This is a genomic window from Paracoccus sp. 22332 (assembly GCF_052045125.1).
GTDB lineage: Bacteria > Pseudomonadota > Alphaproteobacteria > Rhodobacterales > Rhodobacteraceae > Paracoccus > Paracoccus haematequi_A.
Genome location: NZ_JBQEOI010000008.1, coordinates 55,697 through 111,342, shown reverse-complemented (window position 1 = coordinate 111,342; position 55,646 = coordinate 55,697). Strand labels below are relative to the sequence as shown.

Annotated in this window: 56 protein-coding genes and 1 tRNA gene (1 of these 57 cut by a window edge); 39 read left to right on the top strand and 18 right to left on the bottom strand. The window is 67.8% G+C overall.

All coding sequences use genetic code 11. The annotated features are described in order from the left end of the window. Positions 1-789, bottom strand: the 5' portion of a protein-coding gene (locus tag ACTJI6_RS11470; RefSeq protein ID WP_126153189.1) for a hydrogen peroxide-inducible genes activator. 150 nt of this gene lie to the left of the window's left edge; 789 of the gene's 939 nt are visible here — the first part of the coding sequence; it begins with the start codon at positions 787-789; its stop codon lies beyond the left edge, outside the window. Positions 790-918: 129 nt separating this feature from the next. Here ACTJI6_RS11470 and katG point away from each other — a divergent pair, with 129 nt between their 5' ends. After that, positions 919-3,141, top strand: a complete 2,223-nt coding sequence (gene katG, locus ACTJI6_RS11465; RefSeq protein WP_440800834.1) for a catalase/peroxidase HPI — start codon at positions 919-921, stop codon at positions 3,139-3,141. Between the two features lie 99 nt (positions 3,142-3,240). Here katG and dddP read toward each other — a convergent pair whose 3' ends face one another. Beyond that, a complete protein-coding gene (gene dddP / locus ACTJI6_RS11460; RefSeq protein WP_440800832.1) occupies positions 3,241-4,596 on the bottom strand; it encodes a dimethylsulfonioproprionate lyase DddP in 1,356 nt (451 codons plus the stop codon). A gap of 135 nt (positions 4,597-4,731) precedes the next feature. On the opposite strand from dddP, the gene ACTJI6_RS11455 reads away from it, so the two are divergent. Beyond that, complete coding sequence (locus tag ACTJI6_RS11455; RefSeq protein ID WP_440800830.1) at positions 4,732-5,670, top strand: LysR substrate-binding domain-containing protein; 939 nt, start codon at positions 4,732-4,734, stop codon at positions 5,668-5,670. 26 nt (positions 5,671-5,696) lie between these two features. On the opposite strand, the gene ACTJI6_RS11450 is transcribed toward ACTJI6_RS11455, so the two are convergent. From ACTJI6_RS11450 to ACTJI6_RS11425, 6 genes are all read right to left on the bottom strand, one after another. Continuing rightward, positions 5,697-5,981, bottom strand: a complete 285-nt coding sequence (locus tag ACTJI6_RS11450; RefSeq protein WP_440800828.1) for a hypothetical protein — start codon at positions 5,979-5,981, stop codon at positions 5,697-5,699. 123 nt (positions 5,982-6,104) lie between these two features. Further along, on the bottom strand, positions 6,105-7,832 hold the full coding sequence (locus ACTJI6_RS11445) for a SulP family inorganic anion transporter (protein ID WP_440800902.1): 1,728 nt from the start codon (positions 7,830-7,832) through the stop codon (positions 6,105-6,107). Between the two features lie 154 nt (positions 7,833-7,986). Then, positions 7,987-8,874 (bottom strand): MBL fold metallo-hydrolase, encoded by an 888-nt coding sequence (locus ACTJI6_RS11440; RefSeq protein WP_126153194.1) that lies wholly within the window; start codon positions 8,872-8,874, stop codon positions 7,987-7,989. An 81-nt stretch (positions 8,875-8,955) separates the two neighbouring features. Continuing rightward, a complete protein-coding gene (locus ACTJI6_RS11435; RefSeq protein ID WP_126153195.1) occupies positions 8,956-9,165 on the bottom strand; it encodes a YgaP family membrane protein in 210 nt (69 codons plus the stop codon). Positions 9,166-9,244: 79 nt separating this feature from the next. Further along, a complete protein-coding gene (locus ACTJI6_RS11430; RefSeq protein WP_440800825.1) occupies positions 9,245-9,916 on the bottom strand; it encodes a Crp/Fnr family transcriptional regulator in 672 nt (223 codons plus the stop codon). Between the two features lie 150 nt (positions 9,917-10,066). After that, positions 10,067-11,020: a LysR family transcriptional regulator gene (locus tag ACTJI6_RS11425; RefSeq protein WP_440800823.1), complete on the bottom strand. Its 954-nt coding sequence runs from the start codon at positions 11,018-11,020 to the stop codon at positions 10,067-10,069. Positions 11,021-11,112: 92 nt separating this feature from the next. Here ACTJI6_RS11425 and ACTJI6_RS11420 point away from each other — a divergent pair, with 92 nt between their 5' ends. The 20 genes from ACTJI6_RS11420 (at position 11,113) to ACTJI6_RS11325 (ending at position 29,136) form a co-directional block, all read left to right on the top strand. Beyond that, complete coding sequence (locus ACTJI6_RS11420; RefSeq protein WP_440800821.1) at positions 11,113-12,000, top strand: dioxygenase family protein; 888 nt, start codon at positions 11,113-11,115, stop codon at positions 11,998-12,000. A gap of 21 nt (positions 12,001-12,021) precedes the next feature. After that, the gene (locus tag ACTJI6_RS11415) at positions 12,022-12,981 is read left to right on the top strand and encodes a VOC family protein (RefSeq protein ID WP_440800819.1); all 960 of its coding nucleotides are present in this window, start codon (positions 12,022-12,024) and stop codon (positions 12,979-12,981) included. Then, positions 12,978-13,637, top strand: coding sequence for an alpha/beta hydrolase (locus ACTJI6_RS11410; protein WP_440800818.1), 660 nt, complete (start codon positions 12,978-12,980; stop codon positions 13,635-13,637). The genes ACTJI6_RS11415 and ACTJI6_RS11410 overlap by 4 nt, the downstream gene beginning before the upstream one ends. Positions 13,638-13,772: 135 nt before the next feature. Further along, positions 13,773-15,047 (top strand): ABC transporter substrate-binding protein, encoded by a 1,275-nt coding sequence (locus ACTJI6_RS11405; RefSeq protein ID WP_440800816.1) that lies wholly within the window; start codon positions 13,773-13,775, stop codon positions 15,045-15,047. A 246-nt stretch (positions 15,048-15,293) separates the two neighbouring features. Beyond that, entirely contained in the window at positions 15,294-16,121 is an 828-nt protein-coding gene (locus tag ACTJI6_RS11400) for an SDR family NAD(P)-dependent oxidoreductase (RefSeq protein WP_440800815.1), read from the top strand. Between the two features lie 53 nt (positions 16,122-16,174). Further along, a complete protein-coding gene (locus ACTJI6_RS11395) occupies positions 16,175-17,467 on the top strand; it encodes an ABC transporter substrate-binding protein (protein ID WP_440800814.1) in 1,293 nt (430 codons plus the stop codon). Positions 17,468-17,469: 2 nt separating this feature from the next. Then, positions 17,470-18,234 carry an ABC transporter ATP-binding protein gene (locus tag ACTJI6_RS11390; protein ID WP_440800900.1) on the top strand — a complete coding sequence of 255 codons (765 nt, stop codon included), beginning with the start codon at positions 17,470-17,472 and terminating at the stop codon, positions 18,232-18,234. After that, positions 18,231-18,962 (top strand): ABC transporter ATP-binding protein, encoded by a 732-nt coding sequence (locus ACTJI6_RS11385; protein WP_440800812.1) that lies wholly within the window; start codon positions 18,231-18,233, stop codon positions 18,960-18,962. The genes ACTJI6_RS11390 and ACTJI6_RS11385 overlap by 4 nt, the downstream gene beginning before the upstream one ends. Beyond that, positions 18,949-19,806, top strand: coding sequence for a branched-chain amino acid ABC transporter permease (locus ACTJI6_RS11380; RefSeq protein ID WP_440800809.1), 858 nt, complete (start codon positions 18,949-18,951; stop codon positions 19,804-19,806). The genes ACTJI6_RS11385 and ACTJI6_RS11380 overlap by 14 nt, the downstream gene beginning before the upstream one ends. Before the next feature lie 3 nt (positions 19,807-19,809). After that, positions 19,810-20,832, top strand: coding sequence for a branched-chain amino acid ABC transporter permease (locus tag ACTJI6_RS11375; RefSeq protein ID WP_440800807.1), 1,023 nt, complete (start codon positions 19,810-19,812; stop codon positions 20,830-20,832). After that, positions 20,829-21,854: a zinc-dependent alcohol dehydrogenase gene (locus ACTJI6_RS11370; RefSeq protein ID WP_440800805.1), complete on the top strand. Its 1,026-nt coding sequence runs from the start codon at positions 20,829-20,831 to the stop codon at positions 21,852-21,854. Before ACTJI6_RS11375 ends, ACTJI6_RS11370 begins: the two co-directional genes overlap by 4 nt. A 2-nt stretch (positions 21,855-21,856) precedes the next feature. Further along, positions 21,857-22,645: an alpha/beta fold hydrolase gene (locus ACTJI6_RS11365; protein WP_440800803.1), complete on the top strand. Its 789-nt coding sequence runs from the start codon at positions 21,857-21,859 to the stop codon at positions 22,643-22,645. 24 nt (positions 22,646-22,669) lie between these two features. Continuing rightward, complete coding sequence (locus ACTJI6_RS11360) at positions 22,670-23,890, top strand: acyl-CoA dehydrogenase family protein (protein ID WP_440800800.1); 1,221 nt, start codon at positions 22,670-22,672, stop codon at positions 23,888-23,890. A 53-nt stretch (positions 23,891-23,943) separates the two neighbouring features. Beyond that, positions 23,944-24,504, top strand: coding sequence for a flavin reductase family protein (locus ACTJI6_RS11355; protein WP_440800798.1), 561 nt, complete (start codon positions 23,944-23,946; stop codon positions 24,502-24,504). A 118-nt stretch (positions 24,505-24,622) separates the two neighbouring features. Continuing rightward, positions 24,623-25,342 (top strand): ABC transporter ATP-binding protein, encoded by a 720-nt coding sequence (locus ACTJI6_RS11350; protein ID WP_440800796.1) that lies wholly within the window; start codon positions 24,623-24,625, stop codon positions 25,340-25,342. After that, positions 25,339-26,052 (top strand): ABC transporter ATP-binding protein, encoded by a 714-nt coding sequence (locus ACTJI6_RS11345; protein WP_440800793.1) that lies wholly within the window; start codon positions 25,339-25,341, stop codon positions 26,050-26,052. The genes ACTJI6_RS11350 and ACTJI6_RS11345 overlap by 4 nt, the downstream gene beginning before the upstream one ends. After that, on the top strand, positions 26,049-26,912 hold the full coding sequence (locus ACTJI6_RS11340; protein WP_440800790.1) for a branched-chain amino acid ABC transporter permease: 864 nt from the start codon (positions 26,049-26,051) through the stop codon (positions 26,910-26,912). The genes ACTJI6_RS11345 and ACTJI6_RS11340 overlap by 4 nt, the downstream gene beginning before the upstream one ends. A 9-nt stretch (positions 26,913-26,921) precedes the next feature. Further along, on the top strand, positions 26,922-27,947 hold the full coding sequence (locus ACTJI6_RS11335; RefSeq protein ID WP_440800788.1) for a branched-chain amino acid ABC transporter permease: 1,026 nt from the start codon (positions 26,922-26,924) through the stop codon (positions 27,945-27,947). Between the two features lie 12 nt (positions 27,948-27,959). Next, positions 27,960-28,796, top strand: coding sequence for an intradiol ring-cleavage dioxygenase (locus ACTJI6_RS11330; RefSeq protein WP_440800785.1), 837 nt, complete (start codon positions 27,960-27,962; stop codon positions 28,794-28,796). 7 nt (positions 28,797-28,803) lie between these two features. After that, positions 28,804-29,136 (top strand): hypothetical protein, encoded by a 333-nt coding sequence (locus ACTJI6_RS11325; protein WP_440800783.1) that lies wholly within the window; start codon positions 28,804-28,806, stop codon positions 29,134-29,136. Here the strand turns inward: ACTJI6_RS11325 and ACTJI6_RS11320 are convergent, their stop codons facing one another. Next, entirely contained in the window at positions 29,137-30,087 is a 951-nt protein-coding gene (locus tag ACTJI6_RS11320) for a LysR family transcriptional regulator (protein ID WP_440800780.1), read from the bottom strand. It lies immediately after the preceding gene. 87 nt (positions 30,088-30,174) lie between these two features. On the opposite strand from ACTJI6_RS11320, the gene ACTJI6_RS11315 reads away from it, so the two are divergent. After that, complete coding sequence (locus tag ACTJI6_RS11315; RefSeq protein WP_440800777.1) at positions 30,175-31,248, top strand: maleylacetate reductase; 1,074 nt, start codon at positions 30,175-30,177, stop codon at positions 31,246-31,248. 57 nt (positions 31,249-31,305) lie between these two features. Further along, the gene (locus ACTJI6_RS11310; RefSeq protein WP_440800774.1) at positions 31,306-33,063 is read left to right on the top strand and encodes an FAD-dependent oxidoreductase; all 1,758 of its coding nucleotides are present in this window, start codon (positions 31,306-31,308) and stop codon (positions 33,061-33,063) included. Here the strand turns inward: ACTJI6_RS11310 and ACTJI6_RS11305 are convergent. Beyond that, positions 33,060-33,419 (bottom strand): ArsR/SmtB family transcription factor, encoded by a 360-nt coding sequence (locus tag ACTJI6_RS11305; RefSeq protein ID WP_440800772.1) that lies wholly within the window; start codon positions 33,417-33,419, stop codon positions 33,060-33,062. The genes ACTJI6_RS11310 and ACTJI6_RS11305 overlap by 4 nt on opposite strands. Positions 33,420-33,540: 121 nt before the next feature. Here ACTJI6_RS11305 and gatC point away from each other — a divergent pair, with 121 nt between their 5' ends. The 5 genes from gatC (at position 33,541) to ACTJI6_RS11280 (ending at position 36,556) form a co-directional block, all read left to right on the top strand. After that, entirely contained in the window at positions 33,541-33,828 is a 288-nt protein-coding gene (gene gatC / locus ACTJI6_RS11300; protein WP_275105776.1) for an Asp-tRNA(Asn)/Glu-tRNA(Gln) amidotransferase subunit GatC, read from the top strand. Then, the gene (gene gatA / locus ACTJI6_RS11295) at positions 33,825-35,306 is read left to right on the top strand and encodes an Asp-tRNA(Asn)/Glu-tRNA(Gln) amidotransferase subunit GatA (RefSeq protein WP_440800769.1); all 1,482 of its coding nucleotides are present in this window, start codon (positions 33,825-33,827) and stop codon (positions 35,304-35,306) included. The genes gatC and gatA overlap by 4 nt, the downstream gene beginning before the upstream one ends. Positions 35,307-35,337: 31 nt before the next feature. Then, positions 35,338-35,694, top strand: coding sequence for a hypothetical protein (locus ACTJI6_RS11290; RefSeq protein ID WP_440800766.1), 357 nt, complete (start codon positions 35,338-35,340; stop codon positions 35,692-35,694). Next, entirely contained in the window at positions 35,691-36,356 is a 666-nt protein-coding gene (locus ACTJI6_RS11285; protein WP_440800763.1) for an N-acetylmuramoyl-L-alanine amidase, read from the top strand. Before ACTJI6_RS11290 ends, ACTJI6_RS11285 begins: the two co-directional genes overlap by 4 nt. A gap of 125 nt (positions 36,357-36,481) precedes the next feature. After that, positions 36,482-36,556: transfer RNA gene (locus ACTJI6_RS11280), tRNA-Glu, on the top strand. A gap of 130 nt (positions 36,557-36,686) precedes the next feature. Here ACTJI6_RS11280 and ACTJI6_RS11275 read toward each other — a convergent pair. From ACTJI6_RS11275 to ACTJI6_RS11260, 4 genes are all read right to left on the bottom strand, one after another. Then, positions 36,687-36,986, bottom strand: coding sequence for a hypothetical protein (locus ACTJI6_RS11275; protein WP_440800760.1), 300 nt, complete (start codon positions 36,984-36,986; stop codon positions 36,687-36,689). A 739-nt stretch (positions 36,987-37,725) separates the two neighbouring features. Next, positions 37,726-39,027: a PP2C family protein-serine/threonine phosphatase gene (locus ACTJI6_RS11270; RefSeq protein ID WP_440800757.1), complete on the bottom strand. Its 1,302-nt coding sequence runs from the start codon at positions 39,025-39,027 to the stop codon at positions 37,726-37,728. Positions 39,028-39,088: 61 nt separating this feature from the next. Beyond that, positions 39,089-40,363, bottom strand: a complete 1,275-nt coding sequence (gene ilvA / locus ACTJI6_RS11265) for a threonine ammonia-lyase IlvA (protein WP_440800754.1) — start codon at positions 40,361-40,363, stop codon at positions 39,089-39,091. A gap of 40 nt (positions 40,364-40,403) precedes the next feature. Further along, positions 40,404-41,138: a hypothetical protein gene (locus tag ACTJI6_RS11260; protein WP_440800751.1), complete on the bottom strand. Its 735-nt coding sequence runs from the start codon at positions 41,136-41,138 to the stop codon at positions 40,404-40,406. A 103-nt stretch (positions 41,139-41,241) separates the two neighbouring features. Between ACTJI6_RS11260 and ACTJI6_RS11255 the strand changes: the two genes are divergently transcribed. The 3 genes from ACTJI6_RS11255 to ACTJI6_RS11245 all read left to right on the top strand — a co-directional run bounded on the left by ACTJI6_RS11255 (position 41,242) and on the right by ACTJI6_RS11245 (position 44,259). Further along, a complete protein-coding gene (locus ACTJI6_RS11255) occupies positions 41,242-42,468 on the top strand; it encodes an argininosuccinate synthase (protein ID WP_440800749.1) in 1,227 nt (408 codons plus the stop codon). A gap of 98 nt (positions 42,469-42,566) precedes the next feature. Next, complete coding sequence (mog, locus tag ACTJI6_RS11250) at positions 42,567-43,100, top strand: molybdopterin adenylyltransferase (RefSeq protein WP_440800747.1); 534 nt, start codon at positions 42,567-42,569, stop codon at positions 43,098-43,100. A 136-nt stretch (positions 43,101-43,236) separates the two neighbouring features. Beyond that, positions 43,237-44,259: a ParA family protein gene (locus tag ACTJI6_RS11245; RefSeq protein WP_440800745.1), complete on the top strand. Its 1,023-nt coding sequence runs from the start codon at positions 43,237-43,239 to the stop codon at positions 44,257-44,259. Between the two features lie 62 nt (positions 44,260-44,321). Here the strand turns inward: ACTJI6_RS11245 and ACTJI6_RS11240 are convergent, their stop codons facing one another. Further along, positions 44,322-45,041, bottom strand: a complete 720-nt coding sequence (locus ACTJI6_RS11240; RefSeq protein WP_440800743.1) for an LrgB family protein — start codon at positions 45,039-45,041, stop codon at positions 44,322-44,324. Further along, entirely contained in the window at positions 45,034-45,414 is a 381-nt protein-coding gene (locus ACTJI6_RS11235; protein ID WP_440800741.1) for a CidA/LrgA family protein, read from the bottom strand. Before ACTJI6_RS11235 ends, ACTJI6_RS11240 begins: the two co-directional genes overlap by 8 nt. Positions 45,415-45,543: 129 nt before the next feature. On the opposite strand from ACTJI6_RS11235, the gene ACTJI6_RS11230 reads away from it, so the two are divergent. The 4 genes from ACTJI6_RS11230 (at position 45,544) to ACTJI6_RS11215 (ending at position 51,496) form a co-directional block, all read left to right on the top strand. After that, positions 45,544-48,996, top strand: coding sequence for a chromosome segregation SMC family protein (locus ACTJI6_RS11230; RefSeq protein WP_440800739.1), 3,453 nt, complete (start codon positions 45,544-45,546; stop codon positions 48,994-48,996). A 49-nt stretch (positions 48,997-49,045) separates the two neighbouring features. Continuing rightward, positions 49,046-49,501, top strand: a complete 456-nt coding sequence (locus ACTJI6_RS11225) for a RidA family protein (RefSeq protein WP_126153311.1) — start codon at positions 49,046-49,048, stop codon at positions 49,499-49,501. Beyond that, positions 49,501-50,250, top strand: a complete 750-nt coding sequence (locus ACTJI6_RS11220) for a glycerophosphodiester phosphodiesterase family protein (RefSeq protein ID WP_440800737.1) — start codon at positions 49,501-49,503, stop codon at positions 50,248-50,250. Before ACTJI6_RS11225 ends, ACTJI6_RS11220 begins: the two co-directional genes overlap by 1 nt. 118 nt (positions 50,251-50,368) lie before the next feature. Continuing rightward, complete coding sequence (locus tag ACTJI6_RS11215) at positions 50,369-51,496, top strand: GNAT family N-acetyltransferase (RefSeq protein WP_440800735.1); 1,128 nt, start codon at positions 50,369-50,371, stop codon at positions 51,494-51,496. Positions 51,497-51,523: 27 nt separating this feature from the next. Here ACTJI6_RS11215 and ACTJI6_RS11210 read toward each other — a convergent pair whose 3' ends face one another. Beyond that, complete coding sequence (locus ACTJI6_RS11210; RefSeq protein ID WP_440800733.1) at positions 51,524-52,009, bottom strand: peroxiredoxin; 486 nt, start codon at positions 52,007-52,009, stop codon at positions 51,524-51,526. Positions 52,010-52,097: 88 nt separating this feature from the next. On the opposite strand from ACTJI6_RS11210, the gene ACTJI6_RS11205 reads away from it, so the two are divergent. From ACTJI6_RS11205 to copM, 3 genes are all read left to right on the top strand, one after another. Then, entirely contained in the window at positions 52,098-53,300 is a 1,203-nt protein-coding gene (locus ACTJI6_RS11205; RefSeq protein WP_440800730.1) for an NAD(P)/FAD-dependent oxidoreductase, read from the top strand. Positions 53,301-53,367: 67 nt separating this feature from the next. Then, positions 53,368-53,967, top strand: coding sequence for a 16S rRNA (guanine(966)-N(2))-methyltransferase RsmD (rsmD, locus tag ACTJI6_RS11200; RefSeq protein WP_440800898.1), 600 nt, complete (start codon positions 53,368-53,370; stop codon positions 53,965-53,967). A gap of 90 nt (positions 53,968-54,057) precedes the next feature. Continuing rightward, positions 54,058-54,420: a CopM family metallochaperone gene (copM, locus tag ACTJI6_RS11195; RefSeq protein WP_440800728.1), complete on the top strand. Its 363-nt coding sequence runs from the start codon at positions 54,058-54,060 to the stop codon at positions 54,418-54,420. 13 nt (positions 54,421-54,433) lie between these two features. Here copM and ACTJI6_RS11190 read toward each other — a convergent pair whose 3' ends face one another. Then, a complete protein-coding gene (locus ACTJI6_RS11190; RefSeq protein ID WP_440800726.1) occupies positions 54,434-55,606 on the bottom strand; it encodes a pyridoxal-phosphate-dependent aminotransferase family protein in 1,173 nt (390 codons plus the stop codon). Positions 55,607-55,646: the final 40 nt, after the last annotated feature.

Below are 55,646 nucleotides of genomic sequence, written 5' to 3'. Positions count from 1 at the left end.
GGGGTCGCGGAACCGCGCCACCGATACCGAGGCGGAACGGGTCTCGATCGGCACCGCCATTTCCGGGATCAGCGTCACCCCCACGCCCACGCCGACCATCTGCACCAGCGTGGACAGCGAGCTTGCGTCCAGCATCTCGCGCGGCTGGGTCGAGGGCATGTCGCAGAAGGACAGCGCCTGGTCGCGGAAGCAATGCCCCTCTTCCAGCAGCAGCAGCCGCATCTCGCGCAGCTTGTCGCGGTCGGGCACCGGCTTGTCGGCATCTTCCGGCGGGCGGATCAGCACGAAGCGTTCGGTGAACAGCGCCACCTCGGTCAGCGAGGGTTCCGAGACCGGCAGCGCAAGGATCGCCGCGTCGATGCGTCCGTCGCTCAGTTCCTCGATCAGGCGCGAGGTCATGCTTTCGCGCAGGATCGGGCTGAGACCGGGGAACTGCCGGGCCAGCCGGGTGACGATGCCGGGCAGCAGATAGGGCGCGATGGTCGGGATGACCCCCAGCCGCAGCTTGCCCGCAGGCTGGCCGCCCGCCGCCCGCGCCAGATCGTCCAGATCCTCCAGGATCGCCAGCATCGCCTGCGCCCGCGCATGGACCATCTCGCCGAAGGCGGTCAGCCGCACGCCCCGCGGCCTGCGTTCCAGCAGCGGGGTTCCGGCGATCTCCTCCAACTCCTTGATCTGCATCGACAGGGCGGGCTGCGTCACCGCGCAGGCCTGCGCCGCCGCGCTGAAGGTGCCCAGGCGGGCGATGGCGTCGAAATACCGGATTTGCCGCAGGGTCAGGTTTCGCATCAGGTCAGGTTATACAAGCCATAAGAATATTCAAGTTTCCCTGAAGTCAGCGTCCCGTTAGGATCGCCCTGTCGGCCCAGGTCCGGGGAGGGGGCGGGCCGTTCGGTTATCTATCCGAGGGAGGACATCATGGATGGAAGCACACCTGCCGGGCAATGCCCGGTGGTTCACGGCGCCGCGCCGCGCGCCAGGCGCAGGAACAGGGACTGGTGGCCGAACCACCTGGATCTGTCGATCCTGCACCAGCATGACGCGAAATCCGACCCGATGGGACCGGGCTTCGATTATCGCGCCGAGTTCCAGAAGCTGGATTACGACGGGCTGAAAAAGGATCTGGCCGCGCTGATGACCGACAGCCAGGACTGGTGGCCTGCGGACTGGGGCCATTACGGCGGGCTGATGGTGCGGATGGCCTGGCACGCGGCGGGAACCTATCGCACCGCCGACGGGCGCGGGGGCGGCTCCACCGGCAACCAGCGGTTCGCGCCGCTGAATTCCTGGCCGGACAACGGCAACCTGGACAAGGCGCGGCGGCTGTTGTGGCCGGTCAAGCAGAAATACGGCAACCGGATTTCCTGGGCCGATCTGATCCTGCTTGCGGGCAACGTCGCCATGGAGACGATGGGCTTCAAGACCTTCGGCTTTGCGGGCGGCCGCGCCGACATCTGGGCGCCCGAGGAGGACATCTATTGGGGGCCGGAAGGCGAATGGCTGGCCACCTCGGACAAGCCGGACAGCCGGTATTCGGGCGAACGCGACCTGGCCAACCCCCTGGCCGCGGTGCAGATGGGCCTGATTTATGTGAACCCGCAAGGGCCGGACGGCAATCCCGACCCGGTCGCATCGGGGCGCGACGTGCGCGACACCTTCGGCCGCATGGGCATGAACGACGAGGAAACCGTAGCTCTGGTCGCGGGCGGCCATACCTTCGGCAAGGCGCATGGCGCGGGTGACCCGGCCTTGGTCGGGGCCGAGCCGGAGGGCTGCGCCATCGAACACCAGGGCTTCGGCTGGCTGAACCGGCTGGGCGGCGGCCACGGCGTCCACACCACCACCTCGGGTTTCGAAGGGGCCTGGAAGCCGAACCCGACCACCTGGGACAACGGCTATTTCGACATGCTGTTCGGCTATGACTGGGAACAGGTGACCAGCCCCGCCGGAGCGATCCAGTGGCGGGCCAAGGACTGTCGGCCAGAACACATGATTCCCGACGCGCATGATCCGGCCGTGAAGCACGCGCCCTTCATGACGACGGCGGATCTGTCGCTGCGGTTCGATCCGATCTATGAACCCATCGCCCGCCGCTTCCACCGGAACCCCGACCAGTTCGCCGACGCCTTCGCGCGGGCCTGGTTCAAGCTGCTGCACCGCGACATGGGACCAAGGTCGCTGTATCTTGGCCCCGAGGCCCCGACCGAGGATCTGATCTGGCAGGATCCTATCCCGGCCCGCGACCATGCCCTGATCGACGCCGTCGACATTGCCGGGCTGAAGGCGCGGATCCTGGCATCGGGGCTGGGCCATGCCGACCTGATCGCGACGGCCTGGGCCTCGGCCTCGACCTTCCGCCAGTCGGACCGGCGCGGCGGCGCCAACGGCGCGCGGATTCGGCTTGCCCCGCAAAAGGACTGGGAGATCAACCAGCCCGACCGGCTGTCCCGCGTGCTGGGCGTCCTGGAAACCGTGCAGGCCGAATTCAACGCGGCCCAGACCGGCGGCAAGCGGGTTTCCCTGGCCGACCTGATCGTGCTGGCGGGCGGCGCGGCCGTCGAGGCGGCGGCCCTTGCGGGCGGCCATCCGGCGACGGTGCCCTTCACGCCGGGCCGGATGGATGCGACGGCGGACCAGACCGACGTGGCCAGCATGGATCTGCTGCGCCCCGAGGCCGACGGCTTCCGCAACTATTCCAGCGGCGCCTATCGCATCGCGCCCGAGGAGATGCTGGTCGATCGCGCGCAGCTTCTGACGCTGAGCGCGCCCGAAATGACCGTGCTGGTCGGCGGCTTGCGGGTGCTGGGCGTCAACCACGCCGACGCGCCCCATGGCGTGCTGACCACGCGCAAGGGGCAGTTGACGAACGACTTCTTCGTTAACCTGCTGGACATGGGCACCCAGTGGCGTCCCGCGAACGAGGATCAGACCCTGTTCGAGGGGCTGGACCGCAAGACCGGCGCGGTGCGGTGGACGGGAACGCGCGTCGACCTGGTGTTCGGGTCGAATTCGCAACTGCGCGCCCTGGCCGAGGTTTACGGCCAGTCCGACAACGCCGCGAAATTCGTCGGCGATTTCGTCCGGGCCTGGACGAAGGTCATGGAACTGGACCTGTTCGGCGCCCCGGCCTATCCGGCCTGAGATCCCGCGCGCGGCGGTCCCCCCGCCGCGCGCAATCCGGCGCGACGCTGCCTTGTCGGGGGTGAAGGCGACCCGCTTCGTCGCCGCATTCCTTGCCCGTCAGCCCAGCCGCTCGTCGAAGGGATAGCGGGTCAGGTTCTCGAACCCCGTTTCGGTGATCAGCACCTGGTCCTCCAGCTTGATCGAGAAATCGCCGCCCTCGGGCGAGATCAGCGCCTCGACGCACAGCACCATGCCTGCTTCCAGCGCATAGTCGAAGGCGCCTTCGACATGCCCGTCGGGATAGGCGACCATGGGCCATTCGTCGCACAGTCCGACGCCGTGCATCATCAGCCCGTATTTCTGCTTCTGGCAGGTGTCGGGCAGGCGATGGCAGTTCATCGTCAACTCGCGGATGGCGACTCCGGGGCGCAGCATCGCCATGTTGTGGTCGATATGTTCGCGCGCCAGTTTCATCGCGTCGATCATGTCCGGGCGCGGCGGCTGGTCGCCGATCCACCAGGTCCGGCTGATGTCCACGCACATGCCATAGGATCCGATCAGATCCGTGTCGAAGGCCACGATCTCGTTCGGCTGCACGATGCGGGGGCCGCATTCCTGGAACCAGGGGTTGGTCCTGACGCCCGAGGTCAGCAGCCGCGTCTCGATCCATTCGCCGCCGCGCCGGATGTTGCCCGCGTGCAGGCAGGACCAGATGTCGTCTTCGGACATATGGCCCAGCGGCACGCCCTGACGGGCCGCCTGCTCCATCTCGGCCACGGCGGCCTCGCAGGCATGGACGGCGCAGCGCATGGCCAGGATCTCGTCGGGGCTCTTGATGGCGCGGGCTTTCTCGGTCAGTTCCTCGCCGTCCATGACCTGGAAGCCCTGCGCCTCCAGCGCGCGCAGCCCGTGCAGCATGATCTTGTCCACGGCCAGCCGCCGGTTGCGGCCGCCATGGTGGTCCACCAGGTCGCGCACTTCGGCGGCAAAGCGGTCCGCCGCAGGGCCGATCCTGTCGCCCCGGTCGAAATAGAACAGATCCGCCCCCGACCGCTGTTCGCGCACCAGCGGGTTGAAGGCCGACAGGAAGGGCGAGCTTTTGTAGTCCCAGATGACCATGTAGCCATCGGCGCAGACCAGCACGGCGCGGAACAGGTTGTGGGTGTTCCACAGCTGCATGTTCGTCGAATCGGTGGCATAGCGGATGTTCAGCGGATCGAACATCAGCACCGCGCCATAGTCGCGGTCGACGACATGGCGGGTCAGCCTTTCCCAGCGATACCGGCGCATGGCTTCAAGGTTCGGCGCGGCCAGCCCGGCGGCGGCCCATTCCTGGAAGGCCAGGCGGGTCGGGCCGATCTCGATCCGGTCGCCGTCGTTGGGCGATCCGTCGGCCAGGGTCTCGCCCCGGTCCAGGTCGATCTTGCCGGGGCCGATCTTGCGTCTGTCGCTGAAATGCTGCGGCGCGGTCATCGTGATGAACCCTGTGTTGCGTGGTGGCCGGGGTCGCCTCGGACCCCGGTGTCGATCAATGGCGAATTGCATCAGCAGGGCAATGCGATAAAAAATTGACTGTGAATTGATGCTGGCGCAACTCGGGGGGATGCGATGGTCCGGCGCTTTTATGATCTTCCCTCCCTGACGGGGCTGGAGGTGTTCGAGGCCGTCGCGCGGCACGGCAGTCTCAAGCTGGCGACATCCGAGCTGAATGTCACCTCGGCGGCGATCAGCCGTCAGATCAAGGCGCTGGAAGCGCAGTTCGGCGTGCCGCTGTTCATTCGCACGGGTCGGGGGGTCAGGCTGACCCCGGCCGGGACCGAGCTTTACGCCAGCGTCGCTGCGGGATTTTCCCGCATCGCCGACGTGTCGCGAGAGATCAAGCGCGGCGACCGATCCCGGAACGTCACCATCGCCACCACCGACACCACGGCGACGATGTGGCTTGTCCCCCGGATGCCCGAGTTCTGGCAGCGCCATCCCGAAATCATGATCAACCACCAGCTGGCCGAGAACAGCCGCCACTTCCGCCCCGAGGAGGTCGAGCTGCGCATCCGGCACGGCATGGGGGGCTGGATCAACGACGTGACGGAACCCCTGTTCGACGACTGGCTCTATCCCGTCTGCAGCCCCGCCTTCGCCAGGCGCCATGCCGGGGCCACGACGGCCGACCTTCCCGACCTGCCGCTTCTGGACATCGACTGGGTGGCGCCCGACTGGGTGACCTGGGAACAGGCGCTGTTGCAAGGCGGCGTGTCGGCGCGGTCGTTCGAGGCCCGCCGCCTGGGCAAATTCAGCCTGGCCATGCAGGCGGCGGCGGCCGATCAGGGCGTGGCCATCGGCTGGCACCGGATGATTACCCCCATGCTGGAGCGTGGCGAACTGGTCCGCCTGACCGACCTGATCTTCCGCGCGCCGGGGGTTTATTATCTGACATGGAATCGCGGCCACGGGCTGTCCCCCGCCGCAGAACTGCTGCGCGGCTGGATCCACGAGCAGGCAGAGGCGGAACGGTCCCGGCCCCCGCCGGCGGAATCTTCCCGCGTCTGAGATCGGCCGCAGGGTGGCTTGTGCCCTCAGCCGGGCCGTCTGGCGATCAGGTCGATCAGGGCCGAGGGCCCGGCATGGGCGGCTCCCTCGGCCAGATGCGCCTCGTAGGATCGCAGCACCGGGATGTCCCAGCCGGCAAAGGCGTCTTGCAGCATCTGCGGGGTATAGAGGTTCTCGACCAGGCGCGGCCCGCCGGTGCCGTGGTCCAGCTGCCGGGCCTTGGCCAAGGCGACGGCCGAGGCGTCCCAGGCCGCGACCCGGCAGCCCTGCGCGGCCAGCCAGACAGAGTTGCGCCCCTCGCCATCCGCCACGCAAAGCACCCGGTCGCCTGGCGCGAACCGGCCGGCATGGCGGGTCAGAAAGGCCGCAGGTTCGGTCCCGAACAGGAACCCTTCGCCACCATAGCGTTCATCCCAATCCCTCGTCCGCCCCCTTCATTCCCCCGCCGACCGGCAGGGCGCGCCGGTCAGGGCGCGCCAGGCGTCATACTGGCTTTGAAAGACCCGGCCGTTCAACTGGTCCAGGAAATGGCTGGATTTCAGCCGATCCATGACCGGGCCCTTCACCTCGCTGAGGTGGAGGCCGATGCCCAACTCGGCCAGGCGCCGGTTCACCGCCTCGAGGCTTTCCAGGGCCGAGAAGTCGATGTCGTTCACCGCCGGGCACATCAGCACCACGTTCGCGACCGGCGAATCGTCGGCAACCCGGTCGCGGATCAGGTTTTCCAGAAAACGCGCATTCACGAAATACAGGCTTTCGTCGATGCGGATGGTCAGCAGGCTGGGATCGGTCTGGACCCGGTGGCGGGCGACGTTGCGGAAATGGTGCGTGCCGGGAACCAGGCCCACCACGGCGACATGCGGCCGGGCGGTCTTGACCAGATGCAGCAGGATCGACACCACCACGCCGGTCGCCACGCCGATCTCGACCCCCGCGCCCAGGGTCAGCAGGATGGTGACCGCCACGGCGGCGAAGTCGCCTTTGGAATAGGCCCAGGTCCGTCGCAGGATCGACAGATCCACCAGACCCAGCACCGCCACGATGATCGTGGCGGCCAGGGTGGCGTTGGGCAGGTCATGGATCAGCGGCGTCAGGAAGGCCGCCGCGAAGGCCAGGCCGATGGCGGTGAAGGCCCCGGCGGCGGGCGTCTCGGCCCCTGCGTCGTGGTTCACGACCGACCGGGCGAAGCCCCCGGTGACCGGATAGCCGCCGGTGAAGGCCGCGCCCAGGTTGGCCGCGCCCAGGCCGATTAGTTCCTGGTCCGGGTCGATCCGTTCCCGCCGTCGCGCGGCCAGCGTCTGCGCGACCGACACCGATTCCACGAAGCCGATGATCGAGATCAGCACTGCGGGCAGGGCCAGTTCGCGGATCAGCGCGGGCGACAGGCCGGGCAGGGTCAGCGGCGGCAGGCCCTGCGGCACCGCGCCGACGATGGCGACGCCCGCCCGGTCCAGCGACAGCGCCCGCACCGCGAGGGTGGTGGCCACGACCGCCAGCACCGGCCCGGCCTTGGTCAGGATGTCGGCCATGCGCGCCGGCACGCCCCGGCGCTGCAGGGCGGGCTTCATGCCGCGCCGCACCCAGACCAGAAAGCCGGTCGCCGCGGCGCCGGTCGCCAGGGTCGCGGGGTTGGCCTGGCCCAGGTTCGACAGCAGCCCGGCGGCGATCTCGACCAGCGTGTCGCCGCCCGCTGGGATGCCCAGAAGGTGGCGCAGCTGCGAGGCCGCGATCAGGATCCCCGAGGCGCTGATGAAGCCCGAAATCACCGGATGGCTGAGGAAATTCGCCAGCATCCCCAGCCGCAGCAACCCCAGCAGCAACAGGAACCCGCCCGACAGCGCCGCCAGCGTCAGCGCCGCGCTGGCGTAATCCGCCGTGCCCTGCTGCGCGACCTGGCCCACCGCGCTTGCGGTCAGCAGCGACACCACGGCGACCGGCCCCACCGCCAGGCTGCGCGAGGTGCCAAAGACCGCATAGAGCATGATCGGCACGATCGAGGCATAGATCCCCGCCTCGGGCGGCAGCCCTGCCAGCATCGCATAGGCCAGCGATTGCGGGATCAGCATGATCGTCACGATCACTGCCGCCAGCAGGTCGCCCGACAGCGCCGCCCGGTCATAGCGGCGCGCCCAGTCGAGGATGGGAAGATACCGGCTGACCATCCTCGTCACGGACCGCTTGCCCCCTTGCGCCGGTCTCATTGCGTCGCGGCCCCCCGCCGTTGGGGCCGGGTGTGCCATTTCCGGTGGCGTCCGGCCGTCAGCGGGCAGGGGCCATCGCCGTCGGTTCGCGCGTCTGCCGGGCGTCTGGCCGGGATCACAGCGCGTTGACCGGCACCTTGAGGTAGCGCCTGCCGTCGCCATCCGGCGGCGGCAGCTCGCCCCCGCGCATGTTCACCTGAAGCGAGGGGATGATGAGCCTGGGCATGTCCAGTTGCGCGTCGCGTTCGGTGCGGAAGCGGACGAACTCCTCTTTCGTCTTGCCGCCGCCGACATGGATGTTGTGGGCCTTTTCCTCGGCCACGGTGGTTTCCCAGCGGATCTCGCGGCCGTTCGGCCCGTAGTCGTGGCACATGAACAGCCGCGTCTCGTCGGGCAGGCTCAGCACCTTCTGGATCGAATCGTACAGCGTTCCGGCATCGCCGCCGGGAAAATCCGCGCGCGCCGAGCCGCCGTCGGGCATGAACAGCGTATCGCCCACGAAGGCCGCGTCGCCCATCACATGCGTCATGCAGGCCGGGGTATGGCCGGGGGTATGGATCGCCAGGCAGGTCATGCCGCCGACCCGGTAGGTGTCGCCGTCGTCGAACAGCCGGTCGAACTGCGATCCGTCGCGGCGGAACTCGGTTCCTTCGTTGAAAACCTTGCCGAAGGTGTCCTGGACCACGGTGATGCCGCGGCCGATGCCCAGCTTGCCGCCCAGCCTCTGCTGGATATAGGGGGCGGCGCTGAGATGGTCGGCATGGACATGCGTCTCGATCAGCCAGTCCACGGTCAGGCCCCGGTTGCGGACATGGGCGATGATCTGGTCGGCGTGGTCATGGCTGATGCGGCCGGCGGCATAGTCGATGTCCATGACGCTGTCGACGATGGCGCAGGCGGCCGAACCGGGATCCTTGACCACATAGGAAATCGTGTTCGTCGCCGGGTCGAAGAATCCCGTGACCTCGGGCCGGACGGACAGGTCGGGGGTATAAGGCCGCATTGACTGCTCGTTTCTTTTGAAGGGGTGACGGATCGGGCCGGGCGGCGCCTGGGCGGGCCCGGCCTGAACTGGGTTCGCGGATCAGCAGTCGCGGCAGGTTCTCAGCCCCAACAGGCTGTAAAGCGGGCAGTTGCCCATGATCGAGGTCAGCAGGAACACCGCCGCGATGGCCAGGAACAGCCAGTGCGGCAGGCCGGTGGCCGCGAAGGCGGTGCCGAATGCCGCCCAGACCAGGATGACCGCCGCGCTGATGCGCGCAACGCGGTCGAAGGTGCCCATGTTCGTCTTCATCTTTCGCCTCCGGGATTCGCGTGATGACGGATCCTCGCATCCTGGCGCCCGATGCGTCGGTGACTTGGTCACCAAGCGTTCAGGCGGCGCGGACCAGCCGTTCCAGCCCCTCGCGCCCGATCAGCCGCAGCTCGCCCCGCGCCTGCTCGATCCAGCCGCGCCGCTGGAATTCCGCCAGCGTACGCGAGATCACCTCGCGCGCGGTGCCCAGTTCGGACGCCAGGACCGCATGGGTCGCCCGCACCACGCCCCGGTCGTCGGCCAGTTCCAGCAGCCGCGAGGCCAGCCGCACGTCCATGCGCTGGAAGACGATGTCGTCGATCAGGCTGAACAGGTCGGTGATCCGCCGCGCATAGGCGGTAAAGACGAATTCGCGGAACACCGGCGAACGGGCCACCAGGTCGTCGAAGGTCTTGCGCGGAATCACGGCCGCCTCGACATCCGTCTCGGCGATGCCATCGGCGGAATAATCCTGGAATGCCAGCATGCAGGCGGTGGTCAGGACGCAGCTTTCCCCGGCGTGGACGCGGTACAGAAACACCTCTCGTCCCGTCTCGGACCGCTGCTGGACCCGGACGGTGCCCTTGAGAAGCAGCAGCAGGCTGTCGGCCGACTTGCCGGGTTGGAAGACCTGGGTGCCTGCGGGCACCGCGACGATCTGGCTGCCGCGATCCAGATCGGCGCGGATGTCGGCGGGCAGGCGGCCCAGCCCCGGAAAGCGGTCGATCCAGCTTGCGCCCGCATCGCTCATCTTGTCGGTCTCCGCCCCGGTCTGATCGGCGGCGCATGGTCTGCGCCGCATCGCCCCGATTTCAAGCCGAAGCTCGCCGCCAAGACAAGGGGCGCGGCGCTTAAGCGATGCCTGGCCCCGCCTGCTGGCCCTGCAAAGCGTTCCCCAGGCCTAGGACTGCCCCCAGATCACCGCGCTTTCATGGCGCTTGATGGCGTGGCGCAGACTGTCGAAGGCGGCGATGACGTGGCCCGCGAAACGGTCCGACGCGGGCAGCCGCGGACCGCCCGCCTTGCGCATGATCCCCAGCGAGCGGTTCGGTTGCGGGATCTGATAGGGCAGCACAGCCACATGGCCGGGGTCGCGCAGCGCAAAGACGACGGAAAACGGCAGGACCGCCAGCGAGTCGGTCTCGGCCAGGACGTTCACGACGCTCATCAGCGAGCCGCCGGAATAGCGGATGTTGAGATCCGACATGCCGATGCTCATCAGGATCATTTGCAGATCCGACATCAGCGGCGATCCCGGCAGCGGCGCGACCCATGGACAGGCGGCCAGGTCGGCGGCCTCGATGGGGCGCTTGCGCATCAGGGGATGGCCCCGGCGGCAGGCGACGACGTTCCGGCCGGGCAGGATCTCCGTGAATTCGAAGCCGGGGCCGGACGACATCTCGCCCATGGCGACGATGCCCAGGTCAAGCTGGTCGCCCTCCAGCGCGGCGATCACCTCGGGCAGGTTCATATAGCTTTGCTGGATCACGATCTCGGGTTCGCGGCGCTGGAATTCGCCGACCATGCCGCTGATGATCGCGTCCATGAAGAAGGGCACGCCGCCCAGGCGGACCAGGCCCCTGGTGCCCTTGACGAATCCCTGCACCGCGTCCGAGGCTTGGCGCGACGCGGCGATGATGACGCGGCCCTGCGCGGCCAGTTGCGCGGCCAGCGGCGTCGCCTGCAAGGGGCGGCGGCCCTTGACGAACAGCGGTTCGCCCACCCGCGCCTCCAGCATGGACAGCGACCGGCTGACGGCGGGCTGGGTCAGGCCCAGCATGGCCGCACCCTCGGACACGCCCCCCGCGTCCAGGACGGCGGCAAGCTGCATGAGGTGGCGTTCGTTCAGGCGCATAGCAGAGTGCTATATTGACCATGGCAAAACTCAAGCAGTTTTCGCGGCGGCCATGCTACCACCCTTGCAAGGGGAGGGGAGGCCCCGCAGGAATGGAGGATGGGCGCGATCCCTGGGCGCATGATGCGATGCCCGTCGCGGACCAGATCGGCCGCGACCTGGCGCAGCGGCTGGCGATGGTTCCGCCGACGCGGCTGGCCCAGGCCGTCGCCCGGATCGCCCGTCACCTGCACCTGCTGATCGCCGAGTTGCACCCGTCATCCGCCGAATTCCGCGAGGCGCTGGGCTTTCTGACCCAGGTCGGCCATCACACCGACCACAAGCGGCAGGAATGGGTGCTGCTGGCCGATGTGCTGGGCGTCTCGGCGCTGGTCGAGGGGCTGAACGCCCCCCGTCCGCCGGGCGCGACCCCGAATACCGGGGCGGGGCCGTTCTATCGCGCGGATGCGCCCGACCTGCCGCTGGGGGCGGACCTGTCGCGGGACGGCAAGGGGGAAAGGCTGCGCGTGTCGGGGCGTGTCACCGACATTCAGGGTCATGCGCTGCCCGGCGCGCTGGTCGAGGTCTGGCACGCCAATGGCGCGGGCCTTTACGAAAACCAGCAGCCCCACAACCAACCCGAATTCAACCTGCGCGGCCGGTTCCGGGCGGATCCCAAGGGGCGGTTCGACTTTCTGTCGGTCATGCCGGGGGGCTATGCGCTGCCCTCGGACGGGCCGGTCGGGCGGCTGATGGCGGCGCTGGGCTGCCCGCTGGACCGTCCGGCGCATCTGCATTTCCGCGTCACCGCGTCGGGCTGTCAGACCCTGACCACGCATATCTTCGACCGCGCCCATCCCGCCCTTGGCCGCGACCCGATCTTCGGCGTCAAACCCGCGCTTCTGGCCGATTTCCGCGCCACCCGGACCCGTTCCGGCCTGTCCGAGCATCGGCTGGATCTGACCCTTGTCCTGTGCCCCTTGGGCCAGGCCGTACCCTGACATTCAAACGGAGGAAAACACATGGCTCTTGTCAGCGGATATCACCACCTGACCCTATCCACGGACGGCGCGCAGGAGGATTTCGATTTCTACACCAAGACGCTGGGCCTGCATTCGGTCAAGCGCACGGTGCTGTTCGACGGGGTGATCCCGGTCTATCACCTCTATTACGGCTCGCCCGACGGCGATGCCTCGACCATCATCACCACGTTTCCCTTTCGCAAGCCCGGCGTCTATGGCCGGCGCGGCACCAACCAGTCGCGCACCATCATGCAGTCGATCCCGCCGGGCGCTGCGGATTTCTGGGTGGACCGGCTGAACGCGCGCGGGCTGGCGGCCGAAAAGACCGCGCGCTTCGGGGCGACCCGCGTGGTCTTCGCCCATCCCTGCGGCATTCCGCACGAACTGGTCGAAAGCGACGGCGACCCGCGCCAGCCGATCGTGAACGAGGCGCAGGGCATCGGCCCCGCCCAGGGCATCAAGGGCATCTATGGCGGGCTGGTGGCCTGTTTCGACCGCACGGCGATGGACGATTTCATGACCGTCGCGCTGCCTTTGACGAAAGAGGCCGACAGCGACGAAGGCACCGTCTATCGCGTGCCCGACGCCAATGGCGTGATCCAGCGGGTCGAGGTGATCGAGGACCGCGCCTCGCCCCAGGGCACCTGGACACTGGCGGGCGGCACCATCCACCACCTGGCGCTGAACACGGGCGACGAGGAAAACCAGCTGAAGCTGCGCGCCCATATCGAGGGCCTGGGCTTTACCGACATTTCCGAACAGAAGGACCGCAACTATTTCAAGTCCTGCTATGTCCGCAGCCCCGGCGGCGCGCTGTTCGAACTGGCCTGGACCACGCCGCAGGGCTGGGCGCGCGACGAGGCGCCGGGCGAGATCGGCAAGACCCTGGTCTTTCCGCCCTGGTTCAAGGATCGCGAGGACGAGTTGCGCGCGGGCCTCGAGGCCGCGGAATTCGCATGACGGCGGTGCTGGACCTGCTGCGCTGCGGGGCGGATCTGTCGGCGGCAAGGGCGCTGTGCGTCCTTGTCCACGGCCGGGGCCAGTCGCCCGAGGAGATGCAGTCGCATGTGCTGGCGCGGCTGGATGCGTCGGGGATTGCCTTCCTGCTGCCCCGCGCGCCGGGGGCAAGCTGGTATGCCGCCCGCGCGGTCGATCCGCTGACCCCGGAAACCCGGTTGGCACTGGACGAGGGACTTGCGGGCCTGCGCGCGCTGATCCGGGATGCCCGTGCCGCCGCGCCCGGCCTGCCGCTTCTGCTGGCGGGGTTTTCGCAAGGGGCCTGCCTGTCGCTGGAATACGCCTTTGCCGGACAGGACGCGCCCGATGCGCTGGCGGCGCTGACCGGCTGCCGCGTGGGGGTGGCGGGGGATGCGCGTCCCGAACGACTTCCGCCGGGGCTGCCGGTCTATCTGACCGGCTCGGACGCCGATCCGTGGATCCCGGTCGAGGCTTTTGCCGAAGCCGCCGTGGCCCTGGGCCGATCCGGCGCCGCGCTGCGGACCGATCTCTTTCCGGGCCGGGGGCACGAGGTATCCGACGCCGAAATCGCCATGCTGGCGGCGATGCTGGGCGACATGGCGGCGGGCCATGCGCCCCGGATGGCGGCGGCGCGGTAACGGCCGGGCAGTTCATAACGCCGGGTTATGCTGGCGGCCCAAGATCCTAACCAAAATCGTCTTTCGAACGGTCATGCTTGCACGAAGGGCGCGGGTGGACCGGGGACCGCCCGCAGATCATCAGGGGAGGATGAGATGTTCACCAGACGAAAATTCCTGCGCGCGACGGCGGCGACCGGCCTGACGCTGGCCGCGCCCCATCTGTCCGCACCGGCCATCGCCCAGGGCGCGCGGATCAGGCTGGGCTATGTCACGCCCCGCACCGGACCGCTGGCGGGTTTCGCCGAAAGCGACGACTGGAACATCAAGACCTTCCTGGCATCGGAACTGGGCCGCGACTTCGAGGTGGTGGTCAAGGACAGCCAGTCGAACCCGAACCGCGCCGCCGAGGTCGCCAAGGAACTGATCCTGGCCGACGAGGTCAACCTGATGCTGGCGGCCTCAACGCCGGAAAACACAAATCCCGTGGCCGGGGTCTGCGAGGGCGAGAGCGTGCCCTGCATCACCACCGTCGCCCCCTGGCAGCCCTGGTTCATCGGCCAGCAGGGCAATCCGCGCGACCCGGCAAGCTGGCAGGGCTTCGATTACGCCTTCCATTACTTCTGGGGGATGGAGGACGTGATCCAGGTCTATACCGCCATGTGGGACCAGCTTCGGACCGGCAAGGCGGTGGGCGGGCTGTTTCCCAACGACGCCGACGGCAATGCCTGGGGCGACCCTCAGACCGGGTTGCAGCCGGGCTTGGCAGAACGGGGATATGCGCTGACCAATCCCGGCAGCTTCCAGAACCTGTCCGACGATTTCTCGGCCCAGATCAATGCGTTCAAGGCGGCGAATTCGGACATCATCACCGGCGTCCTGATCCCGCCGGACTTCGCGACCTTCTGGGCGCAGATGCGCCAGCAGGGGCTGCGGCCCAAGGCGGTGACGGTCGCCAAGGCGCTGCTGTTCCCGCAATCGGTGGAAACGCTGGGCGAGGCCGGGCACAACCTGTCGTCCGAGGTCTGGTGGTCGCCCTCGCATCCGTTTTCCTCGACCCTGACGGGGAAAAGCTCGGCCGGGCTGGCGGCGGATTTCACCGCCGAAACCGGGCGGCCCTGGACCCAGCCGATCGGCTTCGTCCATTCGCTGTTCGAGGTGGCGGCCAATGTGATGGGCCGCGTCGATGACGCCGCTGATGGCGATGCGGTGGCCGAGGCGGTGGCCGCGACCGACATGACCACGGTCGTGGGCAGGGTCGCATGGAACGGCGCGGGCGTGCCGGATTTTGCCGCGCGCAACGTCTGCAAGACGCCGCTGACCGGCGGGCAATGGCGCCGGAAGGAAGGCGGCGGCTATGACTTGGTGATCGTCGAGAACGGCGCCGCGCCCGACATTCCGACCGGCGGCAGGATGGAGGCGCTGGCCTGACCGGGCGGCACCCGCCGCTATATATCGAACCGCTATGCTAACGGGGGTTTTTCGCATTTGACTTGCGCAGATGCAGACCGCTTGATGCAGGCACTGGTTTCGCCCTCTGGGAGGCGGGCGAAGCCTTCTCGACAGGACCGATGCCTAGTCCGGGTTTCTACCCGGCCGGTGCCGCTTTGCCCGCCCCTGGGGCGGGTCGCGGCGGCGTGTCCCGTCCTGGACCGAAGGGCAGAATGGGAGGATGCCTTGGCTTCACTTGAGACGATGTTCGACGTGCGCGGCAAATCCGTGATCGTCACCGGCGGCGCCAGCGGCATCGGCCGCGCCTATGCCGAGATCCTGCTGCAACAGGGCGCGCGGGTCTGCATCTTCGACATCGACGCCGAAGGGCTGGACCGCACGGTCGCGGACCTGGCCGAAGGGGCCGGGCAGGGCGGCGAGATCTGGGGCCGGCAGGTCGATGTCGGCGACCGCCCGGCCATGGCCATGGCCTTCGACGCGGTGGCCGACCGCCATGGCCGCATCGACACGGTGTTCGCCAATGCGGGCATCGATCCCGGTCCCGGCTTCATGACGCCCGACGGCGACCGCAATCCCGACGGCGCCATCGAGAACATCCCCGACAGCCAGTGGGACCGCGGCATCGAGATCAACCTGACCTCGGTCTATACCACCGTGAAGAACGCCGCGCGGCACATGAAGCCCAACGGCGGGGGGCAGATCATCGTCACCTCGTCCATCGCCTCGCAGATCAACGAAAGCATTGTCGGCACCAGCTACATGCCCGCCAAGGCGGCGGTGAACCATTTCGTGCGCCACATGGCGATGGAACTGGGCGCCTATGGCATCCGCGTGAACGCCATCCTGCCCGGCCCCTTCATCACCAACATCGCGGGCGGGCGGCTGCGCAACAAGGCCGACCGCGCCGCCTTCGAGCGCCAGTCGCTGATCGGCCGCATCGGCGATGTCGAGGACATCAAGGGCCTGGCGCTGCTGCTGGCCTCGCCCGCCGGGGCCTTCTTCACGGGATCGCTGATCGTGATCGACGGCGGCGCCCTGACCCGCATGACCTGAACGCCGCCCCGCGCCTGGCCGGGGCGCGCGGCCCATCCAAGGGAGGAACGACAGTGACCTATTACAACAAGCTTGTCCGATCGGGCATCAGCCGCCGGTCCCTGCTGCGCGGCGCGGGCGCGGGGATGGTCTCGACCCTGGCCTTGCCGGGATACCTGCGCGCGCAGACGGCGGGCAGGATCAGGATGGCCTATATCACCCCCGCGACCGGCCCGCTGGGGCTGTTCGGGGAAACCGACGGCTATACCGTCCAGAAGATCCGCGCGGCGCTGGGCGGCACCATCACCGCCGCCAACGGCAGCACCTATGAGCTGGAGATCCTGGAGCGCGACAGCCAGTCCAACCCCAACAAGGCGGCCGAGATCGCGGGCGACCTGATCCTGAACGACGAGGTGCATCTGATGGTGCCCGCCTCGACCACCGACACGATCCTGCCGGTCATGGAGCAGTCGGAACTGTATGAAACCCCCTGCATCTCGGCCGGGGCGCCCTGGCAGGCGGTCATCATGCCGCGCGGGGGCGGCGAATTCGACTGGACCTATCATTTCTTCTGGGGCCTGGACGAGGCGCTGAACACCTATGTCGGGCTGTGGAACGGGCTGGACAGCAACAAGGTCGTCGGCATGCTGTTCCCGCAGAACATCGACGGCGAGACTTGGGGGAACGAGGATTACGGCCTGCCCGCGCCGACCCGCGCCGCCGGATACGAGGTGGTGATCCCCGGCTATTTCCAGCCGCGCACCAACGACTTTTCCGCCCAGATCGCGGAATTCAAGGCCAAAGGCTGCGAGATCATCGGCGGCATCGCCTATCCCGACGACCTCAAGACCTTCGTGACCCAGTGCAACCAGCAGGGCTTCAAGCCCAAGGCCATCACGGTCGCGGCGGCGCTGCTGTTCCCCGGCGGGGTCGAGGCGATGGGGGCCTTGGGCGACGGCATGACCACCGAAGTCTGGTGGACCCCGGCCTTCCCGTTCCAGTCCTCGCTGACGGGCCAGACCGGACGCCAGATCGCGGACGAGTGGGAGGCCGACCAGAAACGCCAGTGGACGCAGCCGCTGGGCTATTCCCATGCCCTGATCGAGGTGGCCATCGACATCCTGAAACGCTCGGCCGATCCCCTGGACCGCGAGGCCAACCGCGAGGCGATGGCGGCGACCGACCTGTCCACCGTCTGCGGCCCGGTCCGGTTCGGCGGCACGCCGCACAAGAACATCTGCACCATGCCGATCTTTGGCGGGCAATGGGTCAAGGGCGCGAACTGGCCCTATGACCTGAAGATCGTCGACAACACCGTCAACCAGCTGTTCCCGCCGGAACAGAAGATCGTCCCGATCGCCTGGTGACCATGCGCGACACCACCGAACAGGCCGAAAGGATCGGGATGGCCACGGAGATTCACCTTTCCGCGCGCGACGTGTCGAAAAGCTTCGGCGCGGTGCGGGTGCTGCACGGCGTCAGCTTCGATGTGCATCGCGGCGAGGTGTTGGGCATCCTGGGTCCGAACGGCGCGGGCAAGACCACGCTGTTCAACATGATCAGCGGCGACATCCGCCCTTCGGGCGGTGAAATCCGCCTGGGCGATGTGCCTCTGAAAGGCGAGCCGCCGTTCCGGCGCTGCAAGATGGGGATCGGGCGGACCTATCAGATCCCGCGCCCCTATTCCGGCATGACCACGTTCGAGAACCTGCTGGTCGCCTCGACCTTCGGGGGCGGCCGGTCGGAACGCGACAGCTATGGCTTTTGCGCGCAGGTGCTGGAGGACTGCGAACTGACGGGCAAGGCCAACCTGCGCGCCGGGGGCCTGACGCTCTTGGACCGCAAGCGGCTGGAACTGGCCCGCGCGCTGGCATCCGACCCGCAGCTTCTGCTGCTGGACGAGATCGCGGGCGGGCTGACCGACGACGAATCCCGCGATCTGGTGGCCCTGGTGCGGCGCATCCGCGACCGGGGCGTGACCATCGTCTGGATCGAGCATGTGCTGCACGCGCTGCTGGCCGTGGCCGACCGGCTGATGGTGCTGAACTTTGGCGAAAAGATCGCCGAGGGCGCGCCCTATGCGGTGATCGCCGACCCGGAGGTGAAGCGCGTCTATATGGGGATCGAGGGATGACCAGCGCCGTTCTTTCCACGCATGGGCTGGTGGCGCGCTATGGCGATTTCCAGGCGCTTTACGGCATCGACTTCCACATCGGCCAGGGCGAGGCGGTGGCGCTGATCGGCGCCAACGGCGCGGGGAAATCCACCTTCTTGCGGGCGGTGATGGGGCTGCTGCCGGTCGCGCCCGACATGGTGCGGATGGGCGGCCAGCCCATCGGCGGCACCCCCGCCGACCGCATGGTGCAGCGGGGCGTGGCCATCGTCCCGGAAGGGCGGCGGCTGTTTACCGGCATGTCGGTCCAGGACAACCTGCGCGTGGCCGTCGATCAGGCCGACCGGCTGGGCCGCAAGGGCGGCTGGTCGCTGTCGCGGCTGCACCAGCTGTTCCCGATCCTGAACGAAAAGGCCCGCACCCCGGTGCAAAGCCTGTCGGGCGGGCAGCAGCAGATGGTGTCCATCGGCCGGGCGCTGCTGTGCCAGCCGACCGTCCTGCTGTGCGACGAGATCAGCCTGGGCCTTGCGCCCAAGGTGATCCGCGAAATCTATGCCGCCCTGCCCGAGATCCGGGCGCAAGGCACCTCGGTGGTGCTGGTGGAACAGGATGTGGGCCTGGCCCAGTCGGCATCGGACCGGCTTTACTGCCTGCTGGAAGGCCGGGTGACGCTGACCGGCCCCTCGGGATCGGTCACGCGCGACCAGATCAGCCAGGCCTATTTCGGAGGTTCCCATGCAGTGGTTTGACGCGCTGATCCAGGGCGTTCTGCTGGGCGGCATGTATGCGCAATACGCGCTGGGCATGGCGCTGATGTTCGGGGTGATGAAGATCGTGAACGTCAGCCACGGCGATCTGGTGATCCTGCTGTCGCTGGTGGGGATCTCGCTTGCCTCATCCTTTGGGTTGGGCCCGATGGCCGTCATGGTGGCGCTGGTGCCGTTGGCGGGGGGCTTGGGCTGGCTGCTGCAAAAGGCGGTGTTGAACCGTGTGGTGGGCGAGGATCCGCTGCCCTCGCTGATCGCGACCTTTGGCCTGTCGCTGGCCTTGCAGAACCTGATGTTGCAGATCTGGTCGGCCAACAGCCGCTCGCTGCCCGGCGGCGGGATCGAAAGCCGGTCGGTGCAGATCGGCGGCATCTATATCGGCCTTCTGCCGGTGATCGTGCTGGCCGTCGCGGTCGCGCTGACCTGGGGGCTGGACCTGATGCTGAAGCGCACGCGCTTCGGCCGGGCGCTGCGGGCTGCGGCCTCGGATGTCGAGGCGGCGTCGATGACCGGCATCAACCCGCGCGCCGTCTATGCCTCGGCCACGGCCATTGCGGTCGGTATCCTGGGCTTTGCGGCCGTGTTCCAGTCGCTGCGCTCCACCGTGGCCCCGGCCGATGGCGGCGCGCAGCTGATCTATGCCTTCGAGGCGGTCATCATCGGCGGCATGGGGTCGGTCTGGGGCGCCTTCCTGGGCGCGATGGTCCTGGGCGTGGCGCAGGCCGTCGGGTTCCGCATCGACCCCGGCTTCGGCGTGCTGGCGGGGCATATCGTCTTTCTGCTCGTGCTGGCGACGCGCCCGCAGGGCCTGTTCGGAAGGGCCTGAGACATGACAATGGTTGCCATGATGCCGATGCAGGTGTCCATCCGGCGGCAGACGGCCTCGGGGCGGGTGGCGCTGGCGCTGTTCGTGCTGGCGGTGATCGGGCTGGCGGCAATGCCCTGGTGGGCCAGGACCGGCACCATCCGCATGGTGCTGGAACTGTGCTGCTATATCGCCGTGGCGCAGATGTGGAACCTGCTGGCGGGCTATGCGGGCCTTGTGTCGGTGGGCCAGCAGGCCTTCATGGGGGCGGCGGGCTATGCGCTGTTCGTGCTGGCCCAGACCTTCGGGATCAACCCGTTCCTGGCGGTCTTCCTGTCGCTGCTGGTGCCGCTGGTGCTGGCCGTGCCCTGCTATCTGCTGCTGCACCGGCTGGACGGGCCGTATTTCGCCATCGGCACCTGGGTCGTGGCCGAGGTGTTCCGGCTGGTCGCCTCGAACCTGTCTTGGGTGAATGCGGGGGCGGGCATGTCGCTGTCGGTGATGAAGGACTATTCCGCCTTTCAGCGCAACATCGCCATGTCGCTGTTCTGCGCGCTGCTGGTCCTGGTCAGCATCGGCGGCAGCTACTGGTTCCTCCGGTCACGCTTCGGTCTGGCGCTGATCGCCATGCGCGACAATCCGGTGGCGGCGGCCAGCCAGGGCGTGAACGTGCGCAGGCTGCGGTTCCTGATCTATGTCGCGGCGGCGGTGGGCTGCGGGCTGGTCGGCGCGGTCTATTTCATGGCGCAACTGCGCATCAATCCGCCCTCGGCCTTCGATCCGATGTGGTCGAACCTGGCGATCTTCATCGTCATGGTCGGCGGCATTGCCTCGATCGAGGGGGTGCTGATCGGCACGCTGATCTATTTCATCGCGGACCGCTGGTTCGGCGAATATGGCGCCAGCTATTTCGTCGTGCTGGGCGTGATGACGGTGCTGGTCGCGCTCTATGCCCGCACCGGCATCTGGGGCATGATCTCGAAACGCTGGGACGCGCCCTGGTTCCCGATCCGCCGCCACCTGGTTCTGGAAAGGGACAAGCCATGAAGGCCGTCATCTTCGATGCTGTGGGCCAGCCGCTGCGCACGGGCAGCCGCCCCGACCCCGCGCCCGCCCCGGACGAGGTCGTGCTGCGCGTCGCCGGTTGCGGCATCTGCGGCAGCGACCTGCACATCACCGAGGATCCCGCGCCCTTCGGCATCGGGCCGGGCTTCGTGCTGGGCCACGAGATCGCAGGCGAGGTGGTGGCGGCGGGGGCCGAGGTCCGCGACCTGCGCCCCGGCGACCGGGTGGCGGTGGTGCCGATGCGCGGCTGCGGCCGCTGCCCGCGCTGTCTGGCGGGCGATCCGGCGCGCTGCCCCGACATGGTGCTGATCGGCGGCGGCTATGCCGATTACGTCACCGTCGCCGCGCGCCAGTGCCAACGCCTGCCCGACGGCGTGGCGCTGTCCGACGCCGCCCTGGCCGAGCCGCTGGCGGTCGCGCTGCACTGCATCGTCCGGTCCGGCATGAAGCCGGGCGACCGGGTGGCGGTGCTGGGCGCCGGTCCCATCGGGCTGCTGGTCGCCTTCTGGGCGCGGCGGATGGGGGCCGGCCATGTGGTGATGGCCGACCTGCACGATCATCAGCGTGACCGCGCGCTGGCCTTGGGGGCCACGGGATTTGCGCTGTCCGGCCCCGCGCTGTCCGAAAACCTGGCCGACCTGTGCGGCGGCGCGCCGGATATCGTCTTCGAATGCGTGGGCAAGCGCGGGTTGTTGCAGGCCGCGGCCCAAGCGGTGCGGCTGCAAGGCAAGGTGGTCGGCGTCGGGCTGTGCATCGGCGGCGACGACTGGGATCCCTTCGTCGCGCTGTCCAAGGAAATCGACCTGATCTTCAGCGTCTTCTTTCATCAGCGCAACGAATTCGGCATGTCGCTGGACGCGCTGGCCGCCAGTCCCTTTGCCCCGCAGGCGATCATCACCGACCGCATCGGCCTGTCGCAGGTGCCGCAGGTCTTCGAATCCCTGCGCCGCCGCACCACGCAATGCAAGGTGCTGATCCAGCCCGAACTGTCCTTAGGAGAATAAACATGGCCGTGAACTTCGAAACGCTGGAATACGACATCGGCGGCGTGCGGACGGTGGTGAAGGCCCTGGGCCGGGGCAGGCCGGTCCTGTTCCTGCACGGCGCGGCGACGCTGGAGGGCTTCGATTTCGCCGAAGGTCTTGCCGACCGCTTCCGCGTGCTGCTGCCCAGCCATCCGGGCATGGGGCTGTCCGGCCCGGCGCCGCATGTGGCCGACATGTCGGACATGCTGCTGCATTACCTGAACCTGCTGGATGTGCTGGACCTGACCGAAAAGCCGCATCTGATGGGCTTTTCCATGGGCGGCTGGATGGCCACCGAACTGGCCGCCATCGCGCGGGATCGCTTTGACAAGCTGGTGCTGATCGCCCCCGCCGGGCTGAACGATCCCGCCCATCCGGCGACCCCGCTTGGCGGCATCGCGCCGCAGGATTTCCCCGGCTATCTGACCCATGACCCGGCGGTCGCGGCGCGCTTTTTCCCCGACGGCAGCGATCCGGCATTTGCCGAATCCTTCGGCGCCGACCGCGCGCGGGAAGGCGATCTGGTCGGGCGGCTTTGCGCGCCCTTCGGCATGGGCCATCCGAACCTGCGCCGCTTCATGGCGCGGATCACCAATCCGACCCTGCTGGTCTGGGGCGAACAGGACCGGCTGCTGCCCGCGTCCCAAGCCCCGATCTGGCTGGAAAACCTGGCCGCCGCGCAATTCCTGTCCGTTCCCGACACCGGCCATCTGGTGCCGCAGGAACGTCCCGAGACCCTGAAGACAATCGGCGATTTCCTCGCCGCCTGAACCCATCCTTGGAGGAGGAGCAAGATGAACAAGCCCATGAACCACAGCTATTGGGGCAAGACCGTCGATTACCGCGATATGCGGAAACGGATCGCCCAGATCGGCCCGCAGCTTGAAGCCAATGCCCCGGCGGACGAGGCGGCGGGCGAACTGACGCCCGAGACCTTCGCCCTGCTGAAACCCCTGCGCTTCTCGCATCTTCTGGCGACCGAGGAACTGGGCGGCGCGCAGATGCGCCCGACCGAGGTGCTGCAACTGCTGGAGGCCGTCAGCTATCATTCCGGCTCGGCCGGATGGGTGTCGATGGTGCATTGCTGCATCGGCGCCATGTCGGCGGCCTTCCTGCCCGACAGCGCGGTCGAACGGCTGTTCGCGCCGGGCACCGACAACCGCTTTTCCGGCCAGGGCGCGCCGCTGGGGATGCTGAAGAAGGTCGAGGGCGGATACACGCTGACCGGCAAGTGGAGCTATGGCTCGGGCTTTTCGCACGCCACCTGGTCGCATTCGGCCTGCTTCGTGGACGACGGCACCGGCAAGCCCGCCAAGGACGAGGCGGGCGATGTCATCGTCATGTGCGCCCATGCGCCGATCCCGGAACACAAGCAGCTTGGCAACTGGGACGTGCTGGGGCTGAAGGGCACCGGGTCCATCGACTATTCCGCCGAGGATGTGTTCATCGCCGAGGATCTGGTGTTCCCGATCCTGACCGCGCCGCCGCAGCGCCTGAAGGAACTGTTCAGCCTGGGAATCGTCGGGCTTGCCGCCATCGGTCATACCGGCTGGGCGATGGGCACCGGGCGGCGGATGCTGGACGAGATCGCGGGCTTCGCGCGGTCCAAGTCCGGCCGCGCCGGGCTGATCGGCGAAAGCGAGAAATTTTGGTACGATTATGGCCGCGCCGAGGCCGCCTATCGCGCCGCCCGCGCCTTCGTGATGGAGGTCTGGGCCGAGATCGAGCATCTGGCCGAAAGCGGGCAGATGATGACCACCCGCCAGATCAGCCTGGTCCATCTGGCCAAGGCGCAGATCCACGAGGTCGGCGTCGATGTCTGCAACTTCGCCTATCGCGCCTCGGGCGGGGCGGGGCTGCGCGCGGGCGTGATCCAGCGGACCTTCCGCGACATGATGGTGGCGGCGAACCACTTCACCGTGGCGCCGTCGCTGGTCACCTCGGCAGGGCGCGACCTGGGCGGGCAGTGGTCCGACCGGGTCTGGCAGTTCTACGACCTGATCGAGAAGAAGTAAGCCATCTTCCGGGCCGGGGCACCCTGGCCCGGCACCAAACCCGGAGCGCGCCGATGACCGACCAACCGCTTTCGCAGGCCTTTCGCGAGGCTTTCCGCTGCCATCCCGCCGGGGTGGCCGTCATCACCGCCGATCCGGGCGACCGGCCCGTGGCGATGACCGTATCCTCGCTGATCTCGGTCAGCGCGGAACCGCCCACGGTCGCCTTTTCGCTGTCGTCGCGGTCGGGGTCGACGGCGGCGGTGTTGCAAGCGGGCGCGGTGGTCGTCCATCTGCTGCGCTATGACGATCTGGCGCTGGCGCAGCTTGGCGCGACGCCGGGCGCGGACCGTTTCGGCCCCGGCATCCCCTGGCGGCGCCTGCCCTCGGGCGAGCCGCGCTATGACGGCGTGGCGACCTGGTTCCGGGGGCGGATCGTCGGGTCGCTGCCGGTTGAGGGCGCGACCGTGGTGGTCGCGGAACTGCTGGAAGGCGCGGCGGGCCATCCCCCCGGCGCGCCGGAACGGGAATCGCTGATCTATCTGGACCGTCGGTGGCATCGCCTGCGCGAGGCGGCGGACGGCCATGCCAGCCTGACGCTGATGGACGAGGATCCGCGCGATGTGTTCCGCTGACATCCCGGTCGCGCCTTCATAACGAAAGGCGATATTGCTGCCGGATCATCCGATCTAAATCGCCCTGATCCGCTCTTAGGGTGGTGCCAGGCAGACCGGCCAGAAGGGGAGGGGAGCCATGGCAATTCTGTCGCTGCGGGACGTGTCGAAACGCTTCGGCGCGCTGACCGTGGCCGAGGCGGTCAGCTTCGACCTGGCCCCCGGCGAGGCGTTGGGCATCATCGGCCCGAACGGCGCGGGGAAATCGACGCTGTTCAACCTGATCACCGGCAGCCTGCGTCCCGACCGGGGCGGCATCATCCTGGACGGGCGCGACATCACCGCCCAAACGCCGATGCAGCGTTGCGTCAGCGGCATCGGCCGGTCCTTCCAGATCCCGCAGCCCTTCGACCACCTGTCGGTCTATGAAAACCTGCTGGTCGCGGCCCGCTTCGGCGGCGGCGTCGATGCCGCGCAGGCGCCCGGCCACTGCATGGACATCCTGCGCCGCACCGGGCTGGCGGGCCTGGCCGACCGCAAGGCTGGCGGCCTGCCGCTGCTCAGCCGCAAGCGGCTGGAACTGGCCCGCGCCATGGCGACGAAGCCGCGCGTGATCCTGCTGGACGAGATCGCGGGCGGGCTGACCGAGGCCGAATGCGGCGAACTGGTCGCCACCATCCGCGCCATCCACGCCGAGGGCACCGCGATCCTGTGGATCGAGCACGTGCTGCACGCGCTGACGGCTGTGGTCACGCGGCTGATGGTGCTGAACTTCGGCCGGGTGCTGATGATCGGCCCGCCCGACCAGGTCATGGCCGCCCCCGAGGTGCGCGAGATCTATCTGGGGATCGAGGCATGAGCGCACTGTTGCAGGTAACCGGGCTGACGGCCCATTACGGCGATTTCCAGGCCCTGTTCGGCGTGGATCTGACGCTGGATCCCGGCCAGACCCTGGCGATCATCGGTGCGAACGGGGCGGGCAAGACCACGCTGATGCGGGCGATCACCGGCATCGCGCGGGTCACGGGCGGGTCGATCCTACTGGACGGGCAGCGGCTGGACCGGATGGCCGCGCCCGAGATCCTGCGCGCGGGCGTCGCCATGGTCCCCGAAGGCCGACGCCTGTTCCCCAGCCTGACGGTCGAGGAAAACCTGCGCATCGGCGCCCATGCCCGGCAGGGCAGCGGCTTCTGGACGCTGCCGCGCATCCATGACCTGTTCCCGATGCTGCGCGACCGCCCCGACCACCCCGCCACCGCACTGTCGGGCGGCCAGCAGCAGATGGTCGCCATCGGCCGGGCGCTGATGTCGAACCCGCGCGTCCTGCTGTGCGACGAGCTGTCGTTGGGCCTCGCCCCGGTGGTGATCCGCGAGATTTATGCCGCTTTCCCGGCCATTCGCGACAGCGGCACCGCCATCGTCGTGGTCGAACAGGACATCGGCCAGGCGCTGAAGGTCGCCACCCGCGTGCATTGCATGATGGAGGGTCGGATCACCCTGTCGGGCGCCCCCGCCGATCTGGAGCGCGAGGCGATCCATGATGCCTATTTCGGGGTAAGACAGGGATGATCTGGCTGGACACGTTGATCCAGGGGCTGATGCTGGGCGGGCTTTACGCCCTGTTCGCGGCCGGTCTGTCGCTGGTCTTCGGGATCATGCGGCTGGTCAATCTGGCGCATGGCGACCTGATCGTGCTGGGGGCCTATCTGATCCTGGGGATCGGCACGGCGACCGGGCTGAATCCCTTCCTAGCCGCCGCCCTTGCGCTGCCGCCGATGTTTGCCTTGGGCTGGCTGTTGCAGACCGCCCTTCTGAACCGCGTGCTGGGCGAGGACATCTTGCCGCCGCTGCTGGTCACCTTCGGACTGTCGGTGGTGATCCAGAACGCGCTGCTGATGGGGTTTTCCGCCGACAGCCGCAAGCTGCCGATCGGCCCCGTCGAGGCGCAGTCGCTGGCCTTGGGGCCGGTGAACCTGGGGGTGATGCCGCTTGTGACCTTCGGCTCGGCCGTGGCGGTAATCTTCGGGCTGAACCGGCTGTTCTATCGCACCGCGCTTGGCCGCGCCTTCCGGGCCACCTCGGACGATCCGGTGACGGCGCAGCTGATGGGGATCCGGCCGCAGCGCGTCTTTGCCGTGGCGACCGGCATCGCGCTGGTGGTGGCGGCGATCGCCGCGCTTTACTTGGGCGCGCGGGCGAATTTCGACCCCTCGACCGGACCCGCGCGGCTGCTTTACGCCTTCGAGGCGGTGATCATCGGCGGCCTGGGCAGCCTGTGGGGCACGTTGGCCGGGGGCATGGTGATCGGCGTGGCGCAGGCCTTGGGGGCGGCGCTGAAGCCGGAATGGCAGATTCTGGCGGGGCACCTGGCCTTCGTGGCTGTGCTGCTGCTGCGCCCGCGCGGGCTGTTTCCACGCGCCAATGACTAGGGGTGGGCCATGAAAACGCTGCTTCCTCCCGCGATGCTGATCCTGGCGGTGGTCCTGCTGGCGGCGCTGCCGGTGATCGGCAGCCGCGCGCTGGTGCAGGATCTGTTCATGGTGCTGTGCCTGCTGGTGCTGGCGCTGAACTGGAACATGCTGGCGGGCTTTGCCGGGCTGGTCTCGGTGGGCCAGCAGGCTTTCGTCGGCATCGGCGCCTATGCGATGTTCGCCTGCGTCATCCTGTGGGGCATGGATCCGCTGGCGGGCGTTCTGGTCGGCGGGCTGGCCGCCATGACCCTGTCCGTGCCGGTGGCCTTCTTTACCTTTCGCCTGAACGGCGCCTATTTCGCCATCGGCACCTGGGCGGTGGCCGACATCGCCCGGCTGGCCCTTGGCCAGTGGAAGGCGCTTGGCGGCGGCACCGGAACCGCGCTGCCGAAGGCCGCCGTTCAGGACATGCCGGGGATCGAGGCGATCCGCGCGCTGATCGGCGGATCGAAGGCGGCGGCGGTCGATGCGCTGACCTATTGGCTGGCCCTGGGGCTGGCGGCGGCGATGCTGGCGGCAAGCTGGGCCTTCCTGCGTTCGCGCATGGGGCTGGGCTTGCAGGCGGTGCGCGACAATCCGGTCGCGGCGCGGTCGGTCGGGGTGGACCCGGTGCGCCTGAAGGCGCTGGTCTTTCTGCTGACGGCCTTCGGCACCGGCCTCTGCGGCGGGCTTCTGTTCATCCAGATCGGGCGGATTTCCCCCGACGCGGCGTTCTCGCTGCTGGACTGGACGGCCTTCGTCATCTTCATCGTCGTGATCGGCGGCATCGGCACGCTGCCTGGCCCGGTCGTCGGCGTGCTGGTCTTCTATGGCCTGCAAACCCTGCTGGCCGATTACGGCACCGTCTATCTGATCGTCCTGGGGCTGATCGGCATCGCGATCATGCTGTTCGCGCGCCGCGGCCTGTGGGGCAGCTTCGTCGAACGCACCGGTCTGGATCCCGTGCCGCTGTCCCATGCCGCGCCCCGGCCCGTCCCGACACCCGAATCCTGAGGAGGAAGACCCGTGAGCTATTTCACCGAAGCCAATTCAACCGCCACCGTGAACGGCCGCATGGGCCCCGGAACCGATCCCCGGTTGGCGACGGTCATGGAAAGCCTTGTCCGGCACCTGCATGACTTCGTGAAGGATGTCGGCCTGACGCAAGAGGAATGGGAATACGGCATCGGCTTCCTGACCCGCACCGGCCAGATCTGTTCGGAGGAGCGGCAGGAATTCATCCTGTTGTCGGACGTGCTGGGCGTGTCGATGCTGGTCGATGCGATCAACAACCGCCGCCCCCAGGGTGCGACCGAAAACACCGTCTTCGGCCCCTTCCATGTGGACGGCGCGCCGATCCGCCAGATGGGCGACTCCATCAGTCTGGACGGCAAGGGCGAATCCTGCCTGTTCGAGGGCCGGGTGCTGGATCTGGACGGCACCCCTGTCGAAGGCGCGACGGTGGATGTCTGGTCCGACAATGCCGACGGCTTCTATGACGTGCAGCAGCCGGGCATCCAGCCGAAATGGAACAACCGGGGCCGCTTCATTACCGGGCCGGACGGACGATACAGCTTTGTCGGCATCAAGCCGGTCAGCTATCCGATCCCCGATGACGGGCCGGTCGGGCAGATGCTGTCCCATCTTGGCCGTCACCCCTATCGGCCGGCGCATATGCACTATCTGGTCACGGCGCCGGGTTATCAGCGGCTGGTGACGCATACCTTCGTGGGCGGGGACGAATACCTGACCTCGGATGCGGTGTTCGGCGTCAAGGACACCCTGGTCGCCCCCTATGAACGGCTGGAGGGCGGCGACACGCTGTGGCGGTCGCCCTTCGATTTCGTCCTGGTTCCGGTCTGAGGCCGCCATGCCCAACGTCAAGATCTATATCGACCAGGCCTGCTATGACGCCGTGCGCCCGGCGGTGTCCGACCTGCTGCCGGACCTGCGCAAGATGCTGTGCGATCTGCTGGAGGTCGCGCCCGCCGCCTGCCAGTTCGCGGTGCTGCCGGTGCTGGGGCTGCCGGACCAGCCCAGGATCAATGCCGAACTGCACCTGATGCCGCGCCCGTCGCGGACGCGCGACCGGCTGGAACAGGTGGCGGCCGGGACGCGCGACAGCCTGTCGCGGGCCAGCGGCCTGACGGTCGCGGTCAGGATCGCCCAGCTTGATGCCGCGACTTATGTGGCGCTGAAATGATCAGCCGCGCCGCCGGGTGATCTGCTGGTCATGGTCCATCCGCGCCTGCAACCGCTGGCATTCGGCCAGCAGGAACGCGGTCAACTGCCGCACCGCAGGGGGCAACTGGCGGTCGGACACCCGCAGGATGCCCAACTGGCGTTCGGCATGGTCGATCTTCAGCGGCAGCGCCTCGAGCGGGATGGTGCGGCGCGACAGGAACACCACCGAATAGGGCAGCACCGTCAGCGCGTCCGAGCCCGCCAGCACCGACTGGATCGAGGCCAGCGTCCCGCCAGAGAAGTTCACGCGGAAATCCTCTTGCCCGATGGATTTCAGCGCCCGTTGCAGGTCGCGATACAGCGGGCTGTCTATGGGCGGCGCGATCCAGGCATAGGGCGCGATATGGTTCAGCGTGATGCCTCGGGTGCGGGTCAGCGGATGACCGGCGCGGCAGGTGATCACGTTGTTGCCCGACAGCAGCGGCGTGAATTCCAGATCCGGCGGCACCTGTCCGGGATGCAGCGGCAGGATCGCGACATCCAGCCCGCCGTTCCGCAGCCCGGCCTCGAGCTGGTTCAGATAGCCATAGGACTGGTCGATCTGCACATCGGCATGGCGCGACTGGAACTCCGCGATCATCGAGGCGACCACCCCGTCCATGAAGATCGGCGACCCGCCGACCCGCAGCCGCCCCGCCAGCCCCTGGCGATAGCGTTGCACCAGCAGGCTGGCTTCCTTGTTGGCGCGGTGGATGCGGCTGCCCAGCCGCGCCAGGCTGGCGCCCAGTTCGGTCGGGCGCAGCGGGCGGCGCCCCGGCTCGAACAGCGGCAGACCGATCCGCGCCTCCAACAGCGCCATCGACCGCGACACCGAGGGCTGCGACTTGCCCAAGGCCTCGGCCCCTTCGGTCAGGCCGCCCTGTTCGACGATGGCCGCCAGGATCTCCAGGTGTTCGCTGTCGAGTTTCATAGCATGACGCTATATTACGGCGCGCATATCCGATCAATATTCCTGTTTCGCCGAAATAGACTTATCCGCAAGAAAGAGGGAGCGACCATGTCCTTTTACCGCGACGAATTCACCGCGCGCAGCGCTGCGGTGCGCGTGCGTTTCGGCGCAGGCGTCCGCAAGGCGGTGGCCGAGGAGATCGAGGCCCTGGGCGCCCGCCGGGCGCTGATCCTGACCACGCCGCAGCAGGCCGCCCTGGCCGACGATTTCGCGGCGCTGTGCGGGCGCGCGGCGGTCGGCCGCTTCACCGGCGCGGCGATGCACACGCCGGTGGACATTTCCGAACAGGCCACGGCAGTGGCGCGCGACCTGGGGGCGGATGTGCTGGTCTCGGTCGGCGGGGGATCGACCACGGGCCTGGGCAAGGCCATCGCGCTGCGCACCGACCTGCCGCAGATCGTGGTGCCCACCACCTATGCGGGGTCCGAGGCGACCGGGATCCTGGGCCAGACCGAAAACGGCGTGAAGACCACGCTGACCAGCCCCAAGGTCCAGCCCGAGGTGATCCTCTATGACGCCGAACTGGTGACCAGCCTGCCGGTCGGGATGACCGTGACCAGTGCCCTGAACGCGATGGCCCATGCGGCAGAGGGGCTTTACGCGCGCGACCGTTCGCCCCTGTCCTCGCTGATGGCGGTCGAGGGGCTGCGCGCCTTTCGCGACAGCCTGCCCCAGGTGGCGGCGCGGCCCTATGATGTGTCCGCGCGGGGGCAGACGCTGTATGGCGCATGGCTGTGCGGGACGGTGCTGGGACAGGTCGGCATGGCGCTGCATCACAAGCTGTGCCACACGCTGGGCGGCAGCTTCGATCTGCCGCATGCCGAAACCCATGCGGTGATCCTGCCCCATGCGCTGGCGTTCAACGCGGTTGCGGTGCCCGACCTGCTGGCGCCAGTAACGGATCTGTTCGGCCATGGCGATCCGGGTCTGGGCCTGTGGCATTTCGCCCGCGACGCCGGGGCGCCCCTGGCGCTGCGCGACCTGGGGCTGAAGGAAGCCGACCTGGACCGGGCGGCCGACCTGGCTTCGGCCAACCCGTACTGGAACCCGCGCCCGGTGACGCGCGACGGCATCCGCGGCCTGTTGCAGGCCGCCTGGGCGGGCGACCGGCCCGCCACCTGATCCTTGGGCGCGGGCAGGGAGGCCCGCCCCGCTGCTGCATATCCTTGGGAGGACTTCATGGCAGACATTTCCACCGATGTGCTGATCATCGGCACCGGCCCCGCAGGCTCGGCCACGGCGGCGCTGCTGTCCAGCTACGGCATCGCCAACATGGCGGTGAACCGCTATCGCTGGCTGGCCAACACGCCGCGCGCCCATATCACCAACCAGCGGACCATGGAGGTGCTGCGCGACCTGGGCCGAGAGGTCGAGGACGAGGCCTATCTGTTCGCCACCCACCAGGAACTGATGGGCGAGAACATCTTCTGCGAAAGCCTGGCGGGCGAGGAGATCGGCCGGATGAAGGCCTGGGGCAACCATCCGCTGTCCAAGGCGGAACACCTGATGTCCTCGCCCACGAAGATGAACGACCTGCCGCAGACCTTCATGGAACCGCTGCTGTTCAAGACCGCCTGCCAGCGCGGCACGCAGGCGCGCATGTCCACCGAATACCTGCGCCACGACCAGGACGCGACCGGGGTGACGACGACCTGCCTGGACCGGCTGACGGGCCGCGAATTCACCATCCGCTCGAAATATCTGGTCGGCGCCGATGGCGGCAAGTCGCTGGTGGCGGACCATGTGGGCCTGCCGTTCGAGGGCAGGATGGGCGTGGGCGGCAGCATGAACATCCTGTTCCGGGCGGATCTGTCGCGATACGTCGCCCATCGGCCCAGCGTGCTGTATTGGGTGATGCAGCCCGGCGCGGATGTCGGCGGCATCGGCATGGGGCTGGTGCGGATGGTGCGGCCCTGGAACGAATGGCTGATCGTCTGGGGCTATGACATCAACGGCCCCGAACCCGAGGTCACGCCCGAATTCGCCACCGGCGTCGCGCGCCAGCTGATCGGCGATCCGGATCTGGAAATCGAGCTTCTGTCCGCGAACACCTGGACGGTGAACAACTATTACGCGACCCGCACCAGCCAGGGCCGGGTGTTCTGCATGGGCGACGCGATCCACCGCCATCCGCCGTCGAACGGGCTTGGGTCGAACACCTCGATCCAGGATGCCTTCAACCTGGCCTGGAAGCTGGCGATGGTGCTGAGGGGACAGGCGGGCGAACGGCTGCTGGACAGCTATGACGCCGAGCGCGCGCCGATTGCGAAACAGATCGTCACCCGCGCCAACCAGTCCATCGCCGAAACCGGCCCGATCTTCGCAGCACTTGGCATGGCCGAAGGCGTCAGCCCCGAGCAGATGCAGAAGAACCTGCAAGCCCGCACCCAGGGCACCCCCCAGGCCGAGGAGCAGCGCGAGGCGATCCGCAAGGCCATCGCCTTCAAGAAATACGAATTCGACGCCCACGGGGTCGAGATGAACCAGCGTTACCGTTCGGATGCGGTGGTGACGGACGGCCAGATCGAACCCGCCTTCGCGCTGGATGCCGACCTGCATTACCAGCCGACGACCTGGCCGGGCGCGCGGCTGCCCCACGCTTGGCTCTATCGCCACGACACCGGGGCCGAGGTCTCGACGCTGGACCTGTGCGGGCACGGCCGGTTCACGCTGCTGACCGGCCTGGGCGGCGAGGACTGGGCGCGGGCGGCCGAGGCGCTGGCCGCCGAACTGGGGATCGAGATCGCCACCCATGTCATCGGCCCGCGCCAGGCCTATGTCGATCACAGCGGCGACTGGGCCCGCCTGTCCGAGATCCGCGACGACGGCTGCCTGCTTGTCCGCCCCGACCACCACGTCGCCTGGCGCGCCATCACGAAAAGCACGGCCCCGAAGGCGGATCTGACGCGGGTGCTGAAGGCCGTTCTGGCGCGTTAGGCTGCGTCCCCGGGGCTGCCCGCAGCCGGTGGCGCCGCGTCCTGTGGTCCGCAAAAGGCGTCGTACAGAACCTGCATCACCCGGCGCGCCGGGTCGCTGTCGATCCGGTACCAGATTGTCTGGCCGTCGCGGCGCCCGGCGATGATGCGGTCGCGGCGCAGGATCGCCAGATGTTGCGACACGGTGGAATCGCGGATGCCCAGAAGGGCCGCAAGCTGGCCCACGGATTTCTCGTCCTGGGCTAGCGCGCAGAGGATCATCAGCCGGTGCTGGTTGCCAAGCGACTTCAACAGCCCGCTGGCCTGATCGGCTGCGGCGCGCATGGTTTCGGGATTCATCGCAAGATCGGGGGTCATCCGCAGATATATACGGGAATCCGCAGATCTTTCAAGGAAAGACGCGCCACGCCGGTGACGCGCGCGGTTCTTGCAGGGGCGCGCCGGGGGCTGTAAACCCCGGCCAACGAAAGGAAACGTCATGTCGATCACCGAGGATCAGGCCCGCAAGGTCGCCCATCTGGCGCGCATCGCGGTCGATGACGCCGCTTTGCCCGCCCTGGCGCGAGAGTTGAACGGCATCCTGCATTTCATGGAGCAACTGAACGAGGTCGACGTGACCGGCGTCGAGCCGATGACCGGCGTCACCCCCATGCGCCTGAAGCGGCGCGAGGATGTCGTGACCACCGGAGAGATGGCCGACAAGATCCTCTCCAACGCCCCCGACGCGCGCGAGGGCTTCTTTGCCGTGCCGAAGGTGGTGGAATGACCGATCTGAACAGCCTGACCATCGCCGAGGCGCGCGATGCGCTGCGCAAGGGCGACGCCACCGCCCTGGACCTGACCGAAGCCTGCCTGACCGCCATTGAAGGCGCGGGCGCGCTGAACGCATTCGTCCACAAGACGCCCGACATCGCGCGCGCGATGGCCCAGGCCGCGGATGCGCGGATCAAGGCGGGTGACGCCACCTCGCTGACCGGGATTCCGCTGGGCATCAAGGACGTGTTCTGCGTGAAGGGCGTGCCCAGCCAGGCCGCCAGCCGGATCCTGGAAGGCTTCCGTCCTGAATATGAATCGACCGTCACGCAGAACCTGTGGAACGCGGGCGCGGTGCTGCTGGGCAAGCTGAACCAGGACGAATTCGCGATGGGCTCGGCCAACGAATCCAGCTGCTATGGCCCGGCGGTGAACCCCTGGAAGGTCGATGACCGGCAGTTGACGCCGGGCGGCAGCTCTGGCGGGTCGGCGGCGGCGGTGGCGGCGGACCTGTGCCTGGCCGCGACCGGCACCGATACCGGCGGCTCGATCCGCCAGCCCGCCGCCTTCACCGGCATCGTGGGGTTGAAGCCCACCTATGGCCGGGTCAGCCGCTGGGGGGTGATCGCCTATGCGTCCAGCCTGGACCAGGCCGGGCCGATGACCAAGACCGTGCGCGACGCGGCGATCATGCTGGGCGCGATGGCCTCGGTCGATCCGCAGGATTCGACCAGTGCCGAACATCCGGTCCCGGATTACGAGGCTGCGCTGACCGGCGACATTCGCGGCAAGCGCATCGGCATCCCGCGCGAATACCGCGTGGACGGAATGCCTGCGGAAATCGACGCGCTGTGGCAGAAGGGCGCCGAGATGCTGCGCGAGGCCGGGGCCGAGATCGTCGAGATCAGCCTGCCGCATACGAAATACGCGCTGCCCGCCTATTACGTCATCGCGCCCGCCGAGGCGTCGTCGAACCTCGCGCGCTATGACGGGGTGCGTTATGGCCGCCGCGCCAGGCTGGGGCAGGGCGACGGCATTGTCGAGATGTACGAGAAGACCCGCGCCGAGGGCTTCGGCCCCGAGGTGCAGCGCCGCGTGATGATCGGCACCTATGTCCTGTCGGCGGGATTCTATGACGCCTATTACAACCGCGCCCGCAAGGTCCGCGCGCTGATCAAGCGCGACTTCGACCAGGCCTTCGCCGACGGCATCGACGCGATCCTGGCGCCGACGACGCCGTCAGCGGCCTTTGGTCTGGGGTCGGTGGACAGCAGCGATCCGGTGCAGATGTATCTGAACGATGTCTTCACCGTCACGCTGAACCTGGCCGGGCTGCCGGGGATCGCGGTGCCGGTCGGCCTGGACAAGCAGGGCCTGCCGCTGGGCCTGCAACTGTTCGGCCGCCCCTTCGAAGAGGGCGATCTGCTGAACCACGCCCTTGTCCTGGAACGCGCGGCGGGATTTGTGGCCAAGCCCGATCGCTGGTGGTAGGGTCGCGTCGATGGCATATCCAGGAGGCATGATGCGCGGCTGTCTGATCCTTTCGGTGCTGGCCCTGGCCGGCTGTGGCGAGCATCTGGGCTGGAACCCCAACTACAACTTCGCCCCGACCCGCTATGGCGAATATCGCGCCACGCGCGAGGCGGCCCTGGTGACGGGGGCGGAATCGCCCAAGACCATTCCGGTGACGCGGCCCTTCTATGCCCCGACCGGCGCCGACATCGCGGGCCGCAATCCGGTGCCGGTTCCCGCGACCATGGGCGTCGGCAAGGTGCGGGTGGTCAAGCCCGCGCCCGCCTCGGCCCCCGCCCGCAGCCCGAACGCGCCGGTCGTGATCGTTCCCCCCTCGATGCGGACGGGCGGCCAGCCGCCGCTGTGATCGCGGCTTTCCCCAGCCCCAACCATGGCGACAGGCGCGGGCAGCGCCCGGAACTGATCGTCCTGCATTACACCGGCATGGCGGACGCGGTCCAGGCCCGCACCCGGCTGTGCGATCCGGTGGCCGAGGTCAGCGCCCATTGGCTGGTTCACGAGGACGGCCGCGCGGACCCTCTGGTCCCCGAGGATCGCCGCGCCTGGCACGCGGGCGCGGGCGCCTGGCAGGGCCGCGACGACGTGAACTCCCGCAGCATCGGCATCGAGATCGCCAATCCTGGCGACCGTCCCTTTCCACTGCGCCAGATGGACGGCGTGGCCGCGCTGCTGCGCGACATCATGGACCGCTGGGGAATCGGCCCTCGGGGCGTGATCGGCCATTCCGACATGGCGCCCGGCCGCAAGATCGACCCCGGCCCGCGCTTCGACTGGCGGCGCCTGGCGCGTGAAGGGCTGGCCCTGACGGGGGGCAGCGGACCGGACCTGCCGCTGGAGGACAGCCTGACCCGGATCGGCTATCCCCCCGCCGATCCCACGACCCGCCTGACCGCCTTCCGCCTGCGCTTCCGCCCTTGGGGGCAGGGCCCCGAGAACGAGGCCGACCGCCGCTGCGCGGCCTTCGTCGCGGCGTCCCTGGCAGCCCCGGACCGCGCCGCCCTGGTCTGAAATCCCGGGCTTTGCCGTGGCGCAAAGATTTTTGTCCGGCACTCGAAATTTACGCTTGCGCCCCCCTGCGCCTTTGCCTAAACACCGCCCCACGCCGCCCGTAAAGACGGGCTGCGCCAGAAAGTGGCCCGTTCGTCTATCGGTTAGGACGTCAGGTTTTCAACCTGAAAAGAGGGGTTCGACTCCCCTACGGGCTGCCACCTTTCACCGTAAGTAATTGATTTTGCTAGAAATTTCAGAACGCAACTTTTCTGCCTAAGAAATGCCTAGAGTTTCACGGGGTACCTTTTGACCCGAAGCGCCCCGGAACCGATCACGAAAACGTGAATTCTACTTCTTTGAAGCCTTCGCCTTCCCTTCGGCAGACTGCCCTACTTTGACGCCTGCCTTGAACGCCCATTCCATCGCGCGGGCGATTTCGCCGTTGGTATCCGAGTTGAAGCCGTACTTTGTGCGTTCGGCCTTGCCTGCGGTAATGTGCTTGGCGATACGCCGGAAGGCTTCCTTCCGTTCCTTTGCTTCTGCTTCTTCGATCGGGGTTTCCCCCAACACCCAAGCCGCCACTTCTTCGGGCGGTAGCTGCTTCATGCGAATGTAAAGCGGGTGGTCCTTGATACTGCGGCTGTACATGCGTGCCCCTTTCGCCCGTCGTTTCGGTACTTTTCGCGTGTCGAGCCCTTGCGTGATTGATGCAACGCCCGACAAAATGCGGTATATGTTCCGATTATGGTCTGCGATGGGGGCGGCTATGGCAAGAGTATCTACGACGACCGACTACGTTGATTTGGACGGCGACTATGGCACGGTCGCAGGTGTCGAAGTGACATGCGACAGGTGCGGGCATTCGGAAGAAAGCTTCGGCACCGACGAACCTTCGTTGCTGCGTTGCGCAGCCCTGCTTAGGGAAAACTGCCTGAAGAATGAGAAGAACTACTACGACGTTTCGCCATAAAGAAGCCCCGGCCAGCTTGACGCCAACCGGGGCGAGTAGCCGCCCGGAAACCCCTTAATGCGCGGCGGGCAGATATGGGCGAATGAGGGGGCAGTATCCGGCGGTACTCGCGCCCGCGCCACCGCCGACTGTTGCCGTGATCCGGTGCGGCCCGCTGCCTGGCAAGTCATAGCCGCGCCAGGGTAAGGCGCCGGGCGTGATGTCCAGCCAAGCCCCATCGTCCCAGACCTCGACCAGTTCCAGCGTCGCAGGCGCCAGCGGCGTTTGCCAATCGTCGTCCCCCTCGACCAAAGGAGCGGCTCCAAGCCGCGACAAGTCCAGGCTGGGGAAGCTCCTGCTCCTGGGCAGGTCTTTCCCGCAAAAGAACTTTCCCGCGAACAGGCCCCCGATGCACCTGTCCTCGGTGGGAAATCCGGGCTAGCGCAGGGGCATCGGCACCGTCTCGGCCGGGGCGAGATATTCGATCAGCACCGCGGACATGTCGTCCTGGCGTTCGCCCCGGCAATATTCCGACACCGACCAGGCCATGGATTCCAGGAACACATGGCCCCCCAGGAAGGCGTTGGTGCGCAGGATCGCCTCGACCCCGTCGTCGCCCAGCAGGCGGCCACCGGGGTTCGTCGCCTCGGTGATGCCGTCCGAACAGATCAGCAGCCGGTCGCCCGGCTCCAGGATCACGTCGATCTCGTCGAAGATCGGGTTTTCGAAGACGCCGACGGGCATCCCGCCATTGCCCAGCGGCAGGACGGTGCCGTCGGCGCGTTGCAGCACCGGGTGGGGATGGCCAGCCTGGACCATGCGCAGCCTGCCCGTCGTGTGATCGAGATCGGCATAGATCATCGTGTAATAGGTATCGGTCGCCATCTCCTCCAGCATCATGTTGTTGAAAAAATGCGCGAGCGCAGCCGGGCTGACGGCGTCGGTCCCGGTCTGGGCCGCGCGCAGCGCCACGTTCTGATCGGCCGATCCCGACAGATGCACCGACAGTTGCGCAGTCAGCAGCGCCGCAGTCACCCCGTGGCCCGACACGTCCAGCGCATAGATCCCCACCCGTTCCGGACCGATCGGAAAGAACCCCACCAGGTCGCCGCCGATATGGCCCGCCGGGCGCAGCAGCAGCGACAGCTGGATCTGCCCGAAGCGCCCCGACCGCTGCTTGACCAAGCCCTGTTGCAGCTTGCGTGCCTCGGTCAGGTCGCGGTCGATGGCGGCCTGGGTGTCGCGCAGCTTGTCCAGCGCGGAACGAAGCTGGGCATTGCTGGCGCGCAGATCCTCCTCGACCCGCAGGATGCGTTCTCCGGCGGCCAGACGGGCCAGCAGTTCCTGTTGCGCGACCGGCTTGGCCAGGAAATCGTCGGCCCCCGCTTCCAGCCCGCGGGCGATATCCTGGTGATCCTGGGCCGAGGTGAGCAGCACGAAATAGCCATAGTTGCGCCGTTCCCCGGCCCGGAAGGCCCGGCACAGATCCAGTCCCGATTCCAGCCCGTCCTGCCCCGGAAACGACCAGTCGGACAGGATCATGTCGGGTTCGCTGCGCTGGCACAGGCGCAGCGCATCGGCGACCGAGGCGGCCTCCATCACCTCGTAACGGGCGCGGCGAAGCTGAATCGCGAAGATGCGCCGCTGCGCGGAGCTGGCGCTGACGATCAGCACCCGCCGCATCAACCGGGCGCCCGAGGGTGGGGCAGCGGACGGGATCTGGTGATTCGGGCGTTTCATGACCAAGGTGATAACCCCTTGGCGGTAAAGGCCCCGTTAAGCGCGGATCGTCTCGGGCGGGTCAGACCAGCAGTTCGGCCAGGATCTCGTCGTTGGTGATGTCGCGATAGACGAAGCCCGCATGATCCAGCCGCGCCTTGAGCGTGGTCAGGTTCTGCGGCGCCGAGGTCTCGATGCCGATCAGGATCGACCCGAAGTTGCGCGCCGATTTCTTGAGATATTCGAACCGCGCCACGTCGTCTTCGGGGCCAAGCAATTCCAGGAAATCACGCAAGGCGCCGGGCCGCTGCGGCAGCCGCAGGACGAAATATTTCTTCACGCCCGCAAAGCGTTGCGCGCGTTCCTTGACCTCGGGCAGGCGCTCGAAGTCGAAATTGCCGCCCGAACAGACGCAGACCACCCGCTTGCCCGTCAGGTCGCCCAGATCGCCCAGCACGTCGATGGCCAGCGCGCCCGCAGGTTCCAGCACCACGCCTTCGGTGTTCAGCATCTCCAGCATGGTGATGCAGATCCGGTCCTCGGGCGCCAGATGCACGTCCTGCGGGCTGAACCGGCGCAGCGCCTCGAATGGCAGGGCGCCGATGCGGGCCACGGCCGCGCCATCGACGAAATTGTCCACGGCGGGCAGCGCGACCGGCGCGCCCTGTTGCAGCGCCGCCTGCAGGCTGGCCCCGCCCAGGGGTTCGGCAAAGGCGAAACGCGTGTCGGGCGCCCTCTCGGCGAAATAGCGCGTCATCCCGGCCGACAGCCCGCCGCCGCCCACCGGCAGCACCACCAGATCGGGCGCGCCGCCCAACTGCTCCAAGATTTCCAGGCCGACGGTCGCCTGGCCCTCGATCACATCGGCCGAATCGAAGGGCGCCAGGAACTGCGCGTCCTGTTCGGCGGCAAAGGCCTGGGACGCGGCCAGCGTCTGGTCGAAATAGTCGCCGGTCAGCACGATCTCGACCGCGTCGCCGCCGAAGACCTTGGTCTTGTCGATCTTCTGGCGGGGGGTCGTCACCGGCATGAAGATCGTGCCCCTGGCCCCGAAATGGCGGCAGGCATAGGCCACGCCCTGCGCATGGTTGCCCGCGCTGGCGCAGACGAAATGCGCGTTCCCCGCGGCCCCCGCCGTCACCCGCTTGCGCATGGCGTTGAACGCGCCGCGCAGCTTGTAGCTGCGGACCGGGGTCAGATCCTCGCGCTTGAGCCAGATGTCCCCGCCGTATCGGGCCGACAGATGGTCGTTGCGCTGCAAGGGCGTCGGTTCGAACAGGTCGCGGATGGCGGTTTCGGCGTTGCGGACCAGATCGGCGAAAGAGGGGGCGGCGAGGGTGGGGGCAGTGTTTTCCATGCGCTTGCGCATGACGCCAAACGGGCGGTTTGGCAAGGGTTCAGCGCAGGGGGCGACCCTCGACATAGTGGCCCCAGAGGGTGGTCACAACGGATAGGCCGATAAAGGTGGACAGCCAGTAAGCGATCGCCGACAAGATCACGACCAGGGATGTTGGCAGGCCGATGGCTAGGAACATATCGAGCATGGCTTCGATCACTTCATAGCTGACAAGCCCCATGATCGTCAGCAGCACGATTGTCCCTGCCGCCGGTTTGAGCGCGCTCCAAGCAGCACCGATAGGGCGGTGCGCCCCGACAGCCGCCCCAGGCAGGGCCGTGCCCAAGACCAAAGTTAAGGCGTAAAGCAGAACGGACAGCACAAGGATGGCGATGAACGTCAGGGCAGGAATGCCGCCCTGGTGCACTGCGTAGAGGACACCGATGGTTACAAGCATCGCCGGAATCATGAGGATAACGGTAAGCACCATCGTTCCGACATAACGCCAGAAGGCCGCGCGCGAGGGCGGGGCAAGAAGATTCTTGGATTCGTCAAGCAGGACGAAACGATGCCAGCGCACGGCGAGCCAAGCCATCAGCAGGACAAGAATCAAAAAGACCGTGAAGAGGAAGCCGCCGACAGAGCCGTCTTGTCTGTGTGCAAATGCACCAATGACGAAGAGCCCAAGCCCGGCCGCAAGACCAACCATCAAAGGCAGAACCGACATCACCAACGCCTGCCGGAAATTCCCGAAGACCTGCCGCAGCGCATGCGCCAGAATACGAAATGCCTGCATCAAATGCCCCTCATCAACAACACCGTTCTATCCCGCCTCCGGCCCTTGTGACAACGCGCCAACTGCCTTATTGCCCCGGAAACTTTGCCGAAGGGTTAACCGCATGTCTGACGCGCCGAAAAAAGTCGTCCTTGCCTATTCGGGCGGGCTGGACACCTCGATCATCCTCAAGTGGCTGCAAACCGAATACGGCTGCGAGGTCATCACCTTCACCGCCGACCTGGGCCAGGGCGAGGAACTGGAACCCGCGCGCCAGAAGGCCGAACTGCTTGGAATCGCGCCGGAAAACATCCACATCGAAGACCTGCGCGAGGAGTTCGTGCGCGACTTCGTGTTCCCCATGTTCCGCGCCAACGCGGTCTATGAGGGGCTGTATCTGCTGGGCACATCCATCGCGCGGCCGCTGATCTCCAAGCGGCTGGTGGAACTGGCGCACCAGCACGGCGCCGACGCGGTGGCCCATGGCGCGACCGGCAAGGGCAACGACCAGGTGCGGTTCGAGCTGTCGGCCTATGCGCTGGATCCCTCGATCAAGGTGATCGCGCCCTGGCGGCTGTGGGATCTGACCAGCCGCACGAAGCTGATCGAATTCGCCGAGCAGAACCAGATCCCCATCGCCAAGGACAAGCGCGGCGAGGCGCCGTTCAGCGTGGACGCGAACCTGCTGCACACCTCAAGCGAGGGGAAGGCGCTGGAAAACCCCGCCGAGGCGGCGCCCGATTACGTCTATCAGCGCACCGTGAACCCCGAGGACGCGCCCGATACGCCGGAATTCGTGGAAATCACCTTCGAGCGCGGCGATGCGGTGGCGATCGACGGCCAGGCGCTGTCGCCCGCCACGATCCTGACCCGCCTGAACGAGCTTGGCGGCAAGCACGGCATCGGGCGGCTGGACTTCGTGGAAAACCGCTTCGTCGGCATGAAGTCGCGCGGCATCTATGAAACGCCGGGCGGGACGATCCTGCTGGAGGCCCATCGCGGGATCGAACAGATCACGCTGGACAGCGGGTCCGGGCACCTCAAGGACAGCCTGATGCCGCGCTATGCCGAACTGATCTACAACGGCTTCTGGTTCAGCCCGGAACGCGAGATGCTGCAAGCCCTGATCGACAAGTCGCAGGAACATGTCAGCGGCACGGTGCGGTTGAAGCTCTACAAGGGCCTTGCCACCTGCGTCGGCCGCTGGTCGGACCAGTCGCTCTATTCCGAGGCGCATGTGACGTTCGAGGACGACGCCGGCGCCTATGACCAGAAGGACGCGGCGGGCTTCATCAAGCTGAACGCGCTGCGGCTGAAGCTGGTCGCGAACCGGAACGCGCGGGCGAAGTAACAGCCCCTGTCTGGACCGAAGGCCGCGGCATCCCCCGCGGCCTTTTCTTTTGCCCGGACCTGTCCCACAGTGGCGGCGACCAGCGAAAGGCCCGCGCCATGACAGACCGACCCGCCCGCATCGCCATCGTCACCGTTTCGGACCGCGCCGCGCGCGGCGAATACGAGGACAAGGGCGGCCCCGGCGCCGAGGCCTGGCTGCGCGCCGTGGTGACCTCGCCCATGGAGATCACCCGCACCATCATCCCCGACGGCCGCGAAGGCGTAGCCGCGACCCTGCGCGAACTGGTCGAGGGGGGCGCCGACCTGATCCTGGTGACCGGCGGCACCGGCCCCGCGCCGCGCGATCAGACCCCCGAGGCGGTGGCCGACGTGGCCGAAAAGGAACTGCCCGGCTTCGGCGAGGAAATGCGCCGCGCCTCGCTGGCCGAGGTGCCGACCGCGATCCTGTCGCGGCAAACGGCGGTGATCCGGGACGCGACGCTGATCATCACGCTGCCGGGGAAGCCAGGGGCGATTGCGACGTGTTTGAATGCGGTGTTCGCGGCGGTGCCGTATTGTCTGGACCTGATCGGGGCAGTGAGGATCGAGACGGATGCAGGGAAGGTGAGGGCGTTTAGGCCAAACACGTAGGAGAATTTTCTCCACTTTCTTACTACGCAAACGCAAGCTGCCAGTCTGTCCATTTTTGACGCTTGCGTGTCCAAAATGGACGTGATAAAGTCCCTTTTTGACACTTGATGTCGATGGCTCACGTTGGAACTTGAAGATGACAAAAAAATATGCCTTCTGGAATAACAAGGGTGGGACTGGCAAAACTAGTTTGGCCTTCCAATCTATAACGCTTTATGCTGAAAAACATCCAAAAGAGCGGATCCTTGCAATTGATGTTTGCCCACAGGCCAATTTATCTGAGTTAATGCTTGGAGGTCTTAACAATAAAGGAAGTGATAAGCTTCTTGCGCAGCAAGGACTAGTTCCTAGGTGTAGCATCGGAGGATATTTCCAACTTCGGTTGCCGTCGCCTTATACTGTGCCTGTTTTTTCTCCTTCAGATTTTATTACTCATCCTAACTCTCATAATGGAGCTATTCCTACCAACATTGATCTGGTGTGTGGCGATCCGCTCCTTGAGCTTCAAGCCAATGCCGTTAACACTCTTGCTAATAACCAGATCCCTGGCTCAAACCCTTGGATTGAAGTAATCGACTGGCTACAAGACTTCATTTCGCCGATTGAAAGTGAATATGATGTCATATTTTTTGATTGCAATCCCAGTTTTTCACTTTACACACAAATAGCACTAGCCGCAGCGGATTTGTTGGTTTTGCCTGTTATGGCAGATGATTCCTCTCGGCGAGCCATTCAAAACGCATTCTCTTTGGTTTATGGATTAAAGCTTCCCTCGGATATTTATCTAGCCTTTGCTTTTGCAACTAGGCTAAAAGATGCTGGACGAAAGCTTCCAAAAGTTCATCTCATAATGAAGAATCGCCTGACGCAATATATGGGAGCTGCATCAGCTTACGCGGCAGTACTAATAGCAATTGAGAAAGATGTAAAAGGCTTACTGAAGACAAATCCTGAAATATTCAACTTTACTTCCATATCAAAAGGTTTTGTTGAAATGCGTGATTTTGGAACAACGGGCGTGGTTGCATTTGCAAAAGGACAGCCTATGTCGCGGGTTAGAGTTGGTAAGCAGACGGTCAATGGTCATCGTGTTCAAGTCAAAAAAGAATATTTAGACAACGCCAATTCTGCTCTTGATGAGGCAGTGGCAAGGCTGTAGTTAGATTTTTGCAGGTGGTGCATGTGTCACATGCACCACCTGCAAAATGCGATAGCGAAATATCATCCCCCCAGCCACCCCACCACCACCGGCGCGATCACCGCCGTCAGAACCGCGTTCAACCCCATCCCGATCCCTGAGAACGCCCCCGCCGTCTCGTTCACCTGGAACGCCCTCGCGGTCCCGATCCCATGCGCGGCGACCCCCACGGCAAAGCCTCGCGCCCGCCAGTCCCGCACCCGCAGCGCGTTCAGCAGCGGCGTCACCACCACAGCCCCGAAAATCCCCGTCAGCAGCACCAGCGCCGCCGTGAGCGTGGGCTGGCCTCCGATCCGTTCGGCGATGCCGATGGCCACGGGCGCGGTGGTCGATTTCGGCGCCAGCGACGCCAGCACCGGACCCCCGATTCCGAACCCCCGCGCGATCAGCAGGGCGGACACCATCGCCACCCCGGACCCGACACACAGCCCCGCCAGCATCGGCCACAAGGCGCGGCGGACGCGGGGCAGGTTGTCGTACAAGGGCAGCGCCAGGCAGACCGTCGCGGGGCCGAGCATGAAATGGACGAACTGCGCGCCCTCGAAATAAGTCGCGTAATCGGTGCCCGTCACCCCCAGCAGCGCCGCCAGCAGGATCACCGCGATCAGCACCGGGTTGGCCCAGCTTTGCCGCCCCGCCGCGCGGAACAGCGCGTCGCCGATCACATAGGCCGCCAACGTCGCGGTCAACCACAGAAGCGGCCCTTCGGCCAGATAGGACCAGATCAGCAGCGGATCAGCCATCGCCGTCCCCCTTGACCCCCGAGGGATCGACCGAGCCGGTCCAGCGCGCCACCGCCTGGAAGGCCAGCGCCCCGGCCGCGATGGCCAGCACCGTCGATCCCAGGATCGCCAGCGCCAGCCCGATGCCGTGTTCGCGCAGCACCGGCAGATGCGCCACGACGCCGACGCCCGCCGGAACGAAGAACAGCGACAGATGCGACAGCAGCCCCTGCGCGGTGGGCCGCAGCCGGTCGGCCAGGGACGGGCGCAGCACGCAGGCCGCGACCAGCAGGCACAGGCCCACCACGGGGCCGGGCAGCGGCAGGTCCAGGGCGCGGGACAGGGCCTCTCCGGCAAGCTGGAAGGCCAGAATCAGGGACAGGGCGGCGATCATGGGCCGATCCTAGCCGAAATCGGCCCGCCAGCTATACGCATCTTGTGGAAACTGTATCGCCCCGCGCCAGATATAGTTGACTCGGGCGCCTGCAATAGGACAATCCCCGGCGGAACGAAAGGAACCCGCTTGCGCTTCGACCGGCTGCGACTGAACGGCTTCAAAAGCTTCGTAGACCCGACCGACCTGGTCATCCGCGAGGGGCTGACCGGCGTGGTCGGCCCGAACGGCTGCGGCAAGTCCAACCTGCTCGAGGCGCTCCGCTGGGTCATGGGCGAGAACCGCCCCACCGCCATGCGCGGCGAGGGGATGGAGGACGTGATCTTCGCCGGAACCTCGCGCCGGTCGGCCCGCGCCCATGCCGAGGTGGTGCTGACCGTCGACAACCGCGCCCGGCTGGCGCCCGCCGGGTTCAACGACGAGGACAGCTTCGACATCGTGCGCCGGATCACGCGGGACGCGGGGTCGGCCTACAAGATCGCGGGCAAGGACGTGCGGGCGCGCGACGTGCAGATGCTGTTCGCGGATGCCTCGACAGGGGCGCACAGCCCGGCCTTGGTGCGGCAGGGGCAGATCAGCGAATTGATCAGCGCCAAGCCGCGGTCGCGCCGCCGGATCCTGGAGGAAGCGGCAGGGATCAGCGGGCTTTACCAGCGGCGCCACGAGGCCGAACTGAAGCTGAACGGGGCCGAGGCTAACCTGACGCGGGTGGACGACACGCTGGACCAGTTGTCCACCCAGGCCGCCAGCCTGGCCCGGCAGGCCCGTGCCGCCGCGCGATACCGCGAGATCGGCGCGGCGCTGCGGGCGGCCGAGGGCGCGCTGCTCTATCGCCGCTGGTCCGAGGCCGAGGCCGCGCGGCTGGCCGCCGCCGAGGCGCTGGCAGCGGCGATCCGCGAGGCGGGCGCCGCCGAGGCCGCGTCGCGCGAGGCAGCGGCCCGGCGGGAAGCCACGGATGCCGCGTTGCCCGACCTGCGCGAGGAAGAACAGGTCGCCGCCGCCATCCTGTCGCGCCTCGTCGTCGAACGCGAGGCCCTGGACGAGGCTGACGCTCGTGCCGCCCAGGCCATCGCCGGGCTGCAAGCCCGTACTGCCCAGCTTGCCCGTGACATCGAGCGAGAGGAATCGCTGAATCGCGACGCGGGCGAGGTCGTGGAACGGTTGGCCTGGGAGCGGGCCGAACTGGACAAGGCCGGGCAAGGCCATGACGCGCGCCTGGACGCCGCCGCCCATGCCGCGGACGAGGCCGCCGAGGCGCTGCGAGAGATCGAGGCGCGGCTGGCGGAGCTGACGGACGAGGCTGCGCGCCTTGCCGCGCGGCACCAGTCGGCGGAACGGTTGGTCGCGGATTTGCGCGCCATGCTGGACCGATCCGACCGCGCCGCCGCCGAGGCGCAGGCCCTTGCCGACCGCGCCGCCGAGGCCGGGGCGGCCGCCCAACAGGCGCTTGCCGGGGCCGAACAGGCGCAGGACGCCGCCGCCGCCCGCGCCGAGGCTGCCGAGGACGCGCTTGCCGGGGCCGAAGCCGCGCGGGCCGAGGCCGAAGCCGTGGAAGCCGCCGCCCGTATCGCCCGGGCCGAAGCCGAGGGCGAAGCCAGCGCCTTGGCCGCCGAGATGGCCGCCTTGCGCAAGCTGGTGGAACGCGGCGGTTCCGGGGGCAGGGCGGTCCTGGATCAGGTGACGGTCGCCAAGGGCCACGAGGTGGCCTTCGGCGCGGCCTTTGGCGACGACCTGCGGGCGGGCCTTGCGGCGGATGGCGAAAGCGGCTGGCACCTGCTGGCCGGTTGGGACGATCCGCAGCCCTTGCCGGATGGCGCGGCGCCGCTGTCTCCGCATGTCGCCGGGCCGGCCGCCTTGGCGCGCAGGCTGTCTCAGGTGGGGCTGGTCGGCGACGCAGCGACGGGCGCGGCGATGCAGTCCGGCTTGCGGCCCGGTCAGCGTCTGGTGACGCCTGCGGGCGATCTGTTCCGCTGGGACGGAATGCGGGTGATGGCGGGCGAGGCGTCCTCGGCCGCCGCGCTGCATCTGCAACAGGTGAACCGGCTGGCGGAACTGGCAGATCAGGCCGCGGGCGCCGAGGCTCGGTCCGCCCACGCCATCGAACGGCACGAGGATGCCCGTGCGGCCCTGGCCGAGGCGACCGTCGTCGAGAAATCCGCCCGCGACGCCCGCCGCGATGCCGAACGGCAGTTGTCCGACGCCGCGCGCGCCCTGACGCGGGCGGAATCCGACCTTTCCATGGCCCGCAGCCGGGCCGAGGCTGCGGCGGCGGAACTGGCGCGGCACCGCGCCGATGCGGGCGATGCGCGGGGGCGGCTGGCGCAGGCCGAGGCCGCCCTGGCCGACCTGCCCGACCGGGGCGATGCGGCCATGGCCCTGGAACACGCTCGCACCGGGGTCGAGGCCGCGCGGATCGCCACCATGGCCCGCCGCGCCGCCCTGGACGAATTGAAGCGCGAGGCCAATGCGCGGACCAAGCGCCTGCAAGAGATCGCCAAGGAGGAATCCGGCTGGACCCTGCGGCTGCAACAGGCAGGCACCCGCGCGTCCGAACTGATCGCGCGGCGCGATGCCGCGATGGCCGAACTGGCCGATGCCGAGGCCCAGCCCGCGCTGTTGGCCGAACGCCGCGCCAGCCTGCGGAACCGCGACGACGATGCGCAGGCCCGTCTGTCCGCCGCCCGCGACGCGTTGTCGGTGGCCGAGGACGCGGCCCGCGCCGCCGCCCATGCCGAGCGCGAGGCCGAGCGGCTGGCCTCCGAGGCGCGTGAGGCCCGCGCCATGCGCGAGGCCCGCACCGAGGCGGCCCGCGACGCCGAGGCCGCCGCCCGGATCCGCATCCTGGAAGAGGCGGAGACCACGCCGCAGATGCTGCTGGCTTCGTTGGGGCAGGCCGCGACCGAAACCGCCGCCGCCGTGCTGGAGGATCAGATCGCTCGGTTGCGCACACAGCGCGACGGTTTGGGCGCCGTCAACCTGCGCGCCGACGACGACAAGCGGGAGCTTGAGGCCGAACGCGACCGCCTGGCGGCCGAGAAGGCCGATCTGGAAGAAGCGATCCGCAAGCTGCGCGCGGGCATCGGCAGCCTGAACCGGGAAGGCCGCGAACGGCTGCTGGCGGCCTTCGACACGGTGAACGCGAATTTCACCACCCTGTTCACCACCCTGTTCGGCGGCGGCGAGGCGCGGCTGGTGCTGGTCGAATCCGACGATCCGCTGGACGCGGGGCTGGAGATCCTGTGCCAGCCGCCGGGCAAGAAGCTGTCCACCCTGTCGCTGCTGTCGGGGGGCGAACAGACCCTGACCGCCATGGCGCTGATCTTTGCCGTCTTCCTGGCCAATCCCGCGCCGATCTGCGTTCTGGACGAGGTCGACGCGCCTCTTGACGACGCCAATGTCAGCCGCTTCTGCGACCTGCTGGACGAGATGACGCGCCGCACCGACACGCGTTTCCTGATCATCACCCACCATGCCGTCACGATGTCGCGGATGGACCGGCTGTTCGGCGTCACCATGGTCGAACAGGGCGTCAGCCAGCTTGTCAGCGTGGATCTGAAACGCGCCGAGGCTCTGGTCGCGTGACCGGGGGCGGGTTAGGGTGCGCCGCGAATCCGCAAGCAAGGAGACCGCGATGAGCATCGAAGCCACCCTGGCCCAGAAGGGCATCACCCTTCCCGCAGCGCCTGCGCCCGCCGCGAACTATGTGCCCTTCGTGCAGTCTGGCAACCTGATCTTCGTCTCGGGCCAGATCAGCCAGGACGACAATGGGCTGATCAAGGGCCGCCTGGGCGACGGCATGTCGGTCGAGGACGGCGCCGCCGCCGCGCGCCGCTGCGGGCTGTCGCTGATCGCGCAGCTGAAGGCCGCCATAGGTGATCTGGACCGGGTGCGCCGGGTGGTGAAGCTGACCGGCTTCGTGAACTCGACCCCCGACTTCACCGACCAGCCCAAGGTCGTCAACGGCTGCTCGGACCTGATGGTCGAGGTGTTCGGCGATGCCGGCCGCCACGCCCGCGCCGCCGTATCCGCCCCCGCTCTGCCCCTGGGCGTCGCGGTCGAGATCGAAGCCATCTTCGAGATCGCCTGATGGCGTTGCCCGCCGCCTTCCTGACCCGGCCGATCGCCCATCGTGGCCTGCACGGCCCCGGCATTCCCGAAAACAGCCTGGCCGCCGCCCAGGCCGCTGTCGACGCGGGCTATGCGATCGAACTGGACATCCAGCCCGCCGGGGCAGAGGCGGTGGTGTTTCACGACTATGACCTGCGCCGCCTGACGGGGCGGGACGGGTTCATTTCGGCGCTTGACCAGGCATCGCTGGCCGGGCTGCGCCTGCTGGGCGGCGACCAGCCGGTCCCGACCCTGCGGCAGTTCCTGGATCTGGTCGCGGGCCGGGTGCCCCTGCTGATCGAGATCAAGGACCAGGACATGCGCCTGGGTCCGCAGATCGGAGATCTGCACCGGCGGGTGGCGCAGGAGGTGCAGGGCTATGACGGTCCCGTCGCGGTCATGTCCTTCAACCCGCATGTGGTCGAGGCCTTCCACCGGATCTCTCCCGACATTCCGGTCGGCCTGACCACCTGCGGCTTTGACCCGGACGACTGGCCGGGCGTCGCCCCGGACACCCTGCGCCGCATGGCCGATATCGACGATTTCGACCGCAGCGGCGCCTGCTTCATTTCCCATGACAAGGCCGATCTTGCCAATCCGCGCGTCGATGCGCTGAAGGCGCAGGGCGTGCCGATCCTGTCCTGGACCATCCGCAGTGCCGAGGAGGAGGCCTCGGCCCGCCAGGTGGCGCAGAATATTACTTTCGAAGGCTATCGCCCGACGGGTTGACCGGGGGACTTCACGTCCCCCGGACCCCCTGTGGGATATTTGGACAAAGGTGAAAAACCTGCGCGATTGTGAGGGGGCGGCGGCTGACAAATCTGACCCAAGCCCCTAGCTTCCGGGCATGAGCGCGCTGACCCTGTCCACCCATTCCTCCATCGCCGCGATTCCCGCTGACACCTGGGACGGGCTGGGCGACGGCAACCCCTTCACCACGCACCGCTTCCTGCGGGCGTTGGAAGACTCCGGTTCGGTCGGGCGGGGAACGGGCTGGCAGCCCCTGCATGTGACGCTGGAGGAGGACGGCCAGGTGGTCGCCGCCGCGCCGCTTTACGCCAAGTCGCACAGCCAGGGCGAATACATCTTCGACCACGCCTGGGCCGAGGCCTATATGCGCGCGGGCGGCAGCTATTATCCGAAATTGCAGGCCGCCGTGCCCTTTACCCCCGTGACCGGCGCCCGGCTGCTGGCGCGCGACCCCGCCATGCGGCAATCGCTGCTGGCCGGGATGACGCGGCTGGCCGAACGCGGCGGGGCGTCCGGCGTCCATGTCACCTTCTGCACCGAGGCCGAGGCGCAGGCGGGGGGCGAGATCGGCTTTCTGCCCCGCGTCACCCAGCAGTTCCACTGGCTGAACCGGGGCTATGGAAGCTATGACGACTTCCTGAGTGCGCTGTCCTCGCGCAAGCGCAAGGATCTGCGCAAGGAACGCGCCCGCGCGCAGGCCTTCGGCGGCACCATCGGGCACCTGACCGGGGATGACCTGAAGCCGCATCACTGGGACGCCTTCTGGGCCTTCTATCAGGACACCGGCAGCCGCAAATGGGGACGACCCTATCTGACGCGGGCCTTTTTCGATTGCCTTCACCAGACCATGCGCGACGATATCCTGCTGGTTCTGGCCGAACGCGACGGACAGCCGGTCGCCGGGGCGCTGAACTTTCTGGGGCCGGACGCGATCTATGGCCGCTATTGGGGCTGCGTCGAGGACCACCCCTTCCTGCATTTCGAACTGTGCTATCACCAGGCCATCGACATGGCCATCGCGCGCGGCCTGTCGCGGGTCGAGGCCGGGGCGCAGGGCGAACACAAGCTGGCGCGGGGGTACGAGCCCATCGCCACCCATTCGCTGCACTGGGTCGCCGACGAAGGGTTCCTACGCGCCCTGGCCGATTACCTGGTCCGCGAACGCGGCGCGATGGGCGCCGAGATCGAGGCCCTGGCAGATTTCACGCCGTTCCGGAAGGGCTAACCGGCAGTCGCCCGCCGGTCGCCAGGCTCAGACTTTTTCCAGCAGCGCCTCGCCCGCGCTGACGCTGCACTGGCCGGGGCTGTCCTCGATCTCGATCACCTCGAAGACGCCGTCCTTCAGCAGGGCGGCGAACCGCTTGCAGCGGCCGAAAAGCCCGGCCGGAGGCGCGTCGAAGTCCAGGCCCAGGGCCTTGGTCAGGCTGCCGTCGGCATCGGCCAGAACCTCGATCCCCGCCTTGTCGGCGCCGGTGGACTTGGCCCAGGCATCGGCCACGAAGGGGTCGTTCACGGTCAGGCAGACGATCCGGCCGACGCCCTTGTCGCGGAACGCGTCGGCGCTGCGCACGAAGCTGGGCATATGCGCGTTGGTGCAGGTTCCGGTGAAGGCGCCCGGCACGCCGAACAGCGCGACGCGGCCTTGGGACAGATCGGCGGTATCCACGGCCTCGGGGCCATTGGCGCCGACGCGCAGCAGCTTGCCCGCAGGCAGCTTGTCTCCGACGGTGATGGTCATGTTGTCCTCCTGAATTGCAACGGATTCGCGGCGACTATAGGGTGCGGTCCCAGGACAGGCCAGCAGGCCGCAAGGGGCAGGGACGGCCATGAGGATCGTGATCGTGGGGGCAGGGCAGGCGGCGGCGTCCATGGCGGCGCGGCTGCGGGCCAAGGGGCATGACGGCGAGATCGTGGTGATCGGTGCCGAACCCGCCGCCCCCTATCAGCGCCCGCCGCTGTCCAAGGCCTATCTGCTGGGGCAGATGGGGCTGGATCGGCTGGTGCTTCGGGGGGACGACTGGTGGCGGGATCAGCGCATCGCCCTGCGGCTTGGCGAAACCGCGCGGGCCATCGACGCCGCGCGGCGGGTGGTGGCGACCGACCAGGGCGAAGTGGCCTATGACGCCTTGGCCCTGACGACAGGCGCCCATGCCCGCCGCCTGCCCGCCGTCATGGGGGGCGATCTGCCCGGCGTCCATGTGATCCGCTCCCTGGCCGATGTGGACGCCCTGGCCCCACAGATGCGGTCCGGTCGCCGCCTGATCGTCGTCGGCGGCGGCTATATCGGGCTGGAGGCCGCGGCCGTCGCCCGCAAGCTGGATCTGTCCGTCACGCTGATCGAGGCCGCGCCCCGCATTCTGGGCCGAGTCGCGGCGGCGGAAACGGCGGACATGATCCGCGCCCTGCACCGGGCGCATGGGGTGCGGATCCTGGAAGGCACCGGCATTTCCCGCATCACCGGCAGCGATCGGGCGACCGGCGTCGCGCTGACCGATGGGCGCGAATTGCCCGCCGACCTGATCGTCACCGGCATCGGCGTGCTGCCGGAAACGGATCTGGCGCAGACCGCCGGGCTGGTACTGGACAACGGCATCGCCACCGATGCGCTTGGCCGAACCTCGGACCCGGCGATCTGGGCGGCAGGCGATTGCGCCAGCTTTCCCTGGCAGGGTGGCCGCCTGCGGCTGGAAAGCGTCGGCAATGCCATCGACATGGCCGAGGCGGTGGCCGACAACATCTTGGGCGCGCACACGCCCTATCAGCCCAAGCCCTGGTTCTGGTCCGACCAGTTCGACGCCAAGTTGCAGATCGCCGGTCTGGGCACCGGCCATGACCGGATCTTCACGCGGCCGGGCGACGGCCAGCATGGCGGTTCCGTCTGGTATTTCCGCGACGGCCGCCTGATCGCCGTCGATGCGCTGAACGACGCCCGTGCCTACATGATCGGCAAGCGCCTGATCGAGTCGGGCCGCAGCCCCGCCCCCGACGCCATCGCCACGGCGACCGACCTCAAGGCCCTGCTCGCATGAGCCATCTTCTGTGCCTAAATATCCTCGGGGGGTCAGGGGGGCGAAGCGCCCCCTGCCGAAGCGCCCCCTGCCATCGCGGGACGCAAGCATGAGGATCGTCGGCGGCAGCCTGCGCGGCCTCAAGCTGGCCGAGATGGGCGCGGGCGACGCTGCCGCCCATCTGCGCCCCACCACCGACCGGGTGCGGGAATCGATCTTCAACCTGCTGGTCAACGGCACTCATGGCAACCCGGTCCTAGGCGCGCGGTCGCTGGATCTGTTCGCGGGCACCGGCGCCCTGGGGCTGGAGGCGCTGTCGCGCGGTGCCGCCCACGCCACCTTCGTCGACGACGGCGCCAAGGCGCAGGCGTTGATCCGCAGCAATGTCGCCAAGGCGCGCATGGAGGGCGCGGCCACGCTGCTGCGGCAGGACGCGGCGCGGCTGGGGGCCAACCGCGATGCCCCCTTCGATCTGGTCTTCCTGGATCCGCCCTATGCGCAGCGGCTTGGGGAACGCGCCATCACCTCGGCCCTGGCCGGCGGCTGGCTGGCCCCCGGCGCTGTGGTAGTGTGGGAGGAAAGCCGCCCGCCCCTGATCCCTGCGCCGCTGGTTCAGATCGACCAGCGGCGCTATGGCGACACGCTGGTGACGCTGGCCCGCCTGGCAACGGCACAGGCTGGGACATAGGGTCGCGGTGCCGGGGAAGTGAAGGCCGCCCGCTTCCGTCCCGCCGCGATTTGCGCCAGCCTGCGCGGGCACATCGCGAAGGAGGTTTCTATGACCGCATCCATCCGCCGGGGCCTTGGCCTGTCCCCGATCCTGTTCGCTCTGGCCTGGGGCGCCCATGCCCAGGACGACCACGCCGGCCACGCCGCGCAGGACGGCGCCGCGGCCGCCTATCAATCAGCGATGGAAAAGATGCACAGCGACATGCCGATGGATTCGACCGGCGACGCCGATGTCGATTTCGTGCGCGGCATGATCCCGCATCACCAGGGCGCCATCGACATGGCCAGGGTGGTGCTGGAACACGGCGACGACCCCGAAATCCGCAAGCTGGCCGAAGAGGTCATCACCGCGCAGGAAGCCGAAATCCAGATGATGCAGGACTGGCTGAAGGAACACGGGCAGGCGGAATAGGGGAACCGCCCCCTTACGCCGGTTCCGCCAGCACCCGCGCGGCGGCGTCGAGGCCGCCCGGACCGTGCGGGATGTCAAGCGCCGCCATGCCCGCCTGCATCGCGCCAAGCGCGGCCAGGATCATCCCGGCATTGGCGTGGCCCATATGCGCCACCCGCAGGGCGTTTTCCGGCTGCTCGGCGCCCAGGCCGATGCCCAGCGTCACCCCGCAATGCGCCGCCGTCCAGGCGCGCAGGGCATCCGCCCCCGGCACGACCATCGCCGTGACGGAGGAAGCGCGCGCCATCGGATCCTCGACCGACAGCCGGATGCCCGTGCCGCCCTCGCCCCAGGCGTCCACGGCGGCCCAGACGGCGCGGGCCAGGGCCGCGTGGCGCGCCCAGACGGCGAACAGCCCTTCCTCGTCCAGGATCATCCGCAGCGCCTCGTCCAGGGCGAAGATCTGCTGGACCGGGGGCGTTCCGCCCCAGAACCGCCACAGCGCCTCGGCCCCGGCGCGGGCGTGCCAGTCCCAATAGGGGGTCGTCAGGCCGGTGCGCCCGCGCGCGGCGGCCTTGTCGGAATACCACACGAAGCAGGTGCCGGGCGGGCACATCAGGCCCTTCTGGCTGGCCGAGATCAGCACGTCGACCCCCCAGTCGTCCATCATCATCGGCGCGCAGCCCAGCGACGCGATGGCGTCCACCACCAGCAGGGCCGGGTGATCGCCCATGGCGTCGCGCAGCGCCGGAATGTCGGCCATCACGCCGGTCGCCGTGTCGATCTGGCAGACCATCACCGCCTTGATGGCGCCCGCCGTGTCCCGCGCCAGCCGGTCCGCCAGCCGGTCGGGATCGGCGGGCAGGCTGCCGAAGTCCAGCCGTTCCACCGCCACGCCCATCTGGTCCATCTGCTGGCCCCAGGACCGCCCGAAATGCCCCGAGCTCAGCACCAGGGCCTGGTCGCCGGGGTTGAACAGGTTGGCGCCCGCGGCCTCCCATGCGGCATGGCCGTTGCCGATATAGGGGGCCAGATGCCCCTGGGTGCCCGCCAGCCGCTTCAGCTGCGTCATCACGGCCAGGTTCAGATCCGCCAGGTCGTCGCCATAGATGTCGGGCGAGGCGCGATGGGCGGCGCGCAGCACCCGGTCCGGCACGGGCGAGGGGCCGGGAATGGCGATCACGGGGCGACCAGCGGCAAGGCTCATGGCGTTCATCTGTCCTTCACATCCTGCAAAATCGCTAGTC

Excerpts from the sequence above, each read along its gene's own strand:
- katG (WP_440800834.1), top strand. The coding sequence starts at position 919 with ATGGATGGAAGCACACCTGCCGGGCAATGCCCGGTGGTTCACGGCGCC.
- dddP (WP_440800832.1), bottom strand. The coding sequence starts at position 4,596 with ATGACCGCGCCGCAGCATTTCAGCGACAGACGCAAGATCGGCCCCGGC.
- ACTJI6_RS11455 (WP_440800830.1), top strand. The coding sequence starts at position 4,732 with ATGGTCCGGCGCTTTTATGATCTTCCCTCCCTGACGGGGCTGGAGGTG.
- ACTJI6_RS11445 (WP_440800902.1), bottom strand. The coding sequence starts at position 7,832 with ATGGTCAGCCGGTATCTTCCCATCCTCGACTGGGCGCGCCGCTATGAC.
- ACTJI6_RS11440 (WP_126153194.1), bottom strand. The coding sequence starts at position 8,874 with ATGCGGCCTTATACCCCCGACCTGTCCGTCCGGCCCGAGGTCACGGGA.
- ACTJI6_RS11435 (WP_126153195.1), bottom strand. The coding sequence starts at position 9,165 with ATGAAGACGAACATGGGCACCTTCGACCGCGTTGCGCGCATCAGCGCG.
- ACTJI6_RS11430 (WP_440800825.1), bottom strand. The coding sequence starts at position 9,916 with ATGAGCGATGCGGGCGCAAGCTGGATCGACCGCTTTCCGGGGCTGGGC.
- ACTJI6_RS11425 (WP_440800823.1), bottom strand. The coding sequence starts at position 11,020 with ATGCGCCTGAACGAACGCCACCTCATGCAGCTTGCCGCCGTCCTGGAC.
- ACTJI6_RS11420 (WP_440800821.1), top strand. The coding sequence starts at position 11,113 with ATGGAGGATGGGCGCGATCCCTGGGCGCATGATGCGATGCCCGTCGCG.
- ACTJI6_RS11415 (WP_440800819.1), top strand. The coding sequence starts at position 12,022 with ATGGCTCTTGTCAGCGGATATCACCACCTGACCCTATCCACGGACGGC.
- ACTJI6_RS11410 (WP_440800818.1), top strand. The coding sequence starts at position 12,978 with ATGACGGCGGTGCTGGACCTGCTGCGCTGCGGGGCGGATCTGTCGGCG.
- ACTJI6_RS11405 (WP_440800816.1), top strand. The coding sequence starts at position 13,773 with ATGTTCACCAGACGAAAATTCCTGCGCGCGACGGCGGCGACCGGCCTG.
- ACTJI6_RS11390 (WP_440800900.1), top strand. The coding sequence starts at position 17,470 with ATGCGCGACACCACCGAACAGGCCGAAAGGATCGGGATGGCCACGGAG.
- ACTJI6_RS11385 (WP_440800812.1), top strand. The coding sequence starts at position 18,231 with ATGACCAGCGCCGTTCTTTCCACGCATGGGCTGGTGGCGCGCTATGGC.
- ACTJI6_RS11380 (WP_440800809.1), top strand. The coding sequence starts at position 18,949 with ATGCAGTGGTTTGACGCGCTGATCCAGGGCGTTCTGCTGGGCGGCATG.
- ACTJI6_RS11375 (WP_440800807.1), top strand. The coding sequence starts at position 19,810 with ATGACAATGGTTGCCATGATGCCGATGCAGGTGTCCATCCGGCGGCAG.
- ACTJI6_RS11370 (WP_440800805.1), top strand. The coding sequence starts at position 20,829 with ATGAAGGCCGTCATCTTCGATGCTGTGGGCCAGCCGCTGCGCACGGGC.
- ACTJI6_RS11365 (WP_440800803.1), top strand. The coding sequence starts at position 21,857 with ATGGCCGTGAACTTCGAAACGCTGGAATACGACATCGGCGGCGTGCGG.
- ACTJI6_RS11360 (WP_440800800.1), top strand. The coding sequence starts at position 22,670 with ATGAACAAGCCCATGAACCACAGCTATTGGGGCAAGACCGTCGATTAC.
- ACTJI6_RS11355 (WP_440800798.1), top strand. The coding sequence starts at position 23,944 with ATGACCGACCAACCGCTTTCGCAGGCCTTTCGCGAGGCTTTCCGCTGC.
- ACTJI6_RS11350 (WP_440800796.1), top strand. The coding sequence starts at position 24,623 with ATGGCAATTCTGTCGCTGCGGGACGTGTCGAAACGCTTCGGCGCGCTG.
- ACTJI6_RS11345 (WP_440800793.1), top strand. The coding sequence starts at position 25,339 with ATGAGCGCACTGTTGCAGGTAACCGGGCTGACGGCCCATTACGGCGAT.
- ACTJI6_RS11340 (WP_440800790.1), top strand. The coding sequence starts at position 26,049 with ATGATCTGGCTGGACACGTTGATCCAGGGGCTGATGCTGGGCGGGCTT.
- ACTJI6_RS11335 (WP_440800788.1), top strand. The coding sequence starts at position 26,922 with ATGAAAACGCTGCTTCCTCCCGCGATGCTGATCCTGGCGGTGGTCCTG.
- ACTJI6_RS11325 (WP_440800783.1), top strand. The coding sequence starts at position 28,804 with ATGCCCAACGTCAAGATCTATATCGACCAGGCCTGCTATGACGCCGTG.
- ACTJI6_RS11320 (WP_440800780.1), bottom strand. The coding sequence starts at position 30,087 with ATGAAACTCGACAGCGAACACCTGGAGATCCTGGCGGCCATCGTCGAA.
- ACTJI6_RS11315 (WP_440800777.1), top strand. The coding sequence starts at position 30,175 with ATGTCCTTTTACCGCGACGAATTCACCGCGCGCAGCGCTGCGGTGCGC.
- ACTJI6_RS11310 (WP_440800774.1), top strand. The coding sequence starts at position 31,306 with ATGGCAGACATTTCCACCGATGTGCTGATCATCGGCACCGGCCCCGCA.
- ACTJI6_RS11305 (WP_440800772.1), bottom strand. The coding sequence starts at position 33,419 with ATGACCCCCGATCTTGCGATGAATCCCGAAACCATGCGCGCCGCAGCC.
- gatC (WP_275105776.1), top strand. The coding sequence starts at position 33,541 with ATGTCGATCACCGAGGATCAGGCCCGCAAGGTCGCCCATCTGGCGCGC.
- gatA (WP_440800769.1), top strand. The coding sequence starts at position 33,825 with ATGACCGATCTGAACAGCCTGACCATCGCCGAGGCGCGCGATGCGCTG.
- ACTJI6_RS11290 (WP_440800766.1), top strand. The coding sequence starts at position 35,338 with ATGCGCGGCTGTCTGATCCTTTCGGTGCTGGCCCTGGCCGGCTGTGGC.
- ACTJI6_RS11275 (WP_440800760.1), bottom strand. The coding sequence starts at position 36,986 with ATGTACAGCCGCAGTATCAAGGACCACCCGCTTTACATTCGCATGAAG.
- ACTJI6_RS11270 (WP_440800757.1), bottom strand. The coding sequence starts at position 39,027 with ATGAAACGCCCGAATCACCAGATCCCGTCCGCTGCCCCACCCTCGGGC.
- ilvA (WP_440800754.1), bottom strand. The coding sequence starts at position 40,363 with ATGGAAAACACTGCCCCCACCCTCGCCGCCCCCTCTTTCGCCGATCTG.
- ACTJI6_RS11260 (WP_440800751.1), bottom strand. The coding sequence starts at position 41,138 with ATGCAGGCATTTCGTATTCTGGCGCATGCGCTGCGGCAGGTCTTCGGG.
- ACTJI6_RS11255 (WP_440800749.1), top strand. The coding sequence starts at position 41,242 with ATGTCTGACGCGCCGAAAAAAGTCGTCCTTGCCTATTCGGGCGGGCTG.
- mog (WP_440800747.1), top strand. The coding sequence starts at position 42,567 with ATGACAGACCGACCCGCCCGCATCGCCATCGTCACCGTTTCGGACCGC.
- ACTJI6_RS11245 (WP_440800745.1), top strand. The coding sequence starts at position 43,237 with ATGACAAAAAAATATGCCTTCTGGAATAACAAGGGTGGGACTGGCAAA.
- ACTJI6_RS11240 (WP_440800743.1), bottom strand. The coding sequence starts at position 45,041 with ATGGCTGATCCGCTGCTGATCTGGTCCTATCTGGCCGAAGGGCCGCTT.
- ACTJI6_RS11235 (WP_440800741.1), bottom strand. The coding sequence starts at position 45,414 with ATGATCGCCGCCCTGTCCCTGATTCTGGCCTTCCAGCTTGCCGGAGAG.
- ACTJI6_RS11225 (WP_126153311.1), top strand. The coding sequence starts at position 49,046 with ATGAGCATCGAAGCCACCCTGGCCCAGAAGGGCATCACCCTTCCCGCA.
- ACTJI6_RS11220 (WP_440800737.1), top strand. The coding sequence starts at position 49,501 with ATGGCGTTGCCCGCCGCCTTCCTGACCCGGCCGATCGCCCATCGTGGC.
- ACTJI6_RS11215 (WP_440800735.1), top strand. The coding sequence starts at position 50,369 with ATGAGCGCGCTGACCCTGTCCACCCATTCCTCCATCGCCGCGATTCCC.
- ACTJI6_RS11210 (WP_440800733.1), bottom strand. The coding sequence starts at position 52,009 with ATGACCATCACCGTCGGAGACAAGCTGCCTGCGGGCAAGCTGCTGCGC.
- ACTJI6_RS11205 (WP_440800730.1), top strand. The coding sequence starts at position 52,098 with ATGAGGATCGTGATCGTGGGGGCAGGGCAGGCGGCGGCGTCCATGGCG.
- copM (WP_440800728.1), top strand. The coding sequence starts at position 54,058 with ATGACCGCATCCATCCGCCGGGGCCTTGGCCTGTCCCCGATCCTGTTC.
- ACTJI6_RS11190 (WP_440800726.1), bottom strand. The coding sequence starts at position 55,606 with ATGAGCCTTGCCGCTGGTCGCCCCGTGATCGCCATTCCCGGCCCCTCG.